Genomic DNA, 55,413 nt, shown 5'->3' with positions numbered 1-55,413 from the left:
ACCGACCCCCCGGACACCGCCACCCGTCCGGACACCGACCCCCCGGACACCGCCACCCGTCCGGACACCGACCCCCCGGACACTCTCTCCCGCCCGGGCACCGGTCTTCTGGACACCGCCCGCCCGGACACACCTGACGACACGCTGGTCCTCGACCGGACGACCGGGGCGGCGGACGAGCCCGGGCCGGCGCCGGTCGCGGACACGCTTCCGGTGGAGGTCGGGGCGGAGGGTCCGGTGCGCCGGAAAGGCGAGTGGCCGACCGTCGGTGACTGGCTGCTGGCGCTGGCCTCGCTGGCGGTGCTCGTGTACCCGCTGGCGGACATCGAGTCGTTCCGCGATCGAGGGTCGGGCGCGGCGCTGTCCGAGCTGGACGTGATCGCCGGGATAGGGCTGACCCTGCTCCTGCTGGAGGCGGTGCGCCGCACGGTCGGCGCGGTTCTCTCCATCATTTGCGCCATTTTTCTGGCATATGCCTATTACGGCGCGATGCTGCCCGTCGATTGGACGATCGGCCACCGAGGTCTCGACCTCGACCAGATCGTGTCGCAGCTCTATACGGGCACGGAAGGCTTTTTCGGCGTCCCTCTCCAGGTGGCGGCAAGTTACATCATCCTTTTCACCGTCTACGGCGCGGTCCTCGACTACTCCGGCGCCAGCAGGTTCTTCATCGACCTGAGCTTCTCCGCCTTCCGCAGGTCACGCGCCGCCCCCGGCCGCACCGTCACCACCGCCGGATTCCTGCTCGGCACGGTGTCCGGCTCGGGCGTGGCGACCACCGTGAGCCTGGGCAGCGTGGCCTGGCCGGTGCTGCGGCGGGCCGGCTACCCGAGAGAGCCCGCCGGCGGCATCCTCGCGGCCGCCGGCATCGGCGCCATCCTGTCGCCGCCGACACTCGGCGCGGCGGCGTTCATCATCGCGGAGGTCATGCGGGTCAGCTACCTGCAGGTGCTGATCTACGCGACGATCCCGACGATCCTCTACTACCTGGGCATCCTGCTGGCGATCGAGATCGACTCCCGCCGGTTCGGCACGCACGCCGTGCGGGTGGACACGCCCGGCGTCGGCAGGCTGCTGCTGCGCTTCGGCTACCACTTCAGCTCGCTGATCCTGATCGTGGTCCTGATGGCGATGGACCGGTCGGCGTTCCAGTCGGTGGTGATCGCCACCGCGGTCGCGTTCGCCCTGTCGTTCCTGGACCCCGCCCACCGGATGGGCCCGAGGCGGATCGGCCGGGCGCTGGCCAAGGGCACGCTGGAGGTGCTCCCGGTGACCGCGGTGTGCGCGGCGGCGGGCATCATCGTCGGCGTCATCACCCAGACCGGGCTCGGCCTGAACCTGAGCTCGATCATCGTGGACTTCGCCGCGGGCAACCTGATCCTGACCACGGTGATGGCGGCCCTGGCGGTCATGCTGCTCGGCCTGGCGGTGCCGGTGACGGCCAGCTTCATCATCGCAGCGGTGATCATCGCCCCCGCGCTGACGGCTCTCGGCGTGGGGCAGGCCGAGGCGTACATGTTCATCTTCTACTACGCGGTGCTGTCCGAGGTGAGCCCGCCGACCGCGCTGTCGGCGGTCGCGGCCTCCGCCATCACCGGCGGCAACACGTACCGGACCATGATGATGACCTGGCGCTACACGCTGCCGGCCTTCCTCGTGCCGTTCGCGTTCGTGCTCACCCCGCACGGCCAGGCGCTGCTCGGCCAGGGGCCGTTCGGCACCGTGCTGGCCATGACGGCGGTGTCGGCCGTCGCGGTGGCGGCCCTGGCGATGGCCACCGGCGACCTGGCCGGCGCGCCCGAGCGGCTGCTGGCCGCGGTGGCCGCCGTGCTGCTGCTGTTCCTCGAACCCGTCCCGATCGTCGCGGGCCTGGCCGTGCTGGCCGCCGCGGCAGCCGTCCACCTCATCAGAAGAAGGAGCGTCCCAGCGTGAAGCGGATATTTGCGGTGCTCGCCGTGGCCGGCCTGATCGCGGGCTGCGGAGGCGCCGGCGGAGGCTCGGGCAACCGGCTGTCGATCGCCACCGGCGGCACCACCGGCGTCTACTACGTCTACGGCGGCGGCCTGGCCAAGCAGCTGTCGGCCAACATCGCCGACACCCAGGCCACCGCCTCGGTCACCTCCGCCTCCGTCGAGAACATCAAGCTGCTGGCCACCGGCAAGGCCGACATCGGCTTCTCCCAGGCCGACACGGCCGCCGACGCGGTCAACGGCACCGGCTCGTTCACCGAGAAGCAGCCGATCAAGGCGCTGGCCCGGATCTACGACAACTACGCGCACGTGGTGGTCGCCCCGGGCGTGCAGGCCGGGAAGGTGGCCGACCTGAAGGGCAAGACGGTCTCGCTCGGCCCGCCGAACTCCGGCACGCAGGTCGTGGCCAGGCGGATGCTGGAGGCGGCCGGGCTCGACCCCGACACCGACATCAGCAAGCAGCAGCTGTCGATCAACGAGTCGGTGCAGGCCGTCAAGGACGGCACCGTCGACGCGTTCTTCTGGGTCGGCGGCCTGCCCACGGCCGGCGTGGTGGACCTGGCCACCAGCAAGCCCGACATCAAGATCATCGACACCGCCGACGTGCTGGCGGAGATGCAGCGCGAGTACGGCGAGCAGTACGTCGGGCTCGACATCGGCCTGGACGTCTACAAGCTCGAAGGCTCCGTGGAGACGGTCGGCATCGCCAACGTGCTGCTGGTGCCCGACACCATGGACGAGCAGCTGGCCTACGACATCACCCGGACGCTGTTCGAGAAGAAGCAGGAGCTGGTCGCGGTCCACCCGGAGGCCGACAAGCTCGACCCGGCGCTGGCCCAGCAGGTGCGGCCGGTCGCCCTGCACCCCGGCGCGGCCCGCTACTTCAAGGAGAAGGGCTGATCCGGCTGGCCCTCTCGCTCGCCGCGGTGCTGGCCCTCGGCTCCGGCGGCGGGCCGGGCCGTCCGGCCGTCAACGGGCTGGTGCTGCCGCCCTCCGGGGCGTTCGCTCTCGCGTACGTCCATTCGGTCTACCGTGCGCCCTCGGCGGAGCTGTTCACCGCCGAGGGCCGCGGCTTCACCATGCGCGCCGTGGTGTCCACCGGCGGCGGCGTGCTCGACTACTACGCGCTCGACGGGACCCGGTCGCGTACGCCCGAGGGGGCGTGGCTGCTGCGGCTGGCGGCGCCGGCCGCGTACGGCGAGCTGTCGCTGATCGCCACCCCGATCGGGCGCAGGACGCTCGTCGCCGGCGGCCGCTGCCTGCCGCTGCACCCGGCCGGCGGCGCGCGCGAGGTGACGGTGCGGGTCGGCCTGACGCTGGAGGATCGGGGCGTGCCCTGCCCGCCGCCCTACAACCAGTCGTTCTTCTTGAACACCACGTACAGCGCCACCGACACGACGGACACCAGCACCAGCGACATCCAGAACCCCACCGGCTGGCCGGAACCGGGGAACGGCACGTTCTGGCCGTAGAAGCCGGTGATGGCGGTGGGCACCGCGATGATGGCCGCCCAGCCGGTGAGCCGTTTCATGATCTGGTTGAGCCGGAAGCCCTGCTGGGCCAGGCGCGTCTCGCGCATGTTGGCCAGCAGGTCGCGCAGCGACTCCAGCAGCTCGGCGGTGCGCTGCACGTGGTCGTAGACGTCCTGGTAGTAGGGCATCATCTGGGAGCCGCGCAGGATGCCCTGGTCGCGGTGGAGCAGGGTGCCGAAGAGCTCCCGCATCGGCATCACGACCTTGCGGAAATGCGCGGAGGTCTTGCGCAGCTCGTACATCTTCCGCTGCACCTCCCTGGCGTCGGCGGGCCGCTCCTCGAACAGCTCCTCCTCCAGGTCCTCGGCCCGTCCGTCCAGGTCGAGCACCAGCTCCAGCTGGCCGTCGACCACCCAGTCGAGCAGGCCGTGCAGCAGGAACAGCACCCCGTTCGCGGCCAGCGCGGGCGCGGCGTCCCAGCGCCGGACCACCTCGTCCAGGTCGACCGCCGGGTCCAGCCTGACCGTGACCAGGGCGGTCTCGGTGACGAAGACGTCGATCTCGGCCGGGGCGAACCGGTCGCCGTCGAAGCGCATCGCGTACACGGTGATGAACAGGTGGTTGGCGTAGACGTCGGCCTTGGGGCGCTGGTGGTCGGCGAGCACGTCCTCGACGGCCAGCTCGTGCAGGCCCAGCTCGTCGCCGAGCGCGGTCAGCTCCTCAGGCGTCGGCCGGCACAGGTCGATCCAGATCGCGTTGCGGTGGTCGGACACGTGGTCGGAGACCTCGGCGAGGGGGAAGTTCTCCTTCTCCAGCCGGCCGTCCCGATACAGGCGGGTACGCACCTAAAGCAGTCTGGCAAAGCGCGCGGCGTTCCGCACCGCCGCGCCGCCGGGGTCGTTGTTGAAGTACACGTACGCGTCGCGCCAGCCCGCCTCGCGGACCCGCCCGGCCCAGGTCTTCAGCGCCGCGTCCCCGTACGAGAACCCGTCGGCGGCGCGGCCCTGATGAAGCCGCACATATCCCCACGGCGCGGTCCGCCAGAACGGGTTCTGCGGCCGGTTGAGCCGGTCGGCCCAGCACAGGGCGGCCTCGCGGGCCTCCAGGATCGCCCGGGTCTCGCCGGTCCACCACGACTCGTGCCGGAACTCCACGGCCAGCCTGACATGCCCGGGGAAGCAGCTCAGGCAGCGTTCCAGCCGGCCGGGGTCGGCCCGCAGCGTGGGCGGGAGCTGCAGCAGGATCGGGCCGAGCGTGCCGCCGAGCCCCGACACGGCCGCCATCAGTCTGGCGACGGGCTCCTCGGGCTCGTCCAGCCGCTTGATGTGGGTGAGGTAGCGGCTGGCCTTGACCGCCATGACGAAGCCGTCGGGGGTGCGCTCGCGCCAGCCGGCGAACGTCTCCGGCTTCGGCAGCCGGTAGAACGCGTTGTTGTTCTCGACCGTGGGGAAGGTCTCCGCGTACGTCTCCAGCCAGCGCCGCTGCGGCACCCCCTCGGGATAGAGGACGCCGCGCCAGTCCGCGTACTGCCACCCCGAGGTGCCCACGAGCGTCGCCATTCCGATGGCCTACCCACCCCGTCCACGTGCAGTACTGTCGCACTCGCCGACCGGACGAGGAGGTCTGATCAGGGATGGGCGCCAACCACGCGCACGATCATGCGCACGGCACCGCGGTGCCCGCCTCACGGCGGGCCGTCGTGGCCACGCTGGCCGTTCTGCTGCCGCTGGCGGCCGTCACGCTGGCGGCGCTGGTGCTGCTGTGGCCGGACGGGCGTCCGGAGGCGCCCCAGGAGCAGACCGGGTTCCAGCGGGTGGCCGGCACGATCACCGCGGTGGCGCTGGAGCCGTGCGGTGAGACGCAGCCCGGCGCGCCCGAGCCGCACCCGGCGACCTGCGGCAAGGCGACCGTCACCGTCGGCGAGGGGCGCGACGAGGGCCGCCAAGTCACCCTGTCGCTGCCCAGCGGGCCGGGCTCCCAGCGCTTCACCGCGGGCGACGACGTGGTGCTGCTGCACAACCCGCAGGCCGAGGAGGGCATGCCGGCCTACCAGCTGTCCGACCACGACCGGTCGGCGCCGCTGCTGCTGCTCGGGGCGGCGTTCGCGCTGGCGGTGATCGCGTTCGGGCGCTGGCGGGGGCTGACGGCGCTGCTGGGGCTGGCGATCACGTTCGTGCTGCTGCTGACGTTCGTGATCCCCGGCATCCTGGGCGGCGAGCCGCCGATGCTGGTCGCGATCGTGGGCGCCTCGGCGATCATGCTGTCGGTGCTGTTCCTGACGCACGGGTTCACGCTGGCGACCTCGATGGCGGTGCTCGGCACGCTGGCCAGCCTCGCCGTGACCGGCGTGCTCTCGTACGCGGTGATCGGGGTCGCCAAGCTGAGCGGCATCACCGACGACAGCTCGTTCACCCTCGACATGAGCATGTCCATCGACACGCAGGGGCTGCTGCTGGCGAGCATCATGATCGGCGCGCTGGGGGTCCTGGACGACGTGACGGTCACCCAGTCGGTGACCGTGTCCGAGCTGGCAGCGGCCAACCCGTCCTACGGGTTCCGCCGCCTCTACCGGGCGGGCAGCCGGATCGGCAGGGCGCACATCGCGTCGGTCATCAACACGATCATCCTGGCGTACGCGGGGGCGTCGCTGCCGCTGCTGCTGCTGTTCAGCATCGGCGAGCAGCCGCTGGGCGAGGTGCTGACGACGCCGGTCATCGCCCAGGAGGTGGCCCGCAGCGTCGTGGGCACGCTGGGGCTCATCTCCGCCGTGCCGATCACCACCGCGCTGGCCGCCCTCGTCACCTCCCGCCACGCGAACCCGTCCGGCGCCGCCTCCGGCGAACCGGAGCCCGCGCCCCGGCCCTCCGGAGAGTCCTTCTTCGCCGACGACACCCCGCGGGCTCCCCTTCCCGGGCCGGACGGCCCGTACGGCGACCGGCCGCTCCCTCGCCGCGCCCGCCACCGCCGCGCCGGCTCCCCGCCGTAGAGGGCGGGCTCAGGCGATCTCGGCGCTGCCGTCGACCCGGAGCTTGCGGCGGGCGCGCTCGTAGAAGGTGGTGCCCAGGCGCACCACCTTGGCGGCTCCCGGGCAGGCCGTCACCGTGATCCGGTCGCCGGGGCCGAGGCGGCCCACCACCCTGCCGTCCAGCTCGACGGCGAGCTGCCCGCTGGACGGCAGGAGCTCCAGTCTGACCTCCTCGTCCGCCGGCAGCACCAGCGCCCGGTTGAACGCCGAGTGCGCCGCCGCGGGCACCACCAGCACCGCCTCCACCCGCGGCGAGACCACCGGCCCGCCCGCGGAGAAGCTGTACGCGGTGGACCCGGTGGAGGTGGCCACGATCACCGCGTCGGCGGCGTAGTTGACGAACGGGTTGCCGGCCGCGGTGACGGTCACCGCCGCCAGCCCGTCGCCCGGGAAGCGCACCAGGGCGATGTCGTTGAACGCCATCAGCTCCTGATTTCCGAGCCTGGTGCGGACCGCCATCCGCGGCTCCACGGTGTGGCGGTTGTGGTCGATCGCCGAGAGCGTCTCCGACAGCTCGGCCACGTCGATCTCGGCGAGGAAGCCCAGCCGCCCCAGGTTGACGCCGAGCACCGGGGTGCCGCGACCGGCGATCAGCCGCATCGTGCGCAGCATCGTGCCGTCGCCGCCCAGGCTCACCACCAGGTCGGCCCGCTCCACCAGCGTCTCGCCGTCGACCGCCACCGCGCTGCAGTCGATCCGCCCCACCTCCTCGGGCAGCCCGAGCACCGTGACGTCCCGACCGGCGGCCCAGCCGAGGATGATGTCGATCGCCTCCTTGGAGTCGCGCTGAGGATGCAGCACCAGCCCGACCGTCCCGACCATGCCCATGGGGACACTCTAGGGTCCGCTCTCAACAGGCGGACCGGCGGAAAGGTGGCGCCGAGAGGTCCGTGGCGCATGGTAATGTTTTCCCCGCGGAGCAGAGCGAGAAGCTCGGCCACGCGACAGCACCACGGGATGTAGCGCAGCTTGGTAGCGCACTTGACTGGGGGTCAAGGGGTCGCAGGTTCAAATCCTGTCATCCCGACGTTAAAGCCCTGATGGGGAGCGATTCTCATCAGGGCTTCGTCGTCTCTGGCGCCGCGACGTCGGCGAGATCGTCCGCACCCGCCGGCGCCGGTGGTTCTCTTGCGCGTCCGCACGTCATGCCCGGAGGTGGCCCATGGGGCGCAGGCCGACGATCGACCGCGACGAGCTGGCCAGGCTGGTCGCCCGCGGGCTGAGCGTGCAGGAGCTGGCCGCCCATTTCGGGGTGAGCGAGTCCGGGGTGCTGCAGGCCAAGCGGGCCGCGGGGCTGGCCAAGCCGATGCTCGACCACAGCCGGGCGCTGCCGTGGAAGCTGGAGCGAGCCCACTCCCAGTCCGGCCCCGCCACCAACCTGCGCAACCTGTCGGCGGCGGCGCAGGGCAGGCCGCCCGCGCCCGAGCGGCTCAACACCGCGCTGCGGTGGGCCAAGCGGCTGGTCGACGCCGGGCTCGACGTCGGCTACGACCCGGCGACCGGCTTCGTGGAGATCCCTGCGGCCCCTGACGGCTCCCACGTCGCAGCCGTGCTGGAAGCCGCCAGAAAGGCCCTGGAAGAGGGCTGAAGGCGGCGTTTCACCGGCGCTTCGCTGGGCAGTTCGCGGTCTCAACAGAAGAGACCGGAGGCGAACAATATGGACACCTTGATCTGGGTGGCCCTCGTCGTGGTCGCGATCGCGGCGGTCGCCGCGGTGGCCTACGTGGTCGTGCAGCAACAGCGCCGCAGCCGGTTGCGCGACCGTTTCGGCCCCGAGTACGAGCGCACGATGGCCGAGCACGACACCAAGCGCGAGGCCGAGCAGGAGCTGATCGCCCGCGAGCAGCGCCACGCCGAGCTGGACATCAAGCCGCTTCCCGAACAGTCACGTGACGACTACGCCCACCGGTGGGCCGAGGTGCAGGAGCGCTTCGTGGACGCCCCCGAATCCGCCGTGGCGGAGGCCGATCAGCTGGTGACGGCGGTCATGGCCGAGCGCGGCTACCCGACGGAGGACTTCCGCCAGCGGATCGCCGACCTGTCGGTGGGGCACGCCGAGACGCTGACCCACTACCGGAAGGCGCACGACATCAGCGAGCGCGCGACCCGCAAGGAGGCCTCGACCGAGGACCTGCGCCAGGCGATGGTCCACTATCGCGCGCTCTTCGAGGAATTACTGCACGAGACGACCCGAGGACGGTGACGGGTATGAACGACGAGCTGAACGTGCCGTCGCAGCGCTCCGACCAGCAGGTACGGAACGACCGCGACGACGAGTACACCACGGACGACAAGACCGGCGGCACCCACCGGGAGCCGTACGGCAGGAATGACGAGGACGTGCTGGTCGTGTCGGACAGGCACACCACCAATGACACCGGCCCCCACCCAGCCCCCGGTGACCCGGACCCGCTCCAGGACAGCACGGCGCACGCCGACCCGCTCCAGGACAGCACGGCGCACGCCGATCCCCTCCATGACGGCACGGCGGACACCGACCCCCTTCATGACGCGGCCCGGGATCCCGACCCCGACTCCCCGTATGACGGACCGCACGACACGGTGACGGCGACCGAGCAGGTGACCGCGGCCGGCCCCGGGCCCGCCCAGCCCGCCGAGGATCCCCCCTCGCACGCCGCTCCCCAGGCGTTCCCCCTGTTCGCCTGGAGGAGGTCCTCCAGCGGCTCGCCGCGGTAGCGGTACCGCCGGGCGATCTCCATCGCCAGCGGCCGGTGCATCTCCACGATGCGCTCGCGAAGCCGTTCTCTGAGACTGTCGGGGGTTCCTTCCCCGACCATCTCGGCCAGGAGCTCTTCGGCGGTCATCTCTTCGAGGACGAGTTCCTGCACAGCCATCGCTGCTCCTCTATGGGGTGGCAGGCGGCCTCTGTAACAGGAAAAGCCCATACAGAGGCACGCCTCGCTCAACGTTCGAGACGAAAGCCCTCTGCTGGACTTCGGACACCAGTATGCCCTACTCCCGAAGGAGTATTCCTCTCTACTTCAGTGACAGTAAGGTTGCCCCGTGACAGTGCCCGAGAATGGCGAGGGGTCCACGGCCGCCCTGAGCCTGACGTCGTCCACCGTTGACGAGATTGCCGTGATCAGGGTCGACGGTGTGCTCGACGCCACGACGCGCGAGCAGTTCGCGGACTACCTCTCCCTGGCGGGGCCGGACCTGATACTCGACCTGGCCGGGGTGACGTTCATGGACTCGCGAGCGCTGGGGCTGATCGTCCATCACTGGCAGACCAGCCTCAGCTCGGGCGCGAAGTTCGCGCTCATCGGCGTCGAGTACGCCAAGTCCAAGGTGATGTGGATCACCGGCCTGGCGCAGCGGCTGCCGATCTACGACACCCTCGACGACGCTCTGGCGGCGATCGGCTAGCGGCGGCGGTTCTTGCGCTGATGCTCCTCGACCAGGAGCCTGGCCAGGTCGGCCACCTTGACCTGGTGGTGCTGGGAGATCCTGCGCAGTTCGTCGAAGGCGGCCTCGGCGGTGCATCCGCTGGTCTGCATGATGATGCCCTTGGCCTGGTCGATGAGGGCGCGCCCGGCCAGTGCCTCCTGGAGCTGGGCGGCGTCCGTACGGACCTCGTCGAAGTCCGACATGTTGGCCATGGCGACGCCGACCTGCTCGGTCAGCATCTCCGCCAGCGACTGCGCCCCCTGCGGCGAGAACGCGTCGCGCCGCACCGAGTAGAGGCCGACGACCAGCAGCGCGGGCGGCACCTTGATGGGCACGGCGAGCACCGAGCGGACCCCGCAGCGGGTGGCCAGGGCGGCGTAGCGCGGCCAGCGGGTGTCGGTGAGCACGTCGGCGACGGCCACCCGGGCGCCGGTCTGGCGGGCCTCGGTGGAGGGGCCCTCGCCGATCTCACGCTCGCCCTCGACGAGGGTGATCAGTTCGCTGTGCGAGCCGGAGGTCAGGACGCGCCGGTCGCGCCAGTGTTCGGCCGACCCGCCCGAGCATCCGGGGACACCCGCCGCGAGCGCGGTGGTCAGGCCGCGCAGCACGGTCTCGGTGGAGGTGTCCTCTCCCAGTCTGCCCAGCGTCGCCAGGTCGCGGGCCAGCCCGGGAGTGATCATCGCGGTGGATTCCATAGCAGCAAGCATCTACCCCTTATGGCTACCATTATCCCGGGTGGCGTAGCGTCGGAGGGTGAGCATGCCGGACCTCGAACACGCCTTGGACGCACTGACCGGGCGGGTCTCGTCGTTGCGTGAGGCGAGGGCGGCCTACCCCTCGGACCTCGCGCCCACTCTGGACGCCGCCCTGGCGGAGCTCGACACCGCCGTGGAGCTGCTGGCCGAGGCGCGCGAGCAGCTCAGCAGGGGGCCCAGGAGGCAGTCCGGCAAGAAGGACGGCTCCCAGCGGGAGCTGAAGCTGCTGCGGCAGGTGTTCCGGGCCTTCCCCGTGCCGGTCATCGTGCTCGACGGCGGCGGCACGGTCCGGCGGATCAATCCCGAGACCTCGCGGCTGCTGGGCAGCCCTGACGGCTATCTCGTGGGCCGGTCCTTCCCGCTGCTGGTGGACGTGTCGAGGCGGGCGGCGTTCCGGTCCCATCTGACGGCGGTGCTGAGCACCGGCCAGCCGGCCGCGTTCGAGACCAGGCTCGCCCACCAGGGACGCACGCATCTCGCGCAACTGGCCATGGCGCGGCTCACCATGCCGGGCGAGCCGCAGCAGATGGTGGCGGTGGTGGCGCTGCCGATCGAGGTGCAGCTGCCCGAGCCGGGCGACAGGCGGCCGGAGGAGGCCGACGGCACGGCGCTGCTGGCGGCGGCCAGGCGGCAGGATCTGCTGTCCAGGATGGCCGCCCTGCTCCTGGACGAGGAGGCGCTGCGCCGGCCGGTGGCGCTGCCGCGCGCCACCCGGCTGCTGGCGGCCGAGTGGGCCGACTGGGTGGTGGCCGACGTCGTGCGCGACGGGCTGCCGCGGCGCTCGATCGTGATGGGGCCGAAGAACCTGCCGGTGAACGAGGTGATCCGGCAGGTGGAGTCGAGCGACCCGGCCGGCGCCCAGGTGGTCGCCCAGGTGCTGGAGCGCGGCTCCGGCGTGGTGTTCGAGATGGTCGACGACGAGTCGCTGCTCGGCTTCTGCGCCGACGGGCCGGTGCTGACGGCGATGGGCGCGGGCTCGCTGCTGTGCGTGCCGATCGGCGGCGGCGACGGGGTGCTGACGCTGGTGCGCACGCACGACCGCCAGCCGTTCACCCTGGCCGACCTGAGCGTCATGCAGGAGGTGGGGCTGCAGCTCGGCATGGCGGTACGCGCCCAGAACAGCTTCCAGAGCCGCTCGCGGGCGGCCGACGCGCTGACGGCCAGCGTGGTCCCGCGCAGCCTGCCCAACGTGCCCGGCTACGAGGCGGCGGCCGTCTACCACCCCGGCTCCTCGGTGGGCGCGGAGTTCTACGACGTGTTCCCGCTCCCCGGCGGCTGGGGGTTCGCCCTGGGCGGCGCGGCCGGCAAGGGCGAAGAGGCCGCCTCGGTCAGCGCGATGGTGCGCGGCGGGCTGCGGGTGCTGAGCGTCTGGGAGCAGGACCCGGACCCGGTGGTGCGCAAGGTGAACGAGGCGCTGGTGGAGCAGAGCACCGGCCTGTTCGTGATGGCGGTGGCCGGGTTCGTGAAGGGCCGGAGGATCCGCATGTCGTCGGCCGGCCATCATCCGGCCGCGCTGGTGCAGCCCGACGGCTACGTGCGCTTCACGGCGGGCGGCGGGGTGCCGCTGGGCATCGCGGCCGAGGCGGAGACCTGCACCGAGGAGATCACGCTCGGCGTGGGCGAGACGATGGTGCTCTACTCCGAGGGGCTCATCTCGTCCAGGAACGACAAGGGCGAGCCGTACGGCGAGGAGCGGCTGGCCGACGTGCTGAGCAGATGCGCAGGTCAGGCGCCGTCGGCCGTGGTCAAGGCCATCGAGGCCGACCGCAACACGTTCTCCGGCGGGCAGGTGTGGGACGAGATCGTGGTCCTCGCTCTTCGAGGCGTCTGATTGGCATGGGTTTGCGAACACCGGGAATACGGGTATTGTCGGCTTAGACACAGACGTGCCTAAGACGCAGGCACACCTTGAAAGCTTTTTTCACGCTGAGGTGTGCCATGAATATCGCGATCGTCGCTTCTGGTTCCGGCAACAAGCGCCACCACATTCTCTCCGTAGCCCGCGAGCTCGGGCGCGATCACCACGTCACCATCTATTCCCGCCGTAACAGTGATGAGGGCAAGCCCAAGACGCGGGTGGCCCCGGGTGTCACGGTGGAACACATCGACGTGGGCCCGGCTCGTGACCTCAGCCCGGCCGATGTGGTGCCCTATCTGAACGACGTCGGCGAGTATCTGAGCAAGCGGTGGCGGCAGGACCGCCCCGACGTGATCCACGCGCACTCCTGGACCAGCGGCCTGGCCGCCGTCACAGGCTCCAAGGACCTGGACGTTCCGGTGACGCACACCTTCCACACCGTGGATCCCGCGCGTCTGCCCCTGGAACGGGCACTCGGCCGCCGCGCCAGGGCCGTCATCGCCGGCTCGGGCGACGAGGAGTCGGCGTTGATCCGCATCGGCGTGCCGCGCAACCACATCGCCGTGGTGCCGTACGGCGTCGACACCGAGCGCTTCCACCGCCGGGGCGTCACCGCCTCGCGCGGCACCAGCAAGCGGCTCCTGCACGTGGGCCCGCTCACCAGTGACCGCGGCGCGCAGACCATCGTGCGGGCCCTGCAGGGCCTTCCCGACGTCGAGCTCGTGCTGGCCGGCGGGCCCGCGCCCGAACTGCTCGACGAGGACGCGGACGTGCGCCGGCTGCGCGCGCTGGCCGAGCAGCTCGGCGTGGCGTCCCAGGTGACCCTGCTCGGCCAGGTCAAGCGGGCGGCGGTGCCCAAGCTCATGCGCAGCGCCGACGCGGTCGTGACGGTGCCGCGCGAGGCGCCGACCGGCATCGTGGCGCTGGAGGCGATGGCCTGCGGCGTGCCGGTGATCGCCTCGTCCGTCGGCGCCCACCTCGACTCCGTCATCGACGGCGTCACCGGGCTGCTGGTGCCGCCGGACCGCCCGTCGCGCACCGCCAGGCTGGCCCGCGAGCTGCTCACCGACCCCACGCTGCGCACCGCGCTCGGCTACGCCGGCGCCGACCGCGCCCGCTCCCGCTACTCGTGGGAGCGCGTCAGCCAGGAGCTGGTCCGGGTGTACGAGGCCGCCTGCGCCTGACCCGTCGCCCGTCGCCTATCGTCGTGCCATGCTGATCCACCCCTGGGACGCGGGCGACGACGAGCGGTCCGTCGCCTACCTGAAGGACAACCAGTTCGGGCACCTGATCGCCGCCGGCAGGGGCAGGGACCTGCCGGTGGTGGTGCCCACCCAGTTCCTGCTGCGGGACGAGCGGACGATCTGGCTGCATCTCGCGCGGCCCAACCCCATCTGGCCCGCCATCGAGGAGAACCCCAAGGTCCTCCTGTCGGTGGCGGGCCCTTGGACGTACGTCCCCGGCAAGTGGCGTGCCGAGAGCGGCGCCGACCCGTCGCTCGGCGTGCCCACCACGTACTACTCCTCGGTCCAGCTCGTCTGCCACGCCGAGATCGTCACCGACCCCGAGGGCAAGCTGGAGATCCTGCGCGCCCAGCTCGCCGACCAGGAGCCGGGGCACGGCGACCCCGCGCGGATGCCGCGGCTGCTCGCGGGGCTGCTGGGGCTGCGGCTGGCGGTGGAGGAGATCCGCGGCAAGTTCAAGTACGACGGGCACAAGGACGCCGGACTGCGCGAACGGGTGGCCGCCGAACTGGCCGCCCGCGGCGGCCCCGGCGACGAGGCCGCACTGCGCCACCTGGCCTGACCCCCGCCACAGCCGCCTGAGCAGGGCGGTCAGCGCAGGTGGGACGCTTTGAGTCCCAGGTGGACGGTGAGCCGGTCGTCGCCGTCGGACAGGTCGCGGCCGGTGAGCCGTTCGGCCTTGCCCAGCCGGTAGTAGAGCGTCTGCCGGTGGATGCCGAGCTCGGCGGCGGCCTTCTGGGCGTGGCCGCCGAGGTCGAGGTAGACCTCGACGGTGCGGGCCAGCTCCGGGTCGAACGGCGCCACCGCCTCGGCCAGCTCGCGCAGGTCGCCTACGCCGAGCCGGGCCAGCAGCCGGTACGCGCCCAGCTCCTCCCAGCGGGCGACCGGCGCGTGCCGGGGGAAGTTCTCGGCCACGCGCAGCGCCTGCCGCGCCTCCCGCCAGCTCAGCCAGGCGTCCGCCGGGTCGGCCCGGGCCGCGCCGATGCCCGCGGCCGTCCCGTACGCGCCCTGGACCGTCCGCGCGACCTCGGCGGCGAGGTGCGCGGGGGCGAGCAGCGCGACCGGGGAGCCGGCGCGGGCGAGCACCCCGCGCGGGAGCGTCCACAGCGCGGCGGCGCGCTCCTCGGACTCGCGCACCGCGACGGCGGCCACCGGGCCGGACATCTCCGGGGAGGCGGCGGCCCGTTCCTGCGGGTCGGGCGACAGCAGCGCGTCGAGCCGGCGGCCCAGGTCCTGGCGGCTCCTGGCCTCGTGGGCGAGCGCGGCGGCGGCCCTGGTGACCAGCGGGGCGACGCGGTACAGCCGGGTGTCGGCGAGGCTGCCGGAGTCGAGCAGCCACAGGTAGCCGTAGGTGACGTCGCCGTGGCGCAACGGCCAGCAGATCCTGGCCAGCACCTTGAGCCGGTCGTCGGCCGGGATCCGGACGGGGCCGTCGGCCCGGGCGATGCCGTAGCGTTCGAAGTAGTCGCGCACCTCCTGCGAGGCGCGCCGGCGCAGGATCGACTCCTGGCGGACGGTGTCGATGTCGCCGTGCTGCGCCCCGTACGCGAGCAGGCGGAACGAGCGGTCCTCCAGCGTCGCGGAAGCGCCGAGCAGGCCCGCGATCTCGTCGACGATCTCCTGCAGATCAGCGGTGTTGTGCATGTGTATGACAGCCTGCCACACCTGGCGTTACTCGCGTCCATAGACCTCTCTGACCTGCGGTTTTAGCCTGGAGGCATGTTGGGACAAGTGCTGCTCGCCGCTTCGGGGAGCCGGCTGGTGCGCCGGTCCGTGTCGGGCTTCCCGCTCACGCGCAGGGTCGTCGACCGCTTCGTCGCCGGTGAGAGCGTGCCGGAGGCCCGTGAGGCGATCCTCCGGCTGCTCGGGACCGGCCTGTCCGTGACCGTCGACCATCTCGGCGAGGAGACCCGCGACGCGGGTGACGCCGCCGCCATCGCCAAGGCGTACCTCACGCTGCTGGAGGAGCTGCGCCCGCTGGAGCTGGGCCGCGCCGCCGAGGTGTCGGTGAAGCTGTCGGCCGTCGGGCAGGCGCTCGACGAGGACCTGGCGCTGGAGCACGCGCGGGCCGTCTGCGCCGCCGCCGCGGCGGGCGGCTCCACCGTCACGCTCGACATGGAGGACCACACCACGGTCGACTCCACGCTGCGGATCCTGCGCGAGCTGCGCCGCGAGCACCCCTCGACGGGCGTGGCCGTCCAGGCCTACCTGCACCGCAGCGAGGACGACTGCCGCGCCCTCGCCCACGAGGGGTCGCGCGTGCGGCTGGTCAAGGGCGCCTACCGGGAGCCCGCCACGGTCGCGTACCAGGGCAAGGCGGACGTGGACAAGGCGTACGTGCGATGCCTGCGGATCCTCATGGCGGGGAAGGGGTATCCCATGGTGGCGACGCACGACGACCGGCTGATCTCCATCACCGAACTGCTCGCCGACCGCCACGGCCGCTCCCGTGGCGACTACGAGTATCAGATGCTGTACGGGATCCGCACGGACCGGCAGGAGGCCCTGGCCGGAGCCGGTCACACGGTCCGCGTCTACGTGCCCTACGGCGCCGACTGGTACGGCTACTTCATGCGCCGGCTGGCCGAGCGCCCCGCGAACGTCGCCTTCTTCCTTCGTGCCCTTGGAGGCAAGTGATTATGGATGCCATCAGCAACGTGCCGGCCCCGGCCAACGAGCGGGTTCTCGGGTACGCGCCCGGCAGCGCGGAGCGCGCGGCCCTGGAGTCCCGGATCAAGGAGCTGTCCGGCGCCTCGCTCGACCTGACCATGACCATCGGCGGCGAGCAGCGGCCCGGCGGCGGCAAGCCCATCGACGTGGTGCAGCCGCACAACAAGGCCGCGGTGCTCGGCCGCACCCGCGAGGCGGGCGCGCAGGACGTGCGGGCCGCGATCGACTCGGCGCTGGCCGCCGCCCCGGCCTGGCGCGCGCTGCCGTTCGACGAGCGGGCAGCGATCTTCCTGAAGGCCGCCGACCTGCTGTCGGGGCCGTGGCGGGCGACGCTCAACGCGGCCACGGTGCTCGGCCAGTCGAAGTCCGTCCAGCAGGCGGAGATCGACGCCGCCTGCGAGCTGATCGACTTCCTGCGGTTCAACGTGGCCTACGCCCGGCAGATCTACGCCGACCAGCCGATCTCCTCGCCCGGCGTGTGGAACCGGATGGAGTACCGCCCGCTCGAAGGGTTCGTGCTGGCGATCACGCCGTTCAACTTCACCGCCATCGCCGGCAACCTGCCGACCTCGGCCGCGCTGATGGGCAACGTGGTGGTGTGGAAGCCGTCGCCGACGCAGCAGTTCGCCGCGCACTTCACGATGCGGCTGCTGGAGGAGGCCGGGCTGCCGCCGGGCGTCATCAACCTGGTGACCGGCTACGGCGAGGCGGTCTCCGAGGTGGCGCTGACCCACCCCGATCTGGCCGGCATCCACTTCACCGGCTCGACCGCCACCTTCCAGCACCTGTGGCGCACGGTGGGCGAGAACATCGCCTCCTACCGCGGCTACCCGCGCCTGGTCGGCGAGACGGGCGGCAAGGACTTCGTGCTGGCCCACCCGTCGGCCGACCCGGCGGTGCTGTCGACGGCGCTGATCAGGGGCGCCTTCGAGTACCAGGGCCAGAAGTGCTCGGCGGCGTCGCGGGCGTACGTGCCGCGCTCGGTGTGGGACCGGATGCGCGACGACTTCGTGGCCGTGGCCGAGTCGCTGACCGTGGGCGACGTGGCGTCGGACCTGTCGGCGTTCATGGGCGCGGTGATCGACGAACGGGCCTTCGCCAAGCACAAGGCCGCCATCGACCGGGCGCGCTCGGCCTCGCACATCGACGTGCTGACGGGCTCGTACGACGACTCGACCGGCTATTTCGTGAAGCCGACCATCCTGGAGTCGGCGGACCCGACCGACGAGATCTTCGTCAAGGAGTACTTCGGGCCGATCCTGGGCGTGCACGTCTACGACGACGCCGACTTCGACGCGGTGCTCACCCAGATGGAGGGCATCTCGCCGTACGCGCTGACCGGCGCGTTCATCGCCCAGGACCGCTACGCCATCGCGGCGGCGTCGGAGAAGCTCCGCTTCGCGGCGGGCAACTTCTACGTCAACGACAAGCCGACCGGGGCGGTCGTGGGCCAGCAGCCGTTCGGCGGCGCCCGCGCGTCGGGCACCAACGACAAGGCGGGCTCGATGTACAACCTGGTCAGGTGGGTCAGCGCCCGCGCGGTCAAGGAGTCGTTCACCCCGCCGACCGACCACCGCTACCCGCACATGGGCTGAGAGCGGTGATCTCGGTCAGGACACTCTGACGCGGTCGAAGCGGGTGGCGGCGTCGCGGACCGCCGCCACCAGCGTGTCGTCGGCGCCGAGCTCCGGGTCGAGCGCGTCCAGGACGCGGTGGGCGCCTTCGGCCAGCGGGCCGGCCGCGAGCACGGTCAGCTCGGCCGCGCGCGGGTCGCTGACCGGGGCGCCGTGGCCGCGCAGATGGCTGATCCAGGCGGCCAGGATGAGCGCCGCCCCTTCCGGCACGCGACCGGCGGCGCGTTCGGCGCGCAGCACGGGCAGGACGCGTTCCGGCAGCTTGCGCGAGCCGTCCGCGGCGATCCTGGCGAGGCTGTGGCGGATGCGCGGGTTGGCGATCCGCTCCAGCAGCGCCTGGCGGTACGCGTCCAGGCCGGCGGCGGCCCGGCCGAGATGCCGTCCGGCCTCCGACCACCACCGTTCCAGCCAGCCGCGGCAGGCGTCGTCGCCGATCGCCTCCGCCAGCGTGGCGTGCTCGCGGATCGAGCCGGCGTAGGCGAGCAGCGAGCAGGAGCCGTTGACCAGCCACTGCTTGCGATGCTCGTACGGGGTGAGGTCGGCGGTCAGCAGGGCGCCGGCGTCCTCCCAGCGCGGGCGGCCGGCCGGGAACCGGCCTGCCAGCACCCACTCGGCGTACGGCTCGGCGGTGACCGGGACGCGGTCGTCGCGGCCGGTGGCCTCGGCGACGGCGCGCAGCCCGGACGGGCCGGTGTGCGGGGTGACCCGGTCGGCGACGGTGGCGACGACGGACACGTTCTCGTCCAGCCAGCCGGTCAGCTCCTGATTGACCTCGTCGGCCATCTCGTACAGCAGGCGGGACAGGATGGCGCCGTTGCCGGCCGTGTGGTCGCACGCCACCAGCGTGACCGGGCCCGCGTCGGCGCGGCGGCGGGCGGCGAGGCCAGCGAGCAGCCGGCCGCGGGTCGTGCGCACCGGCGCGGCCGGGTCGGCGCGCAGGGCCGCCACGTCCTCCCGGACGTCCGGGTGGTCGCGGGCGCCGAGCTCGGTGATGGTGACGGCGGCCACCTCGGGCGCGCGGAACAGGCGCAGCAGGGCGTCGTGGTCGGTCGCTGGCCACGCCTCGGACACGGTCGCGATCACCTCGAACCGGTCGCCGTGGGCGCTCCTGGTGATGAGCGTGTAGAGGCCCTGCTGGGCGGCGAGCCGGTCCGACGCCTCGTGCCCGCCGAAGGCGGCGAAACCCCACTCCTCGCCGTCGGGCGCGTGCTCGGTGTACCAGGCCTGATGGGCGCGGAAGAAGTCACCGAGCCCGAGGTGGATCAGCCGGACGGGCGCCGCGGGGCGGGCCGCGCCGGCGCGGCGGGACAGTTCGCTGCTCATGATCAGACCTTTCTCGGCCGGTGGTACGTGGTGATGTGTTCAGGCGGGCCTCCGGTCGAGCCGGTGCGCGGCCAGGGCGCCCAGGTCCACCTCGTCGAGGCTGGTGACGACGAGGTCGGCGTGCGCGCCGGCGAGTATCCGCGCGTCGTCCGCGCGGGCCACCCCGAGCCCCGCCATGCCGCCGGCCTTGGCGGCCTGGACGCCGCTGACGGCGTCCTCGACCACGAAGCAGTCCTCCGGAGGCACGTGCAGCTCGGCGGCCGCGGTGACGAAGATCTCCGGGTCGGGCTTGCCGTGCTCGAAGTCACGCCCCGACAGGTCGGCGTCGAAGAAGTCGGCGAGGGTCTGGCCCCGCCGGATGGAGTCGTAGGACAGTCCCTGCTCGGCCGCGAACGTGTCGAGCCGGATCCTCCGCAGGAACAGGTCGGCGTTCTTGGACGAGGACGCCACCGCCGACGGGATGCCGGCCGCGCGGACGGCCAGCGCGAAGCGGAGGGCGTCCGGATAGGCGGTGAACTCCCCCGCGTCGATGAGCCGTACCACGATCCGCTGCTTGTGCGCGGCGTACTGCTCGACCCGCCGCTCGGCGTCCGGGACCTCGAAGTACTGCAGGGCGGCCAGCGCGCCGCTCATCCGCGGCTTCCCGGAGATGACCCGCTGGTAGACCTCCGGCGTGAACCGGTCGTCCGACCAGGTGGTCCGGTCGCGGACGTCCGCCCACTCCCCCTCCATCAGCTCGCGCAGCGCGTCCTTCCACGCGCGCTGGTGCGGCGAGTCGACGAGCACGCCGTCGACGTCGAAGATCGCGCCCTGGAATCCGGCGGCGGGCATGGTGCGGCCCCTCTCTCGGGCGGATGGCCCTCCCGGGATGGTGAAGACGCAGGTCCCTCCGGGGACGAGCTCGCGGACGTCGTCGCCCACGCCCGCGTGCAGCGGGCCCCGGAACCCCTCCGCCTGGGTGAACAGGATGAGCTGTTCGCCCTCGATGGTCAGCTTGAGCGTGGTGCCGCGGAAGCGCATGGAGAACGAGACGCCGTCGAGCCGGTCGACCAGGCGGGGCGACAGCCTGAGCACGTCACCGGTGATGCTGGTGCCGACGTAGCAGCGCTGGAGCAGGTCGAGGGTCCCGGACATGACGCCCATGTGGATGCCCTCCTGGGTGGTGCCGCCCTGCACGTCGTTGACGTCGCTCTCCAGCGCCGCCAAGTAGCGTTCCCACGAGCTCTCCGGATCGATGGCGGCCAGCACTCCCGCGTAGGGGACGAAGCTGAGCGTCGAGCCGTGCGTGGTGCGCGCGTCGTAGTACTCGATCGTGCGCTTGACCAGGTCGGCGTCGTAGTCGTAGCCGAGCCGCCCGAACAGCTCGCGCTGCTCCTGCTCGTCGAAGAGGAAGAACAGCATGACCGTGTCGGCCTGCTTGGACAGCTTGTAGCGGTTGGGGTCCTTGCCCTCGGCCCTGAGGATCCGGTCCATGCGCTGGACGTTGTGGTAGCGGGCGCGGTAGTGGTCCCAGTCGAGCTCCTCCAGGTCGCCGTAGCCCTCGAACTGGCTGATGACGCCGTCGTGGAACGGGATGTACATGCGGCGGCTCATGTCCTCCCAGGTCGCCAGCTCCTCGTCGGTGACCTGAAGGCTGCGCCGGATGCTCGCCGCGCGGCTGCTGGGCAGCAGGTCGAGCACTTTGGGGGCGGTGGCGGCGATCCAGGCCGCCATGGCGTTGGTGTAGGCGTTGTCGCGCAGCCCCGGCTCCTCGGTGTCGGGGTAGCGTTCGTGGAACTCGTCGGGCCCCATCACGCCGTGGATCTCGTACCGCTGCCTGGCGGGGTCGAAGTGCGCGATCGACGCCCAGAAGCGGGCGATCTCCAGCATCAGCTCGGCCCCGTAGTCGCGCAGGAACTCCAGGTCGTCGGTGGCCTGGAAGTAGCGCCACACGTTGTAGAAGATCGCCGCGTTGACGTGCCGCTGGTGGTGGCTGAGGTCCGGGTCCCACTCGCCCGACATCGGGTTGAGGTGCAGCTGCTGGGTCTCCTCGGTGCCGTCGCTGCCGCTCTGCCAGGGGAACATGGCGCCCCGGTAACCGGCCTCGGCCGCGGCGGCGCGCGCCTCGGTCAGCCGCCGGTGCCGGTACAGCAGCAGGGCCCGGGTGATCTCGGGCAGGCGCAGGTTGAGGTACGGGTAGACGTACATCTCGTCCCAGTAGACGTGTCCCCGGTACGCCTCGCCGTTGAGGCCGCGGGCGGGCACTCCGGCGTCGTGCCGGGCGGTGTGCCGGGAGCAGACCTGCAGGACGTGCGCGATGTGCAGGCGCAGCAGCAGCTGGGCGCGCGGCTCGGCGGGCAGGCGCACGTCGCAGCTCTCCCACAGCTCGGTCCAGGCCGACTCGTGCTTGTTCAGCGCCCCGGCGAAGTCGGGGTAGCGCAGCACGTGCCGGCCGGCGGCGGCCAGCGGCTCGGTGATGGCGTTGTCGTGCGAGGTGAACATGGAGACGAGCTTCTCCACCCGGCTGGGCCGGCCTTCCTCGACGTCGAAGCTGAGCACCTGCTGGATGTAGTCGGCCATCTGGTGCAGCCGCCGCTCGGTCGCGGCGGGCCGGTCGCCGTGGAAGGCACGGGTGCGGGCGGCCTGGGCGATGTAGAGGTTGGACTGGCGGGTCTTCACCTCCAGCGCGATCACGTCGGGGCCGAACGTGCGCGGCGACACCGGATCCAGGTGGCGGCCCTCCAGGTCGCGGTAGCGGACCACGATGTGGTTGCTCATGCGGCCGTCCAGCGCGGAGACCACCTCGACCCGGCCCGACCAGTTCTCGGGCGTCAGCGTCCACTCGATCGCGGCCTGGTGGCTGTGCGCCATGCTGACGAACCGGCGGCTGCGCAGGCTCGTCACGCGGCCGGCGGCGTCGCGGAAGCGCAGGTCCCGCTGGACCAGGGCGAGCCGGATGTCGTAGGTGTGCCGGTAGCCGAGCACCTCCACGTCGCCGAACCGGACCGCCCCCTCGCCTTCGACGCGCAGCTTCAGCGGCAGCCAGTTCGGCAGGTTGACCAGGTCCTCGTTGAGCACCGGGTGACCGTCGAAGATCGAGGTCTCCCGGTTGTACCCGCCGTGGGTGTAGGTGCCCGGGTAGTGGAACTCGCCGATGTCCTCCCACTCGGCCGTGCCCCTGGTGCAGAAGTAGCCGTTCCCGGTCGAGGTGATCGCCTCGCGCAGCTTCTCCGCCTCGGGATCGTAGTGGTCGTAGGTGAGTACGAAGCCGTCCATGGTGCCCCCCGCGACAGCTGTCCCGGTCCGGCTACCCCGCCACCGGGCAGGAAACCCTCGTGGCGGCGGGATGACCAGGGGAGATCCGGCGCGGGCGGCGGTCAGGCCGCCCAGTCCTCCGAGCGGCCCAGCCGCCAGTAGCCCATGAAGGCCACCGCGCGGCGGTCCATGCCGCGTTCGGCGACCAGGTGCCGCCGCAGGGTCCTGATCATCGCGGCCTCGCCGGCCAGCCACGCGTACAGCGGGCCGGACGGCGCCTCGGGCACCTCCCAGAGCTCGCCCGCGTCGACGTCCACGTCCTGGAAGTCCTCGGACGCCGGCAGCGCGGGCAGCAGCCGGTGGGCCGCCTCGCGCACCGCCGGGACGAGGTGGGCGCCGTGCGGCGCGCCGTCCCTGGCCAGCCAGGTGACCTTGACCGCGCTGCCGGTCTCCACGGGCAGGAAGTCTCCCCGGGTGGCGACCTCCAGGAGGGCCTCGCCCTCGACGCCGGCGGGCAGGCGTTCCAGGATGGAGCAGATGGCGGGCGCGGCTGTCTCGTCACCGGCGATCAGCACCGCGCCGGTGCCCTCCGGCGGACGGAACTCCAGGCCGGAGGGCGGACCCTGGTAGCGGCCGTCAGGCCCGAGCACGACGAGCTCGTCCCCCACCTCGGCCGCCGTCGCCCAGCGGGACATCGGGCCGGTGTCGCCGTGCAGCACGATGTCCACGTCCAGCTCACAGGCCTCGGGGCGGGCCCGGCGGACGGTGTAGGTGCGCATCGGGTTGCGGTCCTCGTCGGGCATGGCGCGCCACTGCCCGTACCAGTCGGAGCCCCCGGGCAACCGGCTCAGTCCGTGGGAGGGCACCGGCAGGATGAGCTTGATCCGCTGGTCATAGCCGTTGTCGGCGAAATGCCGCAGGTCGTCGCCGGTGAACGTGACGCGCAGGAACGTCGGGCTCAGGCGGTCCAGCCTGCCGACGCGGACGCCGAACATGCGGAAGGGCTCGGTCATGGCGGGTCTCTCTCCTCAAAGTATGTCAGGTTAGGCAAACCTAATCTGACATATCCTGATTCGGAAACCCCGACCGTCGTCGGATCACACCTCCGGCGGATCCGGGAACGCCTCCGGCCCGGCCAGGCCGGTGCTCTCCAGCAGCCGCTGGTGGTTCAGCACGGCCTTGTTGCAGGACTCCGCGAACGTGCGCACCAGCGTGTTCTGGGTGCTGCCGCGCACCTGCCCGATGAAGGCGAAGATCTGCCCGTGCGCCAGCCGCAGCCACTTCACGTAGGTGACGTCGTAGTCGCGGCCCGACCTGCCGGAGATGTCGGCCATCCACTTCTGCTGGTCCTCGGTCGGCCGCACGGGCAACCGCACGTCCAGCTTCTGCGCCAGGTCGCGGGCCTCGTTGTCGAGGGCGTGGTGCTGTTCGGAGATCTCCCGGCTGATCTCCCGTACGCGTGAGCTGTTTCCCCGCTGTATCGCCTCCTGAGCGATCGTCATCTCCCACAGCGTGGCGAGACGAACCTTCTTGATCAGATCCCGGTCGGCCGCGGACAACGGCCCCCACTTCGTCGGCCGGGTCTCGCTGTCGTCGCCGCTCTCCGCCGCCTGCGCGGTGGGCTCGGCGTCCCCTTCCTGGGTCAGGCTCGTCGCGGGCGGCGCCATCAGCTCTTCCGGAATCTCCGTCGGCACCGCGTCGGCCACCTGCGCCGTGTCGGGCGCCTGCGGCACGGCCGGGGCCGTGCAGGCCGTGCCGGCGGCGACGAGGCAGGCCGCGGCGAGAGCGAGACGGCGGTGTCCCTGTCGAGATCGCACGTGCCGTCATCCCCTTCCGGATCCTCGGACTGGTCACCTTGAGGTACGCGGCGGACCCCGCAGGTGTTCACTCCCGCTCAGGATCCCGGCGCGCGCCCACCGGGAAGACGTCGAAGTGGACGACGACGCGGCCGAGCGCCGGGTCCTCCGCCGGATCCTGGAGGCGTGCGTCCGACAGGGCCCGGTAGCGCTCCAGCACCGCGAAGATCGCGTCTCGCATCGCGGTCGTCTCGCCGGGCGTCAGGCGCAGCGCGCGGCGGCCGAAGCCGCTGGCCTGGACCCACTCCTCCGGCGCGTCCCGCTCCTCCTCCCGCCAGCGGGCCAGCTCCGCGCCGCGCTGCCGGATCAGGTCGTCCATGAGGAACTCCAGCGCCTCGGCCGCCTCCGGCTCCGGCGGCGTCTCCCCGTAGGAGTAGCCGCCCGGCGTCACCCGCCAGTACTTCTCCTTGCCGCGCCCCATCCCCGGCACGATCTCGATCATCTGGTGCCTGGCCAGCTCGCGCAGATGGTAGCTGGTGGCGCCGGTGTTCTCCCCCACCTGGCCGGCGAGCTGGGTGGCGGTGGCGGGGCCGCGCTCCTCCAGCAACTCGTACAGGCGCAGGCGCAGGGGGTGGGCGAACGACTTGAGCGCGCCCGTGTCGAGGGTCCTGGCGGAATAGCTCTTGCGCTCCACAGTGTGCAAACCTATCTTTGCAAAGGAATCCATGCACAGTTCTCCTTACACACTAACGGAGCCCCGTCTTGACACGCCTCGGCCGATCCTTCGGCTTCCTGCTGTCGTCCACCGCGCTGTCCAACCTGGCCGACGGCGTGCTGAAGGTCGGCGCGCCGCTGATGGCGGTCTCGTTCACCCGCTCCCCCGCCCTGGTGGCGCTGGCGGGGGCGGCGGCGACGCTGCCGTGGCTGCTGCTCGCGCTGCCCGCGGGCGCGCTCGTCGACCGGCTGGACCGCCGGCGGATCATGGTGGCGGCGAACGCCGCCCGCGCCGCGGTGCTGGCCGTGGCGACGGCGCTGGCCGCGCTCGGGCTGATGAACCTGTGGGTGCTGCTGACCGCCGTGTTCCTCGCGTGCGTGTCGGAGGTGTTCGCCGACACCTCCGCCCAGGCGGCGCTGCCCATGGCCGTGCCGGAAACCGAGCTGACCCGGGCCAACGGGCGCGTCGTCGGCGTCCAGATCCTGGGCAACGACTTCGCCGGGGCGCCGCTGGCGGGCCTGCTCGTCACGGTCCTGCCCGCCGCCGTCCTGGGCGCGCCGGGACTCCTGTACGGGGTCGCGGGGCTGCTCCTGCTGGGCATGCGCGGCCGGTTCCTGGCCCCGCGCGAGGCGCCGCGGCCGGTCGCCGGGGAGATCGCCGAGTCGCTGCGCTACCTGTGGTCGCACCGGTTCCTGCGCACGCTGGCCCTGTCGGCCGGGCTGATCAACACGGCCGGCGCCGCGTACTTCGGCGTGCTCGTGCTCTGGGTGGTGGGCGACGGCTCGCCGATGGGTCTGGCGCCGAGCGGCTACGGCCTCATGCTCACCGTGTTCGCCGTCGGGGCCCTGGCCGGATCGCTGGTGGCCGGCCGGGCCGGTCGCCTGGCCGGGGACGCGCCCGCCTTCGTCATGCTCTGGGCGGTCTGCGCCCTGGCGCACCTGGTGCCGGTCCTGCTGCCGGTCCCCTGGCTGCTGTACGCGACGGCGGTCGTGTGGGGGGTGTCCGGGGCCGCGGCGAACGTGCTCGTGATCAGCACCCGGCAGCGGATCATCCCCGGCGAGCTGCTCGGCCGGGTGAACGCCGCCTACCGGCTGCTCGGGATGGGCGGCATGCCCCTCGGCGCGGCGCTGGGCGGGCTCGCGGGAGAGGTGGCCGGGCTGCCCGCGGTCTTCGTCGGGGCGACGGTGGTCCAGTTGCTCGCGGTCTGCTGGATCGGACGGGTGGTATTCTTTCCGACTTCCAAGCGGGTGACCAGCGGCGTTACCATTCCCGACATAACCGGATCACGTTAGGCACCCACAACAGTGCGCTGAGATGACATGATTACCCCTGTCAATGAGGGGATGGTATGCGGGAGATCGGCGGACGGTACCTCCTTAACGAGGAGGCCGGTCGTGGGGGCATGGGCGTCGTATGGCGCGCGTTCGATCGGCTTCTCCACCGGGAGGTGGCGCTCAAGGAGCTGACGCTCACCGGCGAGGCCGAGATGGTGCGTCGGCGCGTGCTGCGCGAGGCCCGGATGGCGGCCAGGCTGTCGCACCCGAACATCGTCACGGTCCACGACCTCATCGAAGAAGGCGGCAAGCTCTGGATCGTGATGGAGTATCTCGACGGGCTCTCCATGCACCAGTTGCTCTCCCAGGTGGGCACGCTGCCCGCCCAGTCGGTGGCGGCGATCGGCCGTCATCTGCTGGCCGCGCTGCGCACCGCCCACCAGGCAGGGGTGCTCCACCGTGACGTGAAGCCGGCCAACGTGATGCTGACCGGCGACCGGGTGGTGCTGACCGACTTCGGCATCGCCACCGCGGAGGGCGACATCCGCAAGACCACGACCTCCAGGCGGCTACGCGGCACGCCCGCGTTCATGGCCCCCGAGCGGCTCTACGGCGGCCCGGCCAGCAAGGAGGCCGACATGTGGTCGTTCGGCGCCACGCTCTACAGCGCCATCGAGGGCCAGCCGCCCTACCCGGGCCAGGACGCCGCGACCGTGCTCGGCATGGCGCGCAGCGGGCCGTTCCCGCCGCCGCGCCGGGCCGGGGTGATGCGCCCGCTCATCGAGGGGCTGCTCCACCACGACCCGCGCCACCGCTACTCGCTGTCGCAGACGGAGACCCTGCTGGCGGGCATGCGGGCGAGCGCCTACCAGACGGCCATCTAAGGCCGTCTAGGTTCCGGCCGGCTCCTCGTGGGCGCCGCCGCCCGCCGCCTTCTTCGCGGCGCGGGCCTCGGCCTCCGCGGCGTCCAGCGCCGCCGCCTCCTCGGGGGTGGGCGCGGTGCCGCCCAGGTGGGCCGGCTGCCACCACACGCCCTGCGGGATCTCCGGGTAGGTGCGCTGCGCCCGGTCGACCAGCTCCGAGAGCCGCGCGTGGAGGGCCGTGGTGTGCTCGGCGACGTCCTCGCCGCGCTTGGGGTGGATGGGCTCGCCCACCAGGATCGTGATCGGCACGTGGCGCTGGAAGATGCGCCGCTCCCTGCCCTTGGTCCACAGCCGCTGCGTGCCCCAGAGCGCCACCGGGATGACCGGCACCTTGGTGGCCTGCGCCATCCGGATCGCGCCGTTCTTGATCTCCTTGACGGTGAACGAACGGCTGATGGTGGCCTCGGCGAACACCCCGACCATCTCGCCCGCCTTCAGCATGCGCAGCGCGGTCGCGTACGAGCCGGCGCCCGCGCCGCGGTCGACCGGGATGTGCTTCATGCCGCGCATGAGCGGGCCGGAGATCTTGTGGTCGAACACGTCCTGCTTGGCCATGAACCGCACCAGCCGCCTGGCCGGCAGCGCGGCGTAGCCGGCGAAGATGAAGTCGAGGTAGCTGATGTGGTTGCTCACCAGGACGGCGCCGCCCGTCGACGGCACGTGCTCGGTGCCCTCCAGGTGGAAGCGGTAGTCAAGCACGCGAAACAAGGTCCGCGCGGCTGCGATCACCGGCGGGTACACGATCTCGGCCATGTGCAGACGGTAGCCTACTCCGCCCGGTGCTTGCCTCCAGCGGAAAACGGGCAGATGTTCTGACCATGAAGAAGCTCATCAACACGGCCGAATCCGTGGTCGAGGACGCCCTCAACGGCCTCGCCGCGGCGCACCCCTCGCTGCGGGTACGCGACCGGGTGGTCTACCGGGCGGAGGGTCCGCGCCCCGGCAAGGTGGGCCTGGTCTCCGGCGGCGGGTCGGGGCACGAGCCGCTGCACGCCGCCTTCGTGGGCCCCGGCATGCTCGACGCCGCCTGCCCTGGTGAGATCTTCACCTCCCCGGTGCCCGACCAGATCATCGACGCCACCAGGGCGGCCGACGGCGGCGCGGGCGTGCTCCACATCGTCAAGAACTACACGGGCGACGTGCTGAACTTCGAGATGGCCGCCGAGCTGTGCGACGACGTCCCGGTGGCGAGCGTGCTGGTCGACGACGACGTGGCCGTGCAGGACTCCCTCTACACGGCGGGCCGGCGCGGCACCGGCGCGACGCTGTTCGTGGAGAAGATCGCCGGGGCCCTGGCCGAGGAGGGCGCGCCGCTGGAGGAGGTGGCGCGGGTGGCCCGCGAGGTGGACGACCACAGCCGCTCGTTCGGCGTCGCGCTCACCTCGTGCGTGACGCCCGCGGCCGGCAAGCCCACCTTCGACCTGCCCGAGGACCAGGTGGAGCTGGGCATCGGCATCCACGGCGAGCCGGGCAGGTCGCGCGCGCCGATGGCCCCCGCCCGCGAGCTGGCCGCGCTCGCCATGGAGGCGATCCACGGCGACCTCCCGCTCCGCGACGACCTGCTCGTCATGGTCAACGGCATGGGCGGCACCCCCTTGATCGAGCTGTACGTGGTGTTCGCCGAGGTGGAGGCGTTCGTCCGGGGCAAGGGCGCGCGGGTGGTGCGCTCGCTGGTCGGCAACTACGTGACGAGCCTCGACATGCAGGGCTTCTCGATCACGGTCTGCCGCCTCAACGGCGAGCTGACCCGGCTGTGGGACGCCCCGGTCGAGACGCCCGGCCTGCGGTGGGGGCGCTGATGGCCGGGATGCTCGACACCGATCTCTTCCTCGCCTGGACCGAGGGCGCGGCCAGGGCGGTCAGGCTGCACCGCGACCGGCTCACCGGCCTGGACGCCGCGATCGGCGACGCCGACCACGGCACCAACCTCGACCGCGGCTTCACCGAGGTGGGCAAGGCGCTGACCGAGTGGCCGCCGACCTCCCCCGCGCAGGTGCTGGTGTCCGCGGGCACGACGCTGATCCGCCGGGTGGGCGGCGCGTCGGGCCCGCTGTACGGGTCGCTGTTCCGGCAACTGGGCAAGTCGCTGGACGCGCCGGTGACGCTCGCCGGGTTCGCGGCGGCGTTCGAGTCCGGTGTCCAGGCCGTCGAGCGCCTGGGCAAGGCCGCCCAGGGTGACAAGACCATGATCGACGCGCTCGCTCCGGCCGCCCGTGCCCTGACGCAGGCCGTACAGGAGGGCGCCGACGAGCACAAGGCGTTCGAGCGGGCGGCGCGCGCGGCCGAGGAGGGGGCGAAGGCGACGATCCCGCTGCGCGCCCGCAAGGGCCGCGCCAGCTACCTGGGCGAGCGCAGCATCGGCCACGAGGACCCGGGCGCGGCGTCGGCGGCGCTGATCATGGCGGCGCTGGCCGAGGCGGCGGCCTGATGGTGGGCGTGGTCCTCGTCGCCCACAGCGCCGGGCTGGCCGCGGAGACGGCGGAGCTGGCGCGCGGCATCGCGGGCCGGGAGGCGCCCGTGGCGGCGGCCGGCGGCACCGGCGACGGCGGGCTCGGGGTCAGCATCGACCGCATCGAGGCGGCGGTGCGCGAGGTCGACGGGGGCGACGGCGTGCTGCTCATCCCCGACCTGGGCAGCTCGGTGCTCACCGCCCGCCTGCTGGAGGAGCCCGGCCGGGTGGTGCTGGCGGACGTGCCGTTCGTGGAGGGCGCGATCGCCGCGGCGGTCGCGGCCGGCGGCGGGGCGGCGCTGGCGGGGGTGCTGGCCGCCGCCGAGGAGGCCCGCACCCACCGCAAGCTCTAGTGGCCCTTGAACGCCTCCTCCAGCCACCAGGAGGGGCGGTCGCCGGTGACCTTGGCGTGCACCAGCAGGGGCCGCTCGCGCGGGCCCTTGAGCCACTCGGCCACGCCCGCCAGGTCGGCCGGCCCGGTGACGGTCACGGCCGCGAACCCGTACCCGCGCGCGATCGCGGCCAGGTCGGCGGGCGGGAACCGGACGGTGCCGAGCGGGTGGCCGTGCGGGCCGAAGTGGTGCACCTCGGCGCCGTAGGCCTCGTCGTCGTAGACCACGACCACCATGGGCAGCCCGAGCCGGACGACGGTCTCCAGCTCGGCGATGCCCATGAACGCGCCGCCGTCGCCGAGCGCCGCCACCGGCAGCCGGTCGGGGCGGGCCACGGCGGCGCCGATGGCGGTGGCGAGCCCGAGCCCGACCGCCTGGAACGCCTGCGTGAAGCAGAACCCGCGCTCGTCGGGCACGTCCAGGAACATCGCCGGGTAGCCCATGAAGTTGCCCGAGTCGGTCGCCACGATCCGCTCGGCGGGCAGCAGGTCGTCCAGGCCGATGGTGAGAGTCCTCGGGTCGATGCGGCCGCCGCCGCTCTCGTCGTGGTACGGGACCGCGCGCCAGCGGCCCTCCTCCCGGATGCGGCGGGCCAGCTCGGGCGAGCGGTAGCCGGCCCGCTCGCCGCCGGCCGTGAGGGCGCGGGCGACCTCGGCCACGTCGCCCACCACGCCGTGGTCGGCGGGCACGTGCAGGCCGACGGCGGCCAGGTCGAGATCGACCTGCGCGACCTTGGCGCCGGGGCCGATCAGCGAGCCGTGGCGGGTGGTCCACATGTTGAGCGCGCACCCCCAGCCGACCACCAGGTCCGCGCCCCGGACCAGCTCGGCCGTGAGCGGCGTGGCGAACCCGCCGCTCACGTCGAGGTCCCACGGGCTGCCGCGGAACAGGCCCTTGGCCACGGCCGAGGTGGCCAGCAGGGCGCCGGTCCGCTCGGCCAGCTCCACCAGCTCGGCCCGCGCGTGCCGTGCTCCGCGCCCGGCGACGAACACCGGCCGTTCGGCCCCGTCGAGCAACCGGCGCAACCCGTCGAGCTGCTCGGCGGAGGCGGCGGGCGCGCCGGGACGGCTCTCACGAACAGCCGCCGCGGCCCGGTCCAGCTCGCTCGCGCCCGCGTAGTCCGGCCGCTCCCCGCCCGGACCCGTCCCCGCGGCCCGCTCCGGCCGCTCCCCACCGAGTTCCGTCCCCGCGGCCCGCTCCGGTCGCTCCCCGCCGAGTTCCGTCTCGGCGGCCTGCACGTCGAGGGGCAGGTTGAGTACGACCGTGCGGCGTTCGTCGCGGGCGACGCGGAACGCCTCCAAGGTGTGCCGGGCCGCCTCGGCGGGGCCGGTGACCCGCATCGGGACGGCGCCCACCGCGCGCACGGCGGCGTCCTGGTCGATGTGGAAGTTGGAGCGGGCGTCGGTGGCCTCGCCCGCCAGCACGACGAGCGGGGTGCGGCTCTTCGCGGCCTCGGCGAGGCCGGTGATCGCGTTGGTGAGGCCGGGCCCCTGGTGCACGGAGACGACCGCCACCTCGCCCGTCATCCGGGCGTAGGCGTCGGCCATGGTGGCCGCACCGCCCTCGTGACGGGCCGCGACGAAGCGCACGCCGTGGCTCACGAGGGCGTTGGTGAGGTGGAAGTTGCCGCTGCCGACGACCCCGAACGCGGCTCGTACGCCCGCCGCGGCGAGCAGCCCGCCGACGGCCTCGGCGACGATCACCCTTCGCCCCGCTCCACCAGCGCGAGCACCCGCACCGGGCTGCCCGAGCCGCCGAGGATGGGCAGCGGCGGCGCCACCACGACCGCGCCGGTGACCGGGAGCCGGTCGAGGTTGCGCAGCTGGGTGAGGCCGTACTTGCCGGCGCCGAGGAAGAAGGCGTGGCAGGGGAAGGCGGGGTCGAAGGAGTGGGCGGCGCCCGCGTCGGTGCCGACGGTCTCGACGCCCAGCCCGATGATCGGCGTCTGCTCGGCGAGCCACCTGGCGCATTCGGCGGAGACGCCGGGGGTGTGCGAGCCGGTCTCGTCGGCGTTGAGGAACGTGTCCTGGTCACCGGAGCGGGAGTCCCAGCCGGTGCGGTAGAGCAGCCAGCCGCCTTCGGGCAGCGGGCCGTTGGCGCGCTCCCACTCCTTGACGTGGTCGATCTGGAGGAGGAAGTCGGGGTCCTTGCCCGCCTCGGCGGTGAAGTCGAGCACCACGGCCGGCGCGATCAGGCTGGCCACCGGCACCTGGGAGACGTCCTGGCCGTCACGGCCGGTCGCCCAGTGGATGGGCGCGTCGAAGTGCGTGCCGGTGTGCTCGCCGGTGTGGATGTCGTTCCAGTACCACCCCGGGCCGCGGTCGTCGTAGCGGCTGATCTCCTCCAGCCGGAACCGGATGGTGTTGCCGAACGGCTCGGGCAACTGGAGGATCGGCGTCTCCTCCGACAGGGGCGCGGTGAGGTCGATGACCTCGATCGCGCCGTTGCGCACACTGTCTACGAAGCTCCGCAACACCGACATGGCTTCCTCCTCGCGTGGGGCTGAGCGCATCCTCCTACGCGGGTGTCACCTCCGCAAACAGGCACCGCTGCGGCGGTCCGTCAGGCCCTGGTCCATTCGGCGCAGCCGGCCGTCTGGAAGCTCTTGTCGGTGGCGGCGATGGTGACGGTGGCCGGGCCTGAGGGCATGCCGGCGTCGATGACGTCCCCGATGTCGCCGGTGGTGCTGTTCATGCGGGCCCAGTAGCACGGGCCCGTGCCGCCCGCGGGGCCGGTGGTGCGGTAGGTGCCGGGCTGGATGTCGACGCCGACGACGAGGGTGCGCATCGACGCGAGCGGATCGCCGGGGTTCGACGCGACGGGGTCGTCCGGGGCGCCGGCGGACGGGTCCGGGGTGACGGGTGCCGACGCGGACGGGTCGGCGGCCGGAGGCGACGCGGCAGGATCGGACGCGGCAGGATCGGACGGGGCGGCGTCGGACGGGACTGGGTCGGTGGGCTGCGTGTCGGGGTCGAGCTCTCCCTCGACCGTCACGGTGACCCGGGGAGCGGGGGCTGCCGCCAGCTCTCCTGACCCGAGCCCGGTGAGGAAGCCGATCAGGAAGCCCAGCACCCCGGTCAGCCCGGCGACGAGCAGGATGATCGTCGGGCTGCTCGACGCGCGCGGGTAGTCAGGCGGGGGGCGGTACATCACCTGGACAGCGTCCCACCCGCGTCAGCGGTGGAGGTAGTCCACCAGTGAGGCCTTCTCCGTCTCCAGCTCCTCGATGGTGTTCTTGACCACGTCGCCGATGCTGACGATGCCGGCCAGGCGGCCGTCCTCGACCACCGGCATGTGCCGCACCCGGTGGGTGGTCATGGTCTTGCGCAGCTCGTCGACCCGGTCGCCCGGGGCGACGGTGCGCACCTCGGCGGTCATGATCGACGAGACCGGCTCGCCGAGGATGCCCGCGCCGCGATCGTGCAGCCGGCGCACCACGTCGCGCTCGGAGACGATCCCGTCGATGGTGACGCCGTCGGCGGACACGACGACGGCGCCGATGTTGTGCTCGGCCAGCCGGGCCAGCAACTCACGGACGGTCGCGTCGGGCGCCACCGTCGTCACGTCGCTTCCCTTGCCGTGCAAGATCGTGCTGATCAGCATCCGTACCACCTCGGCTAGGAGTTACCCCGTCGTGGTTACAGGCAAGCAAGGGGGTGGGAGGCCGTCAAGGACTCCCGTAAGCTGACCGTACTTGCCATATGAAATACCACTGTTGGAGCCGCTGTGACCGAGCCTCTCAACACCGGGAGCCACGACCTGCCGATCTCCGAGGAGCTGGCCGCGTTCATGCGGACGGGCTGGGCGGACACGCGGCGGACCGGCGTGCGCGCGCTGCCCGTCGCCCCGTGGGCGGCCAAGCGGCGGGCGGCCCTGGCGAGCCGGTTCCCCGGGGAACGGCTGGTCGTGCCGTCGGGCACGCTCAAGGTGCGCAGCAACGACAGCGACTACCGGTTCCGCCCGCACAGCGCCTTCTCGTACCTGACGGGCGCGGGCGAGCCCGGTGACGTGCTCGTGATCGAGCCGTCCGGTGAGGCGACCCTCTACACCCGGCCGCGCTCCCCTCGCGAGGAGGGCCAGGAGTTCTACCGGGACCGCCGTTACGGCGAGTTCTGGGTGGGCCGCAGGCCCGACCTGGCGGAGGCGGCGGAGCTCTATCAGATCGACTGCGCGCACCCTCGCGAGCTGGATCTGAAGGGACCCGCGCGGGTGCTGCGCGGCGTGGACCCGGCGGTGGACGAGGCGGTGGAGCCCGGCGGCGGCGACGCCGAGCTGGAGAGCTTCCTGGCGGAGGCGCGGCTGGTCAAGGACGAGTGGGAGATCGGCGAGCTGCAGGCCGCGGTGGACGCGACCGTGCGCGGCTTCGAGGACGTGGTGCGGGCACTCCCGCAGGCGCTCGGCCACCCGCGCGGCGAACGCTACCTGGAGGGCGTGTTCGGGCTGCGCTCGCGGCTGGAGGGCAACGCGGTCGGCTACGAGAGCATCGTGGCCTCCGGCGCGCACGCGTGCGTGCTCCACTGGATCCGCAACGACGGCCGTCTCGACCCGGGCGACATGCTGCTGCTGGACGCCGGCGTGGAGACCGACACCCTCTACACCGCCGACGTCACCCGCACGCTGCCGCTCTCGGGCCGGTTCGGGCCGGTGCAGCGGCAGGTGTACGAGCTGGTCTACGAGGCGCAGTCGGCCGCGATCGCGGCGCTGCGGCCGGGCGTCCGGTTCCGCGAGTTCCACCTGACGGCCATGCGCGTCATCTGCGAGGGCCTGCACGAGTGGGGCCTGCTGAAGGACTCCCCCGACGCGCTCATGGAGACCGGGCTCTACCGCCGTTACACGCTCTGCAGCAGCGGCCACATGCTGGGCCTGGACGTGCACGACTGCGCCAGGGCGCGGGCGGAGACGTATCTGGACGGCGTGCTGGAGGAGGGCCAGGTGCTGACCGTGGAGCCCGGCCTCTACCTCCAGCCGGACGACCTCACCCTGCCGGAGGAGTTCCGCGGGCTGGGCGTCCGCATCGAGGACGACCTGGTCATCACGGCCGACGGGGCGCGGCTGATGTCGGCGGCGCTCCCCCGCCACCCTGACGAGGTGGAGAGCTGGATGTCGGTCCTGCTCGGCTGATACCTGAGGACGACGCGAAGACCGTACTCAGGATCGATGGCGCCGCCGGCGGGCCCGTCCGACGATCGGGTCCCACCGACGATTGGACGCGTCATGCGAAGATCTGTCCTGATCCTCAGCCTCGTCATCGCCGCGGTCCTCCCCCTCGTGCCCGTCTTACCGGCCGGCGCCTCGGGCGGGATCGCGTGGACCCCCTGTCCCGAAGCGCCGGAGGTCGAGTGCGGCACGCTCGCCGTGCCCGTCGACTGGGACGACCCCGGCGGGCCGACGCTGGACCTGGCGCTGGCCCGCCGCAAGGCCAGCGATCCGGGTGCCCGCATCGGCTCGCTGGTGATCAACCCGGGCGGTCCCGGCGGCTCAGGGGTGGACGCCGTGATCACGAACCGGATCGCCTTCACCGCCGAGCTGACCAGCAGGTTCGACGTGGTCAGCTACGACCCGCGCGGGGTGCGCCGCAGCCACCCCGTCCGGTGCTCGCTGGAACTGGCCCTGCGGGCGCCCGACCCGCTCACCGCCGGCAGCCGGGCGGGCTTCGAGGCGCTCCTGGCCCACAACGAGCGCTACCGGCAGGACTGCCGGGCCCGCACCGGGCCGCTCTTCGACCACGTCGACACCGGCAGCGTCGTGCGGGACCTCGACGCGCTGCGCGCCGCGCTCGGCGACCGGAAGCTCACCGCCTACGGCCTCTCGTACGGGACGCTGATCACCCAGCTCTACGCCGAGCGCTACCCGCGCCGGGTGCGGGCGCTGGCGCTGGACAGCAACATGGACCACAGCCTGCGCACCCGCGCCTTCCTCGACACCGAGTCGCGGGCGGCGCAGGACTCCTTCGACGAGTTCGTCTCCTGGTGCGGCCGGACGGAGTCCTGCGCGCTGCACGGCAGGGACGTGCGGGCCGTCTGGGCGGAGCTGCTGGAGCGCGCCGGGCGGGGCGAGCTGACCTTCCCCGGCGAGCCGGGCGTGCCGCTCTCCAGGACGACGCTGATCAGGCAGGCGTTCGGCGCGTTCTACGGGCCGGACTACTCCGGGCTGGCCCGGTTCCTGGTGGCGCTGGAGACCGGCGGGCCCGCCGAGCGGCTCCTGGCCGCGGCCCCGCAGGAGGAGACGGTCAACGACGCGTCGCGGGTCTTCTGTCTCGACTATCTGCTGCCGGTGCGCGACCATCGCGAGTACACCGCCCACCTGCGCCGGTCGGCGGAGATCGCGCCGGACATGCTGGTCAGCCCGCTCGCGTACGGCATGCTGGCGGCCTGCGCCGGCACGCGGGCGCCGATCCCGAACCCGCAGCACCGGCTGCGCGTCGACGGCACGCCGCCGCTGCTGCTCGCCAACGCCCTGCACGACCCGGCCACCGCCTACGCGTGGGCCACCGCCGCCGCGCGGCAGATCGGGCGCGAGGCCCGGCTGCTCACCTACGAGGGCTGGGGGCACGGCGTGTACGGCATGGGCGACTGCGCGACGGCGGTCTTCGACCGCTACCTGGTCGATCTGGAGATCCCGGCCGAGGGCGCCCGCTGCCCGGCGGTGCCGCCGTCGGAGGGCACGGCCACCCTGCGCGACGCGCCGCCGGACACTCCGTTCCCCGGCACCCCGGGCTATCTCCTCAGCCGGTGGCGGGCCTGATGTTCTGGTTGAGTCGGAAGACGTTGTCGGGGTCGTACTCGGCCTTGATCGCGGCCAGCCGGGCGTACTTCTCCTCGCCGTAGGAAGCCCGCACGCGGTCCTCGTCCTGGTCGGTGAGGAAGTTCACGTACGCGCCGGTGCCCCGGGAGTACGGGAGCAGCGCCGACCAGGCGTCGCGGGCCCACGTCCTCTCCTGTTCCAAGGCGTCCGCCGTGGGTGTGAGCGCCATGACGGACAGCGTGTAGTGCGGCTCGCGGCTGCCGCCGAAGGCGGTGGCGTCGTCCGGGATCGCGCTGAAGGCGCCGTCGAGGCGGAACGCCGGTACGAACGACATCGGCGACCCCTTGAGCGCCGCCTGCTCGCAGAGCGTGGCGATCGCGCCCGTCCCGAGCGACGGCAGGTCGAGCGCCTTCTCGTAGGCGGGCGTTCCCCAGGGCACGGTGTCGTCCAGCAGCGACTGGAGCTGCGGGTACGACATCGGCGCGGCGAACGAGAACAGCGGCGGCAGCGCCCGCGTGATCGGCTCCAGCACCGAGGCATGATGCCGGGGCGAGCCGAACCCGGCCACGATGAGCGCGTGCCCCTGCCGCAGGCGGTGCTCCTCGGGGACGAACGGGGCGGGCGGCGCGCTCATCCCGAAGGCGATCAGCACGCCGACGTGTTCCGGCAGGCTCCGCACGGCCTGGTCGATCGTCTCGATCGCCTCGGGGCCCCGCTCCGCCTCCCAGAACAGGATCCCCACCTGCACCTCGGGCCCGACCGGGTGCAGCCGGAAGGCGAAGGAGGTGACGACGCCGAAGTTGCCGCCGCCGCCTCGCAGCGCCCAGAACAGGTCGGGGTGCTCGCGGGCGGAGGCGTGCACCTGCTGCCCGTCGGCGAGCACGACGTCGGCCGACTCCAGGTTGTCCACGGTCAGTCCGTGGTCGTGGCTCAGCCAGCCGAAGCCGCCGCCGAGCGTCAGCCCGCCGACGCCGGTGTGGCTGATCGTGCCGCCGGGCGTGGCCAGCCCGTACACGTGGGTGGCCGCGTCGAGATCGGCCCAGGTCGCGCCGCCGCCGCAGGACGCCCACCGGCTGGCGGCGTCGACCTCGATCTGCCGCAGCGCGCTGAGGTCGAGCATGACTCCGCCGTCGGTCACGGCCAGGCCGCCGAAGCCGTGGCCGCCGCCGCGCACGGAGATCTCCAGGTCCTCCTGCCGGGCGTAGGCGATAGCCGCCTCAGCGTCGTCGGGCCCGCCGCACCGGACGATCACGCCGGGGTGGCGGTCGACGGCGCCGTTCCAGATCTTCCGCATGCTCTCGTAGCCGTCGTCCTTCGGGGAGACCACACGCCCGGCGCATCTCTCGCGCAGTCCTTCGAGCCCGCTTCTGATGAGCTGAACCATGTCGCACTCCCAGGGCGCGCTATAGGCGAACCTCAATTAATCGTAGGTTTCGCCGGATTTGTGGTTGGTTGGCGGATGGGCAAATCCGGGTCACGGTGTACGTTGCGGACATGGCGCTGGTGATGGGCGGTCGGCCTGACGAGGTGGACGCCCCGGTGACGTTGCTGACCTCCGCCGAACGGGAGCGGGCCGCGCGGTTCCGGCACGAGGCCGACCGCCACGCCTTCGTCGCCGCCCACCTGCTGGTCCGCCTCTGCGCGGCCGAGCTCCTCGGCGTCGCCCCGCACCGGCTCACGCTGGCCCAGGTCTGCCACGTGCACGGCCCTGGCCACGGCAGGCCGTACCTGGAGGAGGCCCCGGCGGTGGGCGTCAGCCTGAGCCACACGCGCGGTTACGTGTGCGCGGCCGCCGGTCACGGCCGCGTCGGCGTCGACGCCGAGCGGGTGCCGCCCGGCCCGCTCGACCGCATGCTCGCCGGGATGGCGCTCACGCCCCGCGAGCGGAAGGATGCCGGCGGCAACGAGGACCTGATCCGGGTGTGGGCGCGCAAGGAAGCGCTGATCAAGCGGGGCGAGCTGACCCTCGACGAGCTGTCCGCCCGCGACGGCGACTGGGCGGGCCGGCATCTGCTGGAGTGGCGGGCGGAGCCGGACATCCTGGTGGCCGCCATCACCGACACCCCTGCCAGGAGAGCCGCCATCCCCGGTTAACCTTGATACGAGTCCCACAGGCGGCGCCACCGTCGTGGCCGGCCGCCGGACGTGTCCCGGATAGGAGATCATGAGCGCGCCTCGCTGGCTTTCCCCCGCTGAGCAGCGTGCCTGGCGAACCCACCTGGCGCTGCACAAGCTCCTCATGCACCGCCTGGACCGGGAGCTGCAGGAACACGCGCTGTCGCTGAACGACTACGAGATCCTGGTCAACCTCTCGGAGAGCCCTGGCCGGCGGATGCGCATGAGCGATCTGGCCGACGCGACGATCCAGTCCCGCAGCCGCCTCTCCCACCAGATCTCCCGGATGGAGGCCAAGGGGCTGGTCGTCCGCGAGGACTGCCGCGACGACCGGCGCGGCACCTTCGCGGTGCTGACCGACGAGGGCTGGGACACCATCCAGCGGGTGGCGCCCGTCCACGTCTCCGGCGTCCGCGAACACTTCGTCGACCGGCTGACCGACGACCAGCTCGGCGAGCTGGAGGGGGCCTTCGCGCCGATCGTGGAGCATCTGAAGAAGCTGCGCTGACACCCAACCGATACCGGCGGCGCGCGCGGCGCGCGCCACCGCTCGCTACGATCCGCTTCATGCTGAGAAAGCTGCTCCTCGTCCTCCTCGTCGCGGGCCTCACGGCCTGCTCGTCCGGCGGTGGCGAGGAGCTGCCCGCGGGGCCCGACCTGATGAAGAAGGCCGCGGCGGCCATGCGGTCGGTGAAGTCGGCGGCGTTCTCGATCGCCACGGACGGCAAGCCGAACGTCCCGGTCAAGAAGGCCGACGGCCGGCTGACGGCGCAGGGCGACGCCGACGGCACCATCACCCTGGAGGTGTTCGGCAGCCTCCAGGAGATCACGTTCGCGCTGATCGGCGACACCGTCCACTTCAAGGGCCCGACCGGCGGCTTCCAGAAGCTCACCCGGCGGGAGCTGGCCCAGCTGTACGATCCCTCGCTGATCCTCGACCCCGCCAAGGGCATCGCCCAGCTGCTCGAATCCGCCTCCGACCCGCTGGTCCAGGCGGAGGAGGGCGGCGCCTACCGGGTGGCGACCGGGTTCTCCGAGCAGACGCTCGGCACGCTCGTGCCGGGGGTCACCCAGCCCGTCAACGGCACGGTCTGGGTCGACAAGGCCACCAGCAGGCTCACCAAGGTCGAGCTGCCGCTGCAGGGCGGCAGCGTGAGCGTGACGCTGGCCGACTACGACGCGCCGGTGACGATCACGCCGCCCCCGTCGGCCGGATGAGGCGCGCGCGCCGGGTCGCGCTCGGCGTCGGCGGCGCGGTGGTGCTGCTGGCCGCGCTCGACGCGTACGTCGTGGTGACCGTCCTCATCGACATCGCCACCGACCTCGGCATCCCGCTGAACCGGCTGGAGCGGGCCACACCCGTGGTGACGGGCTTCCTGCTCGGCTACGTGGCGGCGATGCCGCTGCTCGGGCAGCTGTCCGACCGCTACGGCAGACGGCCGCTGATCCACGCCTGCCTGGCGGCGTTCGCGGCCGGCTCGGTGCTGACGGCGCTGGCGTCGTCCGAGATCATGGTGGTGTCGGGCCGGACCGTCCAGGGGATCGCCGGAGGGGCGCTGCTGCCCATCACCATGGCGCTCATCGGCGACCTGTGGGGCGAGCGCGAGCGGCCGGTGGCGCTGGGAGCGGTCGGCGCGGCCCAGGAGCTCGGCAGCGCGCTCGGGCCCGTGTACGGCGGGGTGCTGGCGCTGATCCCGAGCTTCGCGGTGCTCGGGGTGGAGCTGGGCGACTGGCACGCCATCTTCTGGATCAACCTCCCCCTGGCGCTCGCCGCCGCCCTCGCCGTCCAGTGGGGCATCCCCGCCGGGAGCGGCGCGGGCGTGCCGCCGGAGGCTCCCGTGAAGGTGCGGGTGGACTGGGTCGGGGGCGGGTTACTCGCGCTGGCGCTGGGGCTGCTGGTGGTGGGGTTGTACAACCCGGACCCGGCCGCGGCCGTGCTGCCCGCCTGGGGCCCGCCGTTGATCGGGGCGGGCACGCTGGTGGGGGCGGCGTTCGTCTGGTGGGAGATCCGCTCGCCCGTACGGTTGCTCGATCTCACGGGCGTGCCCAAGGGCCCGCTGCTGTCCACCCTGGGCGTGAGCTTCCTGACCGGGGCGGCGCTGCTGGTGACGATGGTGTTCGTGCAGTTCACCGCCCAGACGCTGCTCGGCCTGGAGGCGCTGGAGGCGGCGCTGGTGCTGGGCCGGTTCCTGATCGCGCTGCCGGTGGGGGCGCTGCTGGGCGGGCTGCTGACGCGGCGGTCCGGCGGCCGCGTGGTCACCGCGGCGGGCCTGCTGGTGGCCGCCGCCGGCTACGGGCTGATGAGCCGATGGCCGCTGGAGCTGGCGGACGCCCGGCTGATGATGGACGCCACGCTGGTGGTGGCGGGCCTGGGCGTGGGCCTGGTGATCGCGCCGGTGTCGGCGGCGGCGCTGCGGGTGACCCGGCCGGCGCAGCACGGCGTGGCGTCGGCGGCGGTCGTGGTGGCCAGGATGATGGGCATGCTGATCGGCATCGCCGCCGTCTCGGCCTGGGGTTTCTACCGCTTCCAGTCGCTGACCGCGCACCTCGACACGCCGGTGCCGTTCGGCGTCGAACCCGCCGAGTACGCCCGGCGGCTCGCCGAGTACACGGCCCAGGTGCGGGGCGCGCTGCACGTCGAGTACACCGAGATGTTCCTCGTGACGGCGTTCATCTGCCTGCTCGGCGCGGCGCTGGCGTGGTTCATGCCGCGTCGCTCCACAACACGCTCAACGCTCGTATAACTCCCACTCCTGGAGCATCGACCGGGACTACGCTGTTCCTCCTCACATCGAGAAGCAGGGGGCGAGCGTGTATGAGATCGGTGTTCTGCGTCCGCGCGAACTGGGGACGTCGGAGATCGACGCCTGGCGGGAGATGCAACGGGAGCAGCCGCATCTGGACAACCCGTTCCTGAGCCCTGATTTCGCCCTGGTGATGGGCGAGGTCAGCGACCGGGTCCGGGTCGCGGTGATCCGCGACGGTGACGGCATCGCCGGATTCCTCCCGTACGAGGAACGTTCCGGCGTCGGGGCTGCCGTCGGCGCGTGGGTGTCGCTGTGCCAGGGGGTGGTGCACCGGCCTGGCGCCGTGTTCGAGGCGGGCAGGCTGCTGCGGGCGTGCGGGCTGCACGTGTGGGAGTTCGGCTGCCTGGTGCGGGACCAGCCGTGGTTCGCCCCGTACGTGACTCTGACGCAGGACGCGGTCGTGCTCGATCTGACCGAGGGCTACCAGGCCTATTTGAAAGGGCTGCGCGAACGGTCGCCGAAGTTCCTCAAGACGACCCAGTACAAGGAGCGCAAGCTCGGCCGCGACGCGGGCGAGGTGACGTCCACGTTCGCGGTGAGCCCCGGCGAGGTCGAGCAGTTCCGGCTGCTGCGCACGTGGAAGTCGGGGCAGTACGCGCGCAGCGGCCGCGCCGACCGGTTCGCCCGGCCGTGGGTGGTGGAGCTGGTGGAGCGGCTGCACGCCATCGACTCCAAGGACTTCGGCGGCGTGCTGTCGATGCTGTACGCGGACGGCACGCCGGTCGCCGGCCACTTCGGGCTGCGCAGCCGCTCGACGCTGGTCGGCTGGTTCCCCGCGTACGATCCGGAGTTCGCCAAATACTCCCCCGGGCTGATCCAGCATCTGCGGATGGCCGAGGCGGCGGCGGAGGCCGGGCTGGACGCGATCGACCTGAGCGTGGGCGCCGGCTACGAGTACAAGGACGCGCTCGCCAGCAGGACCGTTCCGGTGGCCGAGGGCGTGGTGCGGCGGCGGACGGCGCGGGCGGGCCTCCACTGGGCGCGCACCGAGCCGGTGCGGCTGGCCCGCCGGGCCGTCCTCGGCACGCCCGCGCTGTACCGGCTGGCCGACCGGGTGCTGAAGAGCTACGGCAAGCGCCGGGTGACCTCGTGAGGTCCCCCGGCCGGCTCCGGCGAGCGCGGGGTCGCGTCGTGGAGGCCGGCCGGACCCGCGACCCGCGCCGGACGGCGTCATGAGGACGACCGAGCTGGAGGCCCGGATGGGCGAGCGGCTCGGGCAGGGCTGCCTGCACGTGCCGTCGGCCCGGTTCGGGCTGCTGCTGGCGCTGCGCCACTGGTTCCGGCCCGGCGACCGGGTGCTGATCGCGCCGACGAACTGCGAGACCGTGCTCTTCGTCGCGCTGGCCGCGGGGCTGACGCCGGTGATGGCGCCGGTCTCGGCCCGTGACGGCAACATCGACGTCGACCGGGTCGACTGGTCCGGGCTGGCGGGCGTGCTCACCACGCATCTTTACGGGGTGCCGGACCGGGTGGCCCGGCTGCGCGCCGCGTGCGACCGGCACGGGCTGGTGCTGGTGGACGACGCCGCGCACGCCTTCCAGACGGAGGCCGACGGCCGGCCGGCCGGGCTGTGGGGCGAGGCCGGGGTGTTCAGCCTGGCCAAGCACGGGCGGGCGATGTCCGGCGGTTTCCTGACGGCCGCCGATCCGGCCGCGCTGCGGGAGCTGGCCGCGGCCCGCGAGGAGCTGCTGCTGCCCGGCCCGGCGCGGGCCCAGGTGTCGGCCGTGCTGCGGCCGCTGCTGCGGGAGGCGGTCTACCGGACCGGGCTGGTGCGGCCGGTGTGGCACACGCTCAAGCGGCTCGGCCTCATGACGTGGACCGGCCATCGCTACCCGACCACCGCCGGCGAGGTGGCCAAGGCGGCGGGCGACCTGGACGCGATGGACCCGTGGCTCCGCATCGACCTGGACGACTGGCGGATGCGCCCCGGCCGCGCCCTGCTGCGCCTGCACCGTTCCCGGATCCGCGCCATCGGGCGCGAGCGGGAGCGCAGGCTGGCCGGGGTCGCGGCGCTGCGCGCCACCCCGTGGGCCGCGCCGGGGGTGACGGACGCGCCGGTGCGGCCGCTGCTGCGGGTCCCGCTGCTCGTGGCCGACCGCGACCGGGTGGTGGCCGCGCTGGAGTCGCACGGCGTGGTGCCGGGCTTCGTGTACGACCCGCCCCTCGACGACTACCTGACCACGATCCTGCCCGCCGACCCGCTCGATGCCCACCCCTCGATTCCCCCCGCCGACCCGCTCGACGGCGACCGCCCGATCCCCACCGCCGACCGGCTCGATGCCGACCGGCTGTTCCCCACCGGTCCCACGCCCGGTGTCGCGCGCTGGTGGACGGGGCACGTGCTGCCCGCCGACCCGCTCGACGCCGGTCGCCTGATCCCGTTGCTGGAGCGGCTGGGTGTCCAGCCGCCGCTGGAAGGACCGCCTCCTGATGACGAGTGACACAGGGGCGGTCCCGCGCCGGACCGGGCTGGTCGCCCGGCTCCGCACCGACCTGCGCGACCCGCTCTTCCTTCAGGGCTACGCCCTCATGGTCAACACCGCGGTCACGGCGCTGCTCGGGCTGGGCTACTGGTTCCTGGCCGTGCGGCTGTACGACCCGGCCGCGTTCGGCCAGGGCCAGCTCATGATCACAGCGATGCGGCTGTTCTCCTCGCTCGTCGGGCTGGCGTTCGTGGGGGTGATGGCCCGGTTCATCCCGGTGTCGGGGCGCGGCACGGGCGGGCTGGTGCTGCGCGGCTACGGGGTGGCCGGCATCACGGCGGTGCTGGCGGCGCTCGGGTTCCTGCTGACGCTGCCGTTGTGGGGGCCCGCCTACGGGGAGCTGGCCGGGTTCGTGCCCGCGGTGGTGTTCCTGGCGTCGGTGCTGGTGTGGACGATCTTCACCTTGCAGGACGTGGTGCTCGCCGGGCTTCGGCAGGCCGTCTGGGTGCCGGTCAACAGCACGGTGTTCGGGCTGGCCAAGATGGTGCTGCTGGTCGTGCTGGCCGGGGCCCTGCCGGTGGGCGGGCTGTACGGCGGGATCTTCGTCTCGTGGATGGTGCCCACGGCGCTCGCCCTCATCCCTGTCACCTTGCTGATCTTCAAGGTGGCGGTGCCCCGGCACGTGGCCCGCACGGGCGCGAACGCCACCCCGCCGCGGCTGCGGGAGATCGGCCGGTTCGTGGCCGGCGACTTCTCCGGCACCCTGTCCACGCTGCTCGTGCTCTACCTGGTGCCGGTCATGGTGGGCGCCTGGCTCAACGACGCCGAGCTGTTCGGCTACTTCTCCATCGCCCACACGCTCGGCTGCATGATGGGGCTGCTGGCGGCCAACATGGCGGTCTCGCTGACCGTCGAGGGCTCTCTCGACGCCGGGCGGCTGGCGCGGAGCACCCGCGACGCGCTGCGCCGCACCTTCCTGATCGTCGGGCCGGTGGTGGCCGTCGTGGTGGCCGGGGCGCCGCTGATCCTGCGGGTGTTCGGGCCCGAGCTGGCCGAGGCCGGCACGCCGCTGCTGCGGCTGATGGCCGTCGGGGTGCTGCCGATGGCGCTGGTGGAGATCCGGCTCGGCACGCTGCGGGCCCGCAGCGAGGCCAGGAAGCTGGCCACCGTGCAGATCGGCATGACGCTGCTGGTGTTCGCCACCGTGATCGCGCTGTTCCCGGTGGCGGGCGTCACCGGCGTCGGCTACGCCCTGCTGATCAGCCAGACGGTGACCGGGCTGTGCGTGCTGCCCGGCCTGCGCAAGGTGCTGGCGCTCCCCCGTACCGGCTGACCCGCCGTCCGGGGAGCCCGGACGGCGGGCCGGGCTGCTACGGCGTGAGGCGGTGCAGGTCGCGCGGGAACGCGGTGACCTGGCGGATGTTCGCCGCGCCCGTCAGGCGCGCCGTCCACCGCTCCAGCCCGATGGCGAACCCGCCGTGCGGGGGCATCCCGTACGCGAACGTCCGCAGATATCCCTCGTACGGCTCCGCGCTCTCACCGCGGGCGGCCAGCGCGTCCAGGTAGTCCTGATGGCGGTGCAGCCGCTGCCCGCCGGTCACCAGCTCCAGCCCGCGGAAGAGCAGGTCGAAGCCGTTGGAGTAGCCGGGCCTGCCGGGGTCGGGATGGGTGTAGAAGGGCCGTTTGGCCATCGGGTAGCCGGTGACGAACAGGAACTCCGAGCCGTGCTCCTTCAGCGCCCACTCCGACAGCCACCGCTCCTGGGCGGGTGAGAGGTCGGGCTCGTCCTCGCCCGTCATCCGCTGCGCCTCGGTGAAGTGGATCGCCGGGATCTCGTCGGGCACCCCCGGCAGCTCGGCGCCGAGCAGGTCCACGGCCGGGGCGGCGCGCTCGCGTACCGACTCCAGCATGCCCGCCACGGCCTCGCGCAGCACCGCCATCACGTCCCGGTGGTCGCGGACGAAGCCCAGCTCGGCGTCGAGGCTGGTGTACTGGGCCAGGTGGCGTACGGTGTCGTGCGGCTCGGCCCGGAAGACCGGCCCCACCTCGTACACCCGCTCGAACACGCCCACCATCGCCTGCTTGTAGAACTGCGGCGACTGGGCGAGGTAGGCGGGCCGGCCGAAGTAGTCGATGCCGAAGACGTTCGCGCCGGACTCGGTGGCCGACGCGACGATCTTCGGGGTGTGCACCTCGGTGAACCCGAGCCGGTCCAGCGCGGCGCGGAACCCCGCCACGCTCGCGGCCGAGATCTCCAGCGGCGCCCGCAGCGCCGGATGGCGCAGGGCGGCGGGCGCGTGGTCGAGCACCGTCGGCAGCGTCGCCGCCACCACGGGCCTGAACAGGTCGAACGGCGGAGGCTCGACCGGCCGTGACAGCAGCTCGATCTCCGGCTCGGTCAGCTCGGCGCCGCCCGGCGCCTGCGGGTTGACGGTCACCCTGCCGGTGACCTGGACGACGCTCTCCTCGGCGGGCAGGTCGCCCGCGGTGACCGCCTGGGCCAGCCCTGAGCGGTCCCTGACGACGAGGAAGGACACGGATTTCAGCAGCCGGCGGCGATGGACCCAACCGGCGATCGTCACTCGTTGCCCGGCGTGCTCGGCGAGCTCGGCGGACAGGACACGAGAGATCATGACAGCTCCTGGTGAAGAAGGTGTATGACCCCTTGGGAGTGCGGGGGAGAAGGGAGCTCCCGGTGCCACCGCACTTTCGCCGCCCGGGAACGGGCGGCCTCTCGGACCCTGTGACGGGGGTCAGGCCGGCGGGGCATTTCCTCCCCGCACTCAGGAGTGTCTTCACCGGGGGCGCGGGACCGCCTTCACAGCACCGGCGGCTCTCTCGGCCCGCGTGGACCCCGGCTACTCGTCTCCGTCGACGCGTTGCCGACGATGGTATCAGCGATCCCTTTTCTGGCGCTTCTCCCTGATCTTCATCGTGACCTCGATCGGCGAGCCGGCGAAGCCGAACTCCTCGCGCAGCCGCCGCTCGATGAAGCGCCGGTAGGTGTCTTCCAGCCAGCCGGAGGTGAACAGCACGAACTTGGGCGGCTCGATCGACGCCTGGGTGGCGAACAGGATCTTCGGCTGCTTGCCGCCGCGCACCGGGGGCGGCGTCTGCTGCACCAGCTCGGTCAGGAACGCGTTCAGCCGGGACGTCGGCACCCGGGTCGCCCAGGACTCCAGCGCCCGCTCCAGGGCCGGCACCAGCCGGTCGACGTGGCGGCCGGTCTTGGCGGAGATGTTGACCCGCAGCGCCCACGGGGTGCGGACGAGCTGCCTGTCGATCTCCTTCTCCAGGTAGTAGCGGCGGTCCTCGTCGACGAGGTCCCACTTGTTGAACGCGACCACCATGGCCCGGCCGGACTCGATCACCAGGCCGATGATGCGCAGGTCCTGCTCGGTGAGGGGCTCGCTGGCGTCGATGAGCACGACCGCCACCTCCGAGCGCTCCAGCGCGGAGCGGGTGCGCATGGCGGCGTAGAAGTCGGCGCCCTGCAGCTCGCGGTCGCGCCGCCGGATGCCGGCCGTGTCGACGAACCGCCAGGTGCGGCCGCCCAGCTCGATCAGCTCGTCGACGGGGTCGCGGGTGGTGCCGGCCATCGGGTCGACCAGCACCCGCTCCTCCCCCGCCAGCTTGTTGAGCAGGGAGGACTTGCCGACGTTGGGCTTGCCGAGCAGCGCCACCCGGTAAGGGCCGCGCTCGTCGGCGAAGCGCTCGCGCGGGGTCTCGGGCAGCGCGTCGAGCACCACGTCGAGCAGGTCGCCGCTGGCGCGGCCGTGCAGCGCGGAGACGGGGTAGGGCTCGCCGAGGCCGAGCGACCACAGCGCGGCGGCCTCCAGCTCGACCTGCTGGTTGTCGACCTTGTTGGCGGCCAGGATCACCGGCTTGCCCGACTGGCGCAGCACGGAGCCGACGATCTCGTCGGCGTCGGTGGCGCCCACGGTCGCGTCGACCACGAACACGATCACGTCGGCCAGCTCGGTCGCGACCTGCGCCTGCTCGGCGATGCGCAGGCCCATGCCGGTGGCGTCAGGGTCCCACCCGCCGGTGTCGACCACGGTGAAGCGGCGGCCGCGCCAGTTGGCCTCGTAGGTCACCCGGTCGCGGGTCACCCCCGGCACGTCCTCCACGACCGCCTCCCGGCGGCCGATGATGCGGTTGACCAGCGTGGACTTGCCGACGTTCGGCCGCCCGACGATGGCCACGACCGGCAGCGGCGTGCTATCGCCGACGTCGCCGGAAACCTCGAGATCGTCGAGCTCAGCCTCGACCCAATCCCCCGTAGACATGGTGTCTCATCCTTATGAGTCCCGCACCGCTCAGGTGCGCTCCTTGACCAGTCTCAACACCTCCGCGATCACCTCGTCGAGGTTGAGCGCGGTGGTGTCGAGCTCGACGGCGCCATCCGCCATCGAGAGTGGATCCGTCTTGCGTGTCGAGTCGAGGGTGTCGCGCCTGGCCAGGGCCGCCTGCTGCGCCTCCGCCGTGGTGCCGGCCAGCTCCGCCGACCGGCGCCGGGCGCGGGCCTCGGGGCTGGCCGTCAGGTAGATCTTGACGGGGGCGTCGGGGGCGACGACGGTGCCGATGTCGCGGCCCTCGACCACGATGTCGCCGGCGCCGATGATCTCCCGCTGGAGGGCGACGAGCCTGGCCCGCACCTCGGGCACCGCCGCCACGGCGGAGACCGCCGAGGTGACCTCGTCCTCCCGGATCGGCCCCGCCACGTCGACGGCGCCGACGTGGATGGCAGGGCTGTCGGGGTCGGTGCCGGAGACGATCTCGGGCTCGCCGCAGCGGGCCGCGATCGTGGCGGAGTCGGCGAGGTCGACGCCCTGCCGGAGGATCCACCAGGTCATCGCCCGGTATTGCGCTCCGGTGTCCAGGTAGCGCAGACCCAGCGCGCGGGCCACCCCGCGCGACGCGCTCGACTTGCCCGACCCCGAAGGGCCGTCCATGGCGACGACCAGACCGGCCACGGCTCTCCCTCTTCACGTGTGCTGACCCAACCTCACGAGGTTACCGTCTCGCGCCACCGCGACGAGCCGGTCAGTCGGCGACCCAGCTCCCGTGGAAGCCCAGCGGAACCCTGACCGGCAGGTGGACGGTGGCCACCGGGTCGCCGGTGAAATCCTGCGCCGGCAGGATCACCAGGTCGGCCGCGCCTCTGTCCGGGTTGTTGACGAAGGTGAGCACGTACCCGTCGTCCTCCGCTTCGCCCGACGGCACGAACACCGGCTCGCCCACGTACGCGCCGCGCCCGAACTGGCGGGCCTGCTGCGTGCCCGCCGCCAGGTCGTGCTTGATCAGCGTGTTGTCGAACGCCTCGTCGGGCAGGTCCTCCAGCTCGGTGTCGTCGGGATAGACCACGTCGATCAGGTCGCGGGCGGCCGCGGTGTAGCCGTAGCGGTAGGGCCTGCCGGTCAGCCGCTCGTCCATGCGCGGGAACTCCTGCGCCCTGTCGTCCAGCCGCGTCTCGGTGAAGGTGCCGGCGACCGGGTCGACACGCCAGCGGTCGAGCGTCGGCGTGCCGCCCAGGTCGAGCCGGGCGTCGACGAACCGCTGCGGGTAACGCACCAGGTCGACCACCACCTGGTCGCCGTCGTCGTAGGCGTTGAGCGTGTGGAAGACCCAGCACGGCGGCACCTCCACCCAGCTCACCTCGCCGGTCGCCCGTGACAGCAGGCCGACCCTGGAGGCGTGGCCGGGGTTCCACGCGTACGGCAGCGAGGCGCCCTGCTCGGCGTGGGCCATGCTGAAGGTGACCGGCAGGTCGTAGATGACCACGTACTTCTCGGTGAGCGCGAAGTCGTGCAGCATGGGCGCGTCGGCGATCGGGATGTCCCTGGTCCGCACGACCGTGCCCTTGTCGTCGAGCACGATGTGCTGGTGGTGGTCCCAGCCGAAGAAGTACGCCATGGCGTGCAGCTCGCCGGTGGCGGGGTCGAGGTGGGTGTGGGCGGCGAACCCGCCGGGCAGGCCGCCGTCGAAGTCGCACGGGCCGATGGTGTCGAGCTCGTAGCTCATCTCGTACGGGAGCGCCCCGGCCTCGACGGTGGCCAGGGTGCGCCCGGCGATGCCGAGCACGTGGGTGTTGGGGGCGAAGTCCATGCCCTCGTGGGTGAGCGTGGAGCGCGGCTCCTCGCCGAGCCGCCGGGCCACGGCGGCGTTGCGCACCCACCGGTTGCGGTACCACTCGGCGCGGCCGTCGCGCAGCCGCACGCCGTGGATCATGCCTTCGCCGAGGAACAGGTGGGAGGCGGACGGGTCGTCCAGGCTCAGCGGGTTGGGGCCGTTGCGCAGGTAGCGGCCGTTCAGCTCGGCCGGGATCCGGCCGGTCACCTCCAGGTCGTAGGCGGTGATCTCCTCGGTGACGGGGGCGAAGCCGTCGCGGTACGGGTGGGACGTCATGGGGTGGTCCTCTCGTCTGGAACGAGGAAGGGATGCAGCACCGAGGTCCACAGCAGCCGGTAGCGGTGCCCGGCCTCGGCCCGGTCGAAGAAGCCGGAGAGCTCCAGGCTCACCGCGCCGTGCATGGCCATCCAGAGCACGTCGGCGATCTCCGCGGCGTCGCCGCCGCGCAGCCGCCCCTCGTCGAGGCAGCGCCGCACGCCGCCCACGAGCAGGCGGAACGTCCGCCGGGCGGCATCCCTGGCCGCCTCGTCGGGGATGTAGCCGGACAGGGCGCCCTGAAACATCAGCCGGTAGTACTCCGGCTCCTCCAGCGCGTACTCCCGGTAGGCGGCGACGCCGGCCCGCAGCCGCTCCAGCGGGTCGTCGTCGTGGGGCACCTCCAGCAGCCGCCGCTCGAACCGGGCGAAACCCTCCACCCAGAGCGCCCGGCAGAGCCCGTCCTTGCCGCCGAACAGCGTGTAGATGACCTTGGTGGAACAGCCGGCCTCGCCGGCGATGCGCCGCACGGTCAGCGCCGCGGGCCCCTCGCCGATCAGCAGGCTCTTGGCGGCGTCGAGTATCACTGCCCGCACGACGCCCTGCCCCTCCTGCTGGGCCTGCTGGTACGCGGTCACGCTCATGTTCGGTAACGCCGTTTCTTCTCGGTAACGCTGTTACCGCCTTTCTATCCCGGCTTCCCCGGACCGTCAAGGCATGAGCGGACTCCCCCAGGAGAGAAGCCGTGCGTGAGAGCTGACAGCAAGGTGACGGTGGTGGTGGTGACCCGCGACCGCCTGCGCACGCTGCAGCGCTCGCTCCCCCGCCACCGCGGCCCGGTGATCCTGGTGGACAACGGCTCCACCGACGGCACCGCCGGGTTCGTCCGCCGCCACCACCCGCACGTCCAGGTCGTGGAGAACGGCCGCAACCTCGGCGCGCCCGCCCGCAACGTGGGCGTGCGGCTGGCGCGGACCCCGTACGTGGCCTTCGCCGACGACGACTCGTGGTGGGCGCCCGGGGCGCTGGAGCGCGCGGCCGGGCTCTTCGACGCCCACCCGCGCCTGGCCGTGCTCGGCGCGCGCGTGCTGGTGGGGCCCGAGGAGCGGCTCGACCCGGTCAGCGAGGAGATGCGCCGCTCGCCGCTGGGGGTCGCCGCCGACCTGCCCGGCCCGAGCGTGCTCGGTTTCCTGGCGTGCGGCGCGATGGTGCGCAGGGACGCCTTCCTGGAGGCCGGCGGCTTCGACGACGTGGTGTTCTTCTTCGGCGAGGAGGAGCGGCTGGCGCTGGACCTGGCCGCGCGCGGCTGGGGTCTCGCCTACGCCGACGACGTGGTGGCGCACCACCACCCGTCGCCGCCCCGCGACCCTGCGGCCCGGCAGGCCCTGGCGGCGCGCAACGCGCTGCTGACGGCCGTGCTGCGCCGTCCGTGGCCGGTGGTGGCCCGGCGGTCGCTGGACGCCCTGCGCCAAGGCAGGGCGGGCCGGCGCGGCCTGCTCGACGCCCTCCCCCGGCTGCGCCGCGCCCTGGCCCGGCGCGAGGCACTGCCGCCCGAGGTCGAACGAGCACGAAAAGCGCTTGATCGTTACAATCTGTTACTTTTGGGTAGCAATGGGTTATGACTACAGCACCGAACCCGATCCAGCTGCAGAAGCACCTCAAGGGTGTCGACTACCCGGCCTCCAAGGCCGACCTGCTGGAGGCCGCCCGCAAACACGGCGCCGACCAGGACACGATGCGCGCCCTGGAAGCCATGCCCGACCGCGAGTACGACGGCCCCAACGCCGTCAGCCAAGCGATCACCCGGCGCTGAACCACCAAGGGTCCCGGCACCACGCCGGGACCCTTCACCATGCCGCTACGGCACCTGCCAGCCGCGCTCGCGCAGGGCCTGGCTCAGCGAGCCGGCCGCGTCGGGCTGCACCGACAGCTCGGCCACGCCCAGGGGCAGGCCGGGAGCGTGCTCCAGGCGGACGTCCTCGACGTTGACCCCGACCTCGTCGCACACCTGGAACAGCCGCGCCAGCTGGCCCGGACTGTCACCGATGACGACCTGGACGACCGCGTACGCGGAAGCCGGGCCGCCGTGCTTGCCCGGGATCCGCCCGTGGCCCACGACCCCGCGCTTGAGCAACTGGGTCAGCTCGCCGGACGCGGTGCCGTCGCCCCCGGACAGCGCCCGCAGCGCCGACGCCGCCTCCGCCAGGTCGCGGGAGACCGCCTCCAGCACCTCGGCGACCGGGGCCGAGTTGCCGGACAGGATGCCCAGCCACAGGCCGGGATCACCACCGGCGATCCTCGTCACGTCGCGCACCCCCTGACCGGCCAGGCCGAGCGCCACATCGGAGGCGTCGGCCAAGCGAGCCGCCACCGCCGAGGCCGCGACGTGCGGGGCGTGCGAGACCACCGCGACCGCCCGGTCGTGCTCGGCCGCGTCGACCTCGACCGCGTTCGCGCCGCACAGCTCGATCAGCCGCAGCACCGCCGCCGTCGCCTCCGCGGACGCCTCGGGCGTGGGACAGAACGCCCACGGCCGCCCCAGGAACAGGTCGGCCCTGGCCGCGCCCGGCCCGGACCGCTCACGGCCCGCCAGCGGGTGCGAGGCCACGTACGCCGACAGGTCACAGCCCAGCTCGCGCGCCCGGTCGATCGGCTCCGCCTTGACGCTGGCCACGTCGGTGAAGAACCGCGCCGCGCCGCCCTCCTGCAGCCGCCGCAGCTCGGTGGCGACGTAACCGGGCGGCACCGCGATCACCGCCAGGTCGGCGCTCTCGCCCGGCCGCCACTCCTCACCGGCGCCGAGCTCGCGCGCGAGCCGCACTGCCCCCTGGTCTCGGTCGGCGAGCAGCACGCGCACCTCGTGCTTGCGCAGCGCGAGCGCCAGCGAGGTGCCGATGAGACCGGTGCCCACAACCAGCACGGTGCGGAGTTCGGAGGCCATGTCGTTGTCCTGATTTCGGTACGGGAGTCGTACGGGCAGATTATTGGGCGATGTCCTGACGGAGCGCGACGGCGCCGCGCAGATACACATGCTGGATCGCCGAGCGGGGCCGGTCGGTCTCGACGTGCGCCATGAGCCGCACCACCCTGGGCAGCGCACCCGGCACACCGATCTCGGTGCAGCAGATCAGCGGCACCTCGTGGAACCCCAGCTTGCGCGCCGCCAGCGCCGGGAACTCCGCCGTCAGGTCGGGAGTGGCGGTGAACAGCACACTGATCACGTCGTCCGTGGTGAGCTCGTTGCGCTCCATGACCTGGGCGACCAGCTCGGTCGTCCCCTCGATGATCGAGTTACGGTCGTCGGCGTCCACCTGGATCGCGCCGCGGATCGCCCGCACCATGCGCTTCGCTCCTTCTATAGCGGGAGAGCCCGTGCGGAGATTCGCACGGGCTCCAGCGTCGTGGCCAGGTTACAGCTTCACCGCGGCGTACAATTCGCCGACCTCACGCAGCGTCAGCGCCCTGAGCGTGCCGGGCTTGGTGCGGCCCAGCTTCACCGGGCCGAACTCGATGCGGGCCAGGTCGATGACCCGGTGGCCGGACTCCTCCAGCATGCGTCGTACGACGTGCTTGCGTCCCTCGTGCAGCACCACCTCGACCAGCGCCTGCTGGCCGTGCTCCTGCACGATCTGGAAGTCGTCGGCCTTGGCGATGCCGTCCTCCAGCTCGATGCCCTGCTTGAGCCGGCGGCCCAGGTCGCGCGGGATCGGGCCGGGCACCTTGGCCCAGTACTTCTTCGGCACCCCGTAGCTCGGGTGGGTGAGCCGGTTGGCCAGCTCGCCGTCATTGGTGAGCAGCAGCAGGCCCTCGGTCTCGGTGTCGAGCCTGCCCACGTGGAACAGCCGCGGAGCCAGCTCCTCCACGAAGTCGGCCAGGCACGGCCGGCCCTGCGGGTCCTCCATGGTCGACACCACGCCGATCGGCTTGTTCAGCGCGTAGTAGACCAGGTCGGGCGCGGTCGGGATACGCCTGCCGTCGACGTGGATGACCTGCTTGGCCGGGTCGACCTTGGCGCCGAACCTGCGCACCACCTGGCCGTCCACGGTGACGCGGCCGTCGCCGATCATCTCCTCGCAGGCCCTGCGGCTGGCGACCCCGGCCTGGGCGAGCACCTTCTGCAGGCGCACCCCGCCCGGGACCTCGGTGGTGTCGCGCTCGTCGGTGTAGCCCTCGGGGTAGAAGTCGCGGTCGCGGACGGGCTGGCGTGCGGTCTTGAACCGGTCCTTGGGCGTGGCCCGGTCTCCGGCGCCGCGCCGCGAGTCGCCCAGCGTGTGGACGCCGTCGCGCTTGGACACCCGCCCGCTGCGGGCGCCTTCGTCCCGCCGGGGCGTGCGGCCCGCGCCGCCGCGGTCTCCTTCGTCGCGCCTGCCGTAACGGGCCCGCGACGAACCCTGGGGGCCTTCCCTGCGCCCGCTCCGGTCCACCCGGAACCCGCCGCGCTCCTCCGCACGGCCGCCGCCGAAGGACTCGTACTCGATGTCCTCGCCGGAGAGACCGAGGTCGTCCCGCGCGGGCCGCTCGGAACGGCCGCCGTCATGCCCGTACCTGGCCCGCGTACCGCCGTCCCTGCCGGCGCGCAGCGAGTCACGTCCGTCGCCCCGGTCCCGACCGTACCGGTCCTCCCCACGCGAGCTTCCGCGCGCGTCATCACGCCGGTAGGACCCACGCGCGTCATCACGACGGAAGGACCCGCCGGAGGACCCACGCGCGTCGTCACGCCGGAACGAACCGCCTGAAGACCCACGCGCATCATCACGCCGGAATCCGCCACGGTCGTCCCGCGAACCCCGACGGT

At 72.6% G+C, this 55,413-nt stretch carries 52 protein-coding genes and 1 tRNA gene; 29 read left to right on the top strand and 24 right to left on the bottom strand.

Annotated features, from left to right (window positions below):
- Positions 1–1,932 (top strand): TRAP transporter permease (locus ABD999_RS34510; RefSeq protein ID WP_345483090.1); only part of this gene is annotated, 1,932 nt, incomplete at its 5' end.
- Positions 1,929–2,870, top strand: coding sequence for a TAXI family TRAP transporter solute-binding subunit (locus ABD999_RS34505; RefSeq protein WP_271279261.1), 942 nt, complete (start codon positions 1,929–1,931; stop codon positions 2,868–2,870). The genes ABD999_RS34510 and ABD999_RS34505, both read left to right, overlap by 4 nt.
- A 448-nt stretch (positions 2,871–3,318) precedes the next feature.
- Here ABD999_RS34505 and ABD999_RS34500 read toward each other — a convergent pair whose 3' ends face one another.
- Together ABD999_RS34500 and ABD999_RS34495 are read right to left on the bottom strand one after the other, a co-directional pair.
- Positions 3,319–4,287 (bottom strand): magnesium transporter CorA family protein, encoded by a 969-nt coding sequence (locus tag ABD999_RS34500; protein WP_271279262.1) that lies wholly within the window; start codon positions 4,285–4,287, stop codon positions 3,319–3,321.
- Positions 4,288–5,001, bottom strand: coding sequence for a DUF72 domain-containing protein (locus ABD999_RS34495; protein ID WP_271279263.1), 714 nt, complete (start codon positions 4,999–5,001; stop codon positions 4,288–4,290).
- Between the two features lie 74 nt (positions 5,002–5,075).
- Here ABD999_RS34495 and ABD999_RS34490 point away from each other — a divergent pair, with 74 nt between their 5' ends.
- A complete protein-coding gene (locus ABD999_RS34490; RefSeq protein ID WP_271279264.1) occupies positions 5,076–6,428 on the top strand; it encodes a YibE/F family protein in 1,353 nt (450 codons plus the stop codon).
- Between the two features lie 9 nt (positions 6,429–6,437).
- Here the strand turns inward: ABD999_RS34490 and ABD999_RS34485 are convergent, their stop codons facing one another.
- Positions 6,438–7,295: an NAD(+)/NADH kinase gene (locus ABD999_RS34485; protein ID WP_271279265.1), complete on the bottom strand. Its 858-nt coding sequence runs from the start codon at positions 7,293–7,295 to the stop codon at positions 6,438–6,440.
- Between the two features lie 125 nt (positions 7,296–7,420).
- Here ABD999_RS34485 and ABD999_RS34480 point away from each other — a divergent pair.
- The 5 genes from ABD999_RS34480 (at position 7,421) to ABD999_RS34460 (ending at position 9,854) form a co-directional block, all read left to right on the top strand.
- Positions 7,421–7,494: transfer RNA gene (locus tag ABD999_RS34480), tRNA-Pro, on the top strand.
- A 135-nt stretch (positions 7,495–7,629) separates the two neighbouring features.
- Positions 7,630–8,055 (top strand): helix-turn-helix domain-containing protein, encoded by a 426-nt coding sequence (locus tag ABD999_RS34475; protein WP_148032541.1) that lies wholly within the window; start codon positions 7,630–7,632, stop codon positions 8,053–8,055.
- Positions 8,056–8,124: 69 nt separating this feature from the next.
- Positions 8,125–8,670 carry a hypothetical protein gene (locus ABD999_RS34470; protein WP_271279266.1) on the top strand — a complete coding sequence of 182 codons (546 nt, stop codon included), beginning with the start codon at positions 8,125–8,127 and terminating at the stop codon, positions 8,668–8,670.
- Positions 8,671–8,675: 5 nt separating this feature from the next.
- The gene (locus ABD999_RS34465; RefSeq protein WP_345483089.1) at positions 8,676–9,164 is read left to right on the top strand and encodes a hypothetical protein; all 489 of its coding nucleotides are present in this window, start codon (positions 8,676–8,678) and stop codon (positions 9,162–9,164) included.
- Positions 9,165–9,491: 327 nt separating this feature from the next.
- On the top strand, positions 9,492–9,854 hold the full coding sequence (locus tag ABD999_RS34460; RefSeq protein ID WP_261808650.1) for an STAS domain-containing protein: 363 nt from the start codon (positions 9,492–9,494) through the stop codon (positions 9,852–9,854).
- Here the strand turns inward: ABD999_RS34460 and ABD999_RS34455 are convergent.
- Positions 9,851–10,570, bottom strand: coding sequence for an ANTAR domain-containing response regulator (locus tag ABD999_RS34455; protein WP_148032547.1), 720 nt, complete (start codon positions 10,568–10,570; stop codon positions 9,851–9,853). The two genes, ABD999_RS34460 and ABD999_RS34455, sit on opposite strands and share 4 nt — an antisense overlap.
- A 64-nt stretch (positions 10,571–10,634) precedes the next feature.
- Here ABD999_RS34455 and ABD999_RS34450 point away from each other — a divergent pair, with 64 nt between their 5' ends.
- The 3 genes from ABD999_RS34450 to ABD999_RS34440 all read left to right on the top strand — a co-directional run bounded on the left by ABD999_RS34450 (position 10,635) and on the right by ABD999_RS34440 (position 14,294).
- On the top strand, positions 10,635–12,461 hold the full coding sequence (locus tag ABD999_RS34450) for a SpoIIE family protein phosphatase (protein WP_271280368.1): 1,827 nt from the start codon (positions 10,635–10,637) through the stop codon (positions 12,459–12,461).
- A 107-nt stretch (positions 12,462–12,568) separates the two neighbouring features.
- Positions 12,569–13,672 (top strand): glycosyltransferase, encoded by a 1,104-nt coding sequence (locus tag ABD999_RS34445; protein WP_148032548.1) that lies wholly within the window; start codon positions 12,569–12,571, stop codon positions 13,670–13,672.
- Between the two features lie 28 nt (positions 13,673–13,700).
- A complete protein-coding gene (locus ABD999_RS34440; RefSeq protein WP_271280366.1) occupies positions 13,701–14,294 on the top strand; it encodes an FMN-binding negative transcriptional regulator in 594 nt (197 codons plus the stop codon).
- Between the two features lie 29 nt (positions 14,295–14,323).
- Here ABD999_RS34440 and ABD999_RS34435 read toward each other — a convergent pair whose 3' ends face one another.
- Positions 14,324–15,376 (bottom strand): PucR family transcriptional regulator, encoded by a 1,053-nt coding sequence (locus ABD999_RS34435; protein WP_345483088.1) that lies wholly within the window; start codon positions 15,374–15,376, stop codon positions 14,324–14,326.
- Between the two features lie 75 nt (positions 15,377–15,451).
- Here ABD999_RS34435 and ABD999_RS34430 point away from each other — a divergent pair, with 75 nt between their 5' ends.
- Together ABD999_RS34430 and pruA are read left to right on the top strand one after the other, a co-directional pair.
- Positions 15,452–16,369, top strand: a complete 918-nt coding sequence (locus ABD999_RS34430; protein ID WP_271279696.1) for a proline dehydrogenase family protein — start codon at positions 15,452–15,454, stop codon at positions 16,367–16,369.
- A gap of 2 nt (positions 16,370–16,371) precedes the next feature.
- Complete coding sequence (gene pruA, locus ABD999_RS34425; protein WP_271279695.1) at positions 16,372–17,997, top strand: L-glutamate gamma-semialdehyde dehydrogenase; 1,626 nt, start codon at positions 16,372–16,374, stop codon at positions 17,995–17,997.
- Between the two features lie 15 nt (positions 17,998–18,012).
- Here pruA and ABD999_RS34420 read toward each other — a convergent pair whose 3' ends face one another.
- The 5 genes from ABD999_RS34420 to ABD999_RS34400 form a co-directional block, all read right to left on the bottom strand.
- Complete coding sequence (locus ABD999_RS34420; protein ID WP_271279694.1) at positions 18,013–19,359, bottom strand: mannitol dehydrogenase family protein; 1,347 nt, start codon at positions 19,357–19,359, stop codon at positions 18,013–18,015.
- 39 nt (positions 19,360–19,398) lie between these two features.
- Positions 19,399–22,614, bottom strand: coding sequence for an HAD-IA family hydrolase (locus tag ABD999_RS34415; protein ID WP_271279693.1), 3,216 nt, complete (start codon positions 22,612–22,614; stop codon positions 19,399–19,401).
- A gap of 101 nt (positions 22,615–22,715) precedes the next feature.
- Positions 22,716–23,606 carry a siderophore-interacting protein gene (locus ABD999_RS34410; protein WP_148032555.1) on the bottom strand — a complete coding sequence of 297 codons (891 nt, stop codon included), beginning with the start codon at positions 23,604–23,606 and terminating at the stop codon, positions 22,716–22,718.
- 84 nt (positions 23,607–23,690) lie between these two features.
- On the bottom strand, positions 23,691–24,410 hold the full coding sequence (locus ABD999_RS34405; RefSeq protein WP_271279692.1) for a DUF4142 domain-containing protein: 720 nt from the start codon (positions 24,408–24,410) through the stop codon (positions 23,691–23,693).
- A 67-nt stretch (positions 24,411–24,477) separates the two neighbouring features.
- The gene (locus ABD999_RS34400) at positions 24,478–25,083 is read right to left on the bottom strand and encodes a helix-turn-helix domain-containing protein (protein ID WP_271279691.1); all 606 of its coding nucleotides are present in this window, start codon (positions 25,081–25,083) and stop codon (positions 24,478–24,480) included.
- Between the two features lie 68 nt (positions 25,084–25,151).
- On the opposite strand from ABD999_RS34400, the gene ABD999_RS34395 reads away from it, so the two are divergent.
- Positions 25,152–26,396: an MFS transporter gene (locus tag ABD999_RS34395; RefSeq protein WP_271279690.1), complete on the top strand. Its 1,245-nt coding sequence runs from the start codon at positions 25,152–25,154 to the stop codon at positions 26,394–26,396.
- A 56-nt stretch (positions 26,397–26,452) separates the two neighbouring features.
- On the top strand, positions 26,453–27,262 hold the full coding sequence (locus ABD999_RS34390) for a serine/threonine-protein kinase (RefSeq protein ID WP_148032559.1): 810 nt from the start codon (positions 26,453–26,455) through the stop codon (positions 27,260–27,262).
- A gap of 6 nt (positions 27,263–27,268) precedes the next feature.
- Here ABD999_RS34390 and ABD999_RS34385 read toward each other — a convergent pair whose 3' ends face one another.
- Positions 27,269–28,054, bottom strand: coding sequence for a lysophospholipid acyltransferase family protein (locus tag ABD999_RS34385; RefSeq protein ID WP_148032560.1), 786 nt, complete (start codon positions 28,052–28,054; stop codon positions 27,269–27,271).
- A gap of 65 nt (positions 28,055–28,119) precedes the next feature.
- Between ABD999_RS34385 and dhaK the strand changes: the two genes are divergently transcribed.
- From dhaK to ABD999_RS34370, 3 genes are read left to right on the top strand one after another with little or no spacing between them, the layout of a single operon-like run.
- A complete protein-coding gene (gene dhaK, locus ABD999_RS34380; RefSeq protein WP_219544460.1) occupies positions 28,120–29,100 on the top strand; it encodes a dihydroxyacetone kinase subunit DhaK in 981 nt (326 codons plus the stop codon).
- Positions 29,100–29,729, top strand: a complete 630-nt coding sequence (dhaL, locus tag ABD999_RS34375; protein ID WP_345483087.1) for a dihydroxyacetone kinase subunit DhaL — start codon at positions 29,100–29,102, stop codon at positions 29,727–29,729. Before dhaK ends, dhaL begins: the two co-directional genes overlap by 1 nt.
- Positions 29,729–30,103 carry a PTS-dependent dihydroxyacetone kinase phosphotransferase subunit DhaM gene (locus ABD999_RS34370; protein WP_345483085.1) on the top strand — a complete coding sequence of 125 codons (375 nt, stop codon included), beginning with the start codon at positions 29,729–29,731 and terminating at the stop codon, positions 30,101–30,103. The genes dhaL and ABD999_RS34370 overlap by 1 nt, the downstream gene beginning before the upstream one ends.
- On the opposite strand, the gene ABD999_RS34365 is transcribed toward ABD999_RS34370, so the two are convergent.
- From ABD999_RS34365 to ABD999_RS34350, 4 genes are all read right to left on the bottom strand, one after another.
- Positions 30,100–31,845 carry a thiamine pyrophosphate-binding protein gene (locus ABD999_RS34365; protein ID WP_271278151.1) on the bottom strand — a complete coding sequence of 582 codons (1,746 nt, stop codon included), beginning with the start codon at positions 31,843–31,845 and terminating at the stop codon, positions 30,100–30,102. The two genes, ABD999_RS34370 and ABD999_RS34365, sit on opposite strands and share 4 nt — an antisense overlap.
- The gene (locus ABD999_RS34360; protein WP_271278150.1) at positions 31,842–32,624 is read right to left on the bottom strand and encodes a cyclase family protein; all 783 of its coding nucleotides are present in this window, start codon (positions 32,622–32,624) and stop codon (positions 31,842–31,844) included. Before ABD999_RS34360 ends, ABD999_RS34365 begins: the two co-directional genes overlap by 4 nt.
- Before the next feature lie 80 nt (positions 32,625–32,704).
- Positions 32,705–33,292, bottom strand: coding sequence for an Rv1352/Rv1906c domain-containing protein (locus ABD999_RS34355; protein WP_486348713.1), 588 nt, complete (start codon positions 33,290–33,292; stop codon positions 32,705–32,707).
- A gap of 24 nt (positions 33,293–33,316) precedes the next feature.
- A complete protein-coding gene (locus ABD999_RS34350) occupies positions 33,317–33,745 on the bottom strand; it encodes a CBS domain-containing protein (protein ID WP_148032566.1) in 429 nt (142 codons plus the stop codon).
- Between the two features lie 123 nt (positions 33,746–33,868).
- Here ABD999_RS34350 and ABD999_RS34345 point away from each other — a divergent pair, with 123 nt between their 5' ends.
- Both ABD999_RS34345 and ABD999_RS34340 read left to right on the top strand, forming a co-directional pair.
- A complete protein-coding gene (locus tag ABD999_RS34345; protein WP_148032567.1) occupies positions 33,869–35,263 on the top strand; it encodes an aminopeptidase P family protein in 1,395 nt (464 codons plus the stop codon).
- A 93-nt stretch (positions 35,264–35,356) separates the two neighbouring features.
- Positions 35,357–36,886 (top strand): alpha/beta fold hydrolase, encoded by a 1,530-nt coding sequence (locus tag ABD999_RS34340; RefSeq protein ID WP_271278148.1) that lies wholly within the window; start codon positions 35,357–35,359, stop codon positions 36,884–36,886.
- On the opposite strand, the gene ABD999_RS34335 is transcribed toward ABD999_RS34340, so the two are convergent.
- The gene (locus ABD999_RS34335) at positions 36,867–38,270 is read right to left on the bottom strand and encodes an FAD-binding oxidoreductase (protein ID WP_271278147.1); all 1,404 of its coding nucleotides are present in this window, start codon (positions 38,268–38,270) and stop codon (positions 36,867–36,869) included. The two genes, ABD999_RS34340 and ABD999_RS34335, sit on opposite strands and share 20 nt — an antisense overlap.
- A gap of 110 nt (positions 38,271–38,380) precedes the next feature.
- Here ABD999_RS34335 and ABD999_RS34330 point away from each other — a divergent pair, with 110 nt between their 5' ends.
- From ABD999_RS34330 to ABD999_RS34300, 7 genes are all read left to right on the top strand, one after another.
- Entirely contained in the window at positions 38,381–38,980 is a 600-nt protein-coding gene (locus tag ABD999_RS34330) for a 4'-phosphopantetheinyl transferase family protein (protein ID WP_271278146.1), read from the top strand.
- A gap of 70 nt (positions 38,981–39,050) precedes the next feature.
- A complete protein-coding gene (locus tag ABD999_RS34325) occupies positions 39,051–39,509 on the top strand; it encodes a MarR family winged helix-turn-helix transcriptional regulator (RefSeq protein WP_148032570.1) in 459 nt (152 codons plus the stop codon).
- 59 nt (positions 39,510–39,568) lie between these two features.
- Positions 39,569–40,219: an LppX_LprAFG lipoprotein gene (locus tag ABD999_RS34320; protein ID WP_271278145.1), complete on the top strand. Its 651-nt coding sequence runs from the start codon at positions 39,569–39,571 to the stop codon at positions 40,217–40,219.
- On the top strand, positions 40,216–41,745 hold the full coding sequence (locus tag ABD999_RS34315) for an MFS transporter (protein ID WP_271278144.1): 1,530 nt from the start codon (positions 40,216–40,218) through the stop codon (positions 41,743–41,745). The genes ABD999_RS34320 and ABD999_RS34315 overlap by 4 nt, the downstream gene beginning before the upstream one ends.
- A 67-nt stretch (positions 41,746–41,812) precedes the next feature.
- The gene (locus tag ABD999_RS34310; RefSeq protein WP_271278143.1) at positions 41,813–42,901 is read left to right on the top strand and encodes a GNAT family N-acetyltransferase; all 1,089 of its coding nucleotides are present in this window, start codon (positions 41,813–41,815) and stop codon (positions 42,899–42,901) included.
- A 79-nt stretch (positions 42,902–42,980) separates the two neighbouring features.
- Positions 42,981–44,249 (top strand): DegT/DnrJ/EryC1/StrS family aminotransferase, encoded by a 1,269-nt coding sequence (locus ABD999_RS34305; protein WP_271278142.1) that lies wholly within the window; start codon positions 42,981–42,983, stop codon positions 44,247–44,249.
- Positions 44,239–45,564: a lipopolysaccharide biosynthesis protein gene (locus ABD999_RS34300; RefSeq protein WP_148032574.1), complete on the top strand. Its 1,326-nt coding sequence runs from the start codon at positions 44,239–44,241 to the stop codon at positions 45,562–45,564. The genes ABD999_RS34305 and ABD999_RS34300 overlap by 11 nt, the downstream gene beginning before the upstream one ends.
- A 37-nt stretch (positions 45,565–45,601) precedes the next feature.
- On the opposite strand, the gene aspS is transcribed toward ABD999_RS34300, so the two are convergent.
- The 5 genes from aspS to ABD999_RS34275 all read right to left on the bottom strand — a co-directional run bounded on the left by aspS (position 45,602) and on the right by ABD999_RS34275 (position 51,262).
- Positions 45,602–46,864 carry an aspartate--tRNA(Asn) ligase gene (gene aspS, locus ABD999_RS34295; protein ID WP_271278141.1) on the bottom strand — a complete coding sequence of 421 codons (1,263 nt, stop codon included), beginning with the start codon at positions 46,862–46,864 and terminating at the stop codon, positions 45,602–45,604.
- 261 nt (positions 46,865–47,125) lie between these two features.
- Complete coding sequence (gene der, locus ABD999_RS34290) at positions 47,126–48,520, bottom strand: ribosome biogenesis GTPase Der (RefSeq protein ID WP_148032576.1); 1,395 nt, start codon at positions 48,518–48,520, stop codon at positions 47,126–47,128.
- 30 nt (positions 48,521–48,550) lie between these two features.
- On the bottom strand, positions 48,551–49,207 hold the full coding sequence (gene cmk, locus ABD999_RS34285; protein WP_271278140.1) for a (d)CMP kinase: 657 nt from the start codon (positions 49,205–49,207) through the stop codon (positions 48,551–48,553).
- A gap of 70 nt (positions 49,208–49,277) precedes the next feature.
- Positions 49,278–50,639, bottom strand: a complete 1,362-nt coding sequence (locus ABD999_RS34280; protein ID WP_271278139.1) for a carotenoid oxygenase family protein — start codon at positions 50,637–50,639, stop codon at positions 49,278–49,280.
- Complete coding sequence (locus ABD999_RS34275; protein WP_271278138.1) at positions 50,636–51,262, bottom strand: TetR/AcrR family transcriptional regulator; 627 nt, start codon at positions 51,260–51,262, stop codon at positions 50,636–50,638. Before ABD999_RS34275 ends, ABD999_RS34280 begins: the two co-directional genes overlap by 4 nt.
- Positions 51,263–51,367: 105 nt before the next feature.
- Between ABD999_RS34275 and ABD999_RS34270 the strand changes: the two genes are divergently transcribed.
- Both ABD999_RS34270 and ABD999_RS34265 read left to right on the top strand, forming a co-directional pair.
- Entirely contained in the window at positions 51,368–52,240 is an 873-nt protein-coding gene (locus ABD999_RS34270) for a glycosyltransferase family 2 protein (RefSeq protein WP_271278137.1), read from the top strand.
- Positions 52,237–52,431: a DUF2795 domain-containing protein gene (locus ABD999_RS34265; RefSeq protein ID WP_148032579.1), complete on the top strand. Its 195-nt coding sequence runs from the start codon at positions 52,237–52,239 to the stop codon at positions 52,429–52,431. Before ABD999_RS34270 ends, ABD999_RS34265 begins: the two co-directional genes overlap by 4 nt.
- Positions 52,432–52,476: 45 nt before the next feature.
- On the opposite strand, the gene ABD999_RS34260 is transcribed toward ABD999_RS34265, so the two are convergent.
- From ABD999_RS34260 to ABD999_RS34250, 3 genes are all read right to left on the bottom strand, one after another.
- Positions 52,477–53,559, bottom strand: coding sequence for a prephenate dehydrogenase (locus tag ABD999_RS34260; protein ID WP_219550940.1), 1,083 nt, complete (start codon positions 53,557–53,559; stop codon positions 52,477–52,479).
- A 40-nt stretch (positions 53,560–53,599) separates the two neighbouring features.
- A complete protein-coding gene (gene aroH, locus ABD999_RS34255; RefSeq protein WP_148032581.1) occupies positions 53,600–53,959 on the bottom strand; it encodes a chorismate mutase in 360 nt (119 codons plus the stop codon).
- A gap of 69 nt (positions 53,960–54,028) precedes the next feature.
- Complete coding sequence (locus tag ABD999_RS34250) at positions 54,029–54,913, bottom strand: pseudouridine synthase (RefSeq protein ID WP_308249218.1); 885 nt, start codon at positions 54,911–54,913, stop codon at positions 54,029–54,031.
- Positions 54,914–55,413: the final 500 nt, after the last annotated feature.

The organism is Nonomuraea ferruginea (assembly GCF_039540635.1).
Classification (GTDB): domain Bacteria; phylum Actinomycetota; class Actinomycetes; order Streptosporangiales; family Streptosporangiaceae; genus Nonomuraea; species Nonomuraea ferruginea.
The sequence above is the reverse complement of the archived record's forward strand: the minus strand, read 5'-3'. Positions and strand labels throughout refer to the sequence as shown.

Bases quoted from the DNA above. Each gene is read 5' to 3' on its own strand.
- ABD999_RS34495 (WP_271279263.1), bottom strand. From the start codon at position 5,001: ATGGCGACGCTCGTGGGCACCTCGGGGTGGCAGTACGCGGACTGGCGC.
- ABD999_RS34490 (WP_271279264.1), top strand. From the start codon at position 5,076: ATGGGCGCCAACCACGCGCACGATCATGCGCACGGCACCGCGGTGCCC.
- ABD999_RS34485 (WP_271279265.1), bottom strand. From the start codon at position 7,295: ATGGGCATGGTCGGGACGGTCGGGCTGGTGCTGCATCCTCAGCGCGAC.
- ABD999_RS34475 (WP_148032541.1), top strand. From the start codon at position 7,630: ATGGGGCGCAGGCCGACGATCGACCGCGACGAGCTGGCCAGGCTGGTC.
- ABD999_RS34470 (WP_271279266.1), top strand. From the start codon at position 8,125: ATGGACACCTTGATCTGGGTGGCCCTCGTCGTGGTCGCGATCGCGGCG.
- ABD999_RS34465 (WP_345483089.1), top strand. From the start codon at position 8,676: ATGAACGACGAGCTGAACGTGCCGTCGCAGCGCTCCGACCAGCAGGTA.
- ABD999_RS34455 (WP_148032547.1), bottom strand. From the start codon at position 10,570: ATGGAATCCACCGCGATGATCACTCCCGGGCTGGCCCGCGACCTGGCG.
- ABD999_RS34450 (WP_271280368.1), top strand. From the start codon at position 10,635: ATGCCGGACCTCGAACACGCCTTGGACGCACTGACCGGGCGGGTCTCG.
- ABD999_RS34445 (WP_148032548.1), top strand. From the start codon at position 12,569: ATGAATATCGCGATCGTCGCTTCTGGTTCCGGCAACAAGCGCCACCAC.
- ABD999_RS34440 (WP_271280366.1), top strand. From the start codon at position 13,701: ATGCTGATCCACCCCTGGGACGCGGGCGACGACGAGCGGTCCGTCGCC.
- ABD999_RS34435 (WP_345483088.1), bottom strand. From the start codon at position 15,376: ATGCACAACACCGCTGATCTGCAGGAGATCGTCGACGAGATCGCGGGC.
- ABD999_RS34430 (WP_271279696.1), top strand. From the start codon at position 15,452: ATGTTGGGACAAGTGCTGCTCGCCGCTTCGGGGAGCCGGCTGGTGCGC.
- pruA (WP_271279695.1), top strand. From the start codon at position 16,372: ATGGATGCCATCAGCAACGTGCCGGCCCCGGCCAACGAGCGGGTTCTC.
- ABD999_RS34420 (WP_271279694.1), bottom strand. From the start codon at position 19,359: ATGAGCAGCGAACTGTCCCGCCGCGCCGGCGCGGCCCGCCCCGCGGCG.
- ABD999_RS34415 (WP_271279693.1), bottom strand. From the start codon at position 22,614: ATGGACGGCTTCGTACTCACCTACGACCACTACGATCCCGAGGCGGAG.
- ABD999_RS34410 (WP_148032555.1), bottom strand. From the start codon at position 23,606: ATGACCGAGCCCTTCCGCATGTTCGGCGTCCGCGTCGGCAGGCTGGAC.
- ABD999_RS34390 (WP_148032559.1), top strand. From the start codon at position 26,453: ATGCGGGAGATCGGCGGACGGTACCTCCTTAACGAGGAGGCCGGTCGT.
- ABD999_RS34385 (WP_148032560.1), bottom strand. From the start codon at position 28,054: ATGGCCGAGATCGTGTACCCGCCGGTGATCGCAGCCGCGCGGACCTTG.
- dhaK (WP_219544460.1), top strand. From the start codon at position 28,120: ATGAAGAAGCTCATCAACACGGCCGAATCCGTGGTCGAGGACGCCCTC.
- dhaL (WP_345483087.1), top strand. From the start codon at position 29,100: ATGGCCGGGATGCTCGACACCGATCTCTTCCTCGCCTGGACCGAGGGC.
- ABD999_RS34370 (WP_345483085.1), top strand. From the start codon at position 29,729: ATGGTGGGCGTGGTCCTCGTCGCCCACAGCGCCGGGCTGGCCGCGGAG.
- ABD999_RS34360 (WP_271278150.1), bottom strand. From the start codon at position 32,624: ATGTCGGTGTTGCGGAGCTTCGTAGACAGTGTGCGCAACGGCGCGATC.
- ABD999_RS34355 (WP_486348713.1), bottom strand. From the start codon at position 33,292: ATGTACCGCCCCCCGCCTGACTACCCGCGCGCGTCGAGCAGCCCGACG.
- ABD999_RS34350 (WP_148032566.1), bottom strand. From the start codon at position 33,745: ATGCTGATCAGCACGATCTTGCACGGCAAGGGAAGCGACGTGACGACG.
- ABD999_RS34340 (WP_271278148.1), top strand. From the start codon at position 35,357: ATGCGAAGATCTGTCCTGATCCTCAGCCTCGTCATCGCCGCGGTCCTC.
- ABD999_RS34335 (WP_271278147.1), bottom strand. From the start codon at position 38,270: ATGGTTCAGCTCATCAGAAGCGGGCTCGAAGGACTGCGCGAGAGATGC.
- ABD999_RS34330 (WP_271278146.1), top strand. From the start codon at position 38,381: ATGGCGCTGGTGATGGGCGGTCGGCCTGACGAGGTGGACGCCCCGGTG.
- ABD999_RS34325 (WP_148032570.1), top strand. From the start codon at position 39,051: ATGAGCGCGCCTCGCTGGCTTTCCCCCGCTGAGCAGCGTGCCTGGCGA.
- ABD999_RS34320 (WP_271278145.1), top strand. From the start codon at position 39,569: ATGCTGAGAAAGCTGCTCCTCGTCCTCCTCGTCGCGGGCCTCACGGCC.
- ABD999_RS34315 (WP_271278144.1), top strand. From the start codon at position 40,216: ATGAGGCGCGCGCGCCGGGTCGCGCTCGGCGTCGGCGGCGCGGTGGTG.
- ABD999_RS34305 (WP_271278142.1), top strand. From the start codon at position 42,981: ATGAGGACGACCGAGCTGGAGGCCCGGATGGGCGAGCGGCTCGGGCAG.
- ABD999_RS34300 (WP_148032574.1), top strand. From the start codon at position 44,239: ATGACGAGTGACACAGGGGCGGTCCCGCGCCGGACCGGGCTGGTCGCC.
- aspS (WP_271278141.1), bottom strand. From the start codon at position 46,864: ATGATCTCTCGTGTCCTGTCCGCCGAGCTCGCCGAGCACGCCGGGCAA.
- der (WP_148032576.1), bottom strand. From the start codon at position 48,520: ATGTCTACGGGGGATTGGGTCGAGGCTGAGCTCGACGATCTCGAGGTT.
- ABD999_RS34280 (WP_271278139.1), bottom strand. From the start codon at position 50,639: ATGACGTCCCACCCGTACCGCGACGGCTTCGCCCCCGTCACCGAGGAG.
- ABD999_RS34275 (WP_271278138.1), bottom strand. From the start codon at position 51,262: ATGAGCGTGACCGCGTACCAGCAGGCCCAGCAGGAGGGGCAGGGCGTC.
- ABD999_RS34265 (WP_148032579.1), top strand. From the start codon at position 52,237: ATGACTACAGCACCGAACCCGATCCAGCTGCAGAAGCACCTCAAGGGT.
- ABD999_RS34260 (WP_219550940.1), bottom strand. From the start codon at position 53,559: ATGGCCTCCGAACTCCGCACCGTGCTGGTTGTGGGCACCGGTCTCATC.
- aroH (WP_148032581.1), bottom strand. From the start codon at position 53,959: ATGGTGCGGGCGATCCGCGGCGCGATCCAGGTGGACGCCGACGACCGT.